This window comes from Mediterraneibacter sp. ICN-202921 (assembly GCF_037890075.1).
Classification (GTDB): Bacteria; Bacillota; Clostridia; order Lachnospirales; family Lachnospiraceae; genus Mediterraneibacter; species Mediterraneibacter massiliensis.
The window spans coordinates 1-57,671 of sequence record NZ_JBBKBE010000006.1 but is presented as its reverse complement, the minus strand read 5'-3'; the positions used below and the strand labels follow the sequence as shown (position 1 = coordinate 57,671).

General features: G+C 43.1%; 51 protein-coding genes, 1 tRNA gene and 1 pseudogene (1 of these 53 running past the window's edge). 44 read left to right on the top strand and 9 right to left on the bottom strand.

All coding sequences use genetic code 11. From position 1 onward, the window contains the following. The 10 genes and pseudogenes from WKT01_RS07015 to WKT01_RS06970 all read left to right on the top strand — a co-directional run. On the top strand, positions 1 to 463 hold the final stretch of the coding sequence (locus tag WKT01_RS07015; protein WP_117975703.1) for a DUF6020 family protein. 1,295 nt of this gene lie to the left of the window's left edge; only the last 463 of its 1,758 coding nucleotides appear in the window; its start codon lies beyond the left edge, outside the window; its stop codon occupies positions 461 to 463. Next, positions 429 to 1,392 (top strand): annotated as a pseudogene (locus tag WKT01_RS07010) (glycosyltransferase family 2 protein). The gene WKT01_RS07015 and the pseudogene WKT01_RS07010 overlap by 35 nt, the downstream one beginning before the upstream one ends. Next, positions 1,389 to 1,781 carry a GtrA family protein gene (locus WKT01_RS07005; protein ID WP_059069058.1) on the top strand — a complete coding sequence of 131 codons (393 nt, stop codon included), beginning with the start codon at positions 1,389 to 1,391 and terminating at the stop codon, positions 1,779 to 1,781. Before WKT01_RS07010 ends, WKT01_RS07005 begins: the two are co-directional and overlap by 4 nt. Positions 1,782 to 1,928: 147 nt before the next feature. Further along, complete coding sequence (locus WKT01_RS07000; RefSeq protein ID WP_082667530.1) at positions 1,929 to 3,281, top strand: LCP family protein; 1,353 nt, start codon at positions 1,929 to 1,931, stop codon at positions 3,279 to 3,281. A gap of 213 nt (positions 3,282 to 3,494) precedes the next feature. Further along, entirely contained in the window at positions 3,495 to 5,531 is a 2,037-nt protein-coding gene (locus tag WKT01_RS06995) for a hypothetical protein (RefSeq protein ID WP_117975704.1), read from the top strand. 101 nt (positions 5,532 to 5,632) lie between these two features. Further along, on the top strand, positions 5,633 to 7,066 hold the full coding sequence (locus WKT01_RS06990; protein ID WP_117975705.1) for a cohesin domain-containing protein: 1,434 nt from the start codon (positions 5,633 to 5,635) through the stop codon (positions 7,064 to 7,066). A 146-nt stretch (positions 7,067 to 7,212) separates the two neighbouring features. Next, positions 7,213 to 9,039, top strand: a complete 1,827-nt coding sequence (gene glmS / locus WKT01_RS06985) for a glutamine--fructose-6-phosphate transaminase (isomerizing) (protein ID WP_059069063.1) — start codon at positions 7,213 to 7,215, stop codon at positions 9,037 to 9,039. Positions 9,040 to 9,190: 151 nt separating this feature from the next. After that, positions 9,191 to 10,486 (top strand): S1C family serine protease, encoded by a 1,296-nt coding sequence (locus tag WKT01_RS06980; protein WP_117975717.1) that lies wholly within the window; start codon positions 9,191 to 9,193, stop codon positions 10,484 to 10,486. A gap of 403 nt (positions 10,487 to 10,889) precedes the next feature. Then, on the top strand, positions 10,890 to 11,189 hold the full coding sequence (locus tag WKT01_RS06975; protein ID WP_270395291.1) for a LytTR family transcriptional regulator DNA-binding domain-containing protein: 300 nt from the start codon (positions 10,890 to 10,892) through the stop codon (positions 11,187 to 11,189). Between the two features lie 9 nt (positions 11,190 to 11,198). Then, a complete protein-coding gene (locus WKT01_RS06970; RefSeq protein WP_270395293.1) occupies positions 11,199 to 11,420 on the top strand; it encodes a helix-turn-helix transcriptional regulator in 222 nt (73 codons plus the stop codon). A 61-nt stretch (positions 11,421 to 11,481) separates the two neighbouring features. On the opposite strand, the gene WKT01_RS06965 is transcribed toward WKT01_RS06970, so the two are convergent. From WKT01_RS06965 to WKT01_RS06955, 3 genes are read right to left on the bottom strand one after another with little or no spacing between them, the layout of a single operon-like run. Beyond that, positions 11,482 to 12,099, bottom strand: a complete 618-nt coding sequence (locus WKT01_RS06965; RefSeq protein ID WP_059069067.1) for a manganese catalase family protein — start codon at positions 12,097 to 12,099, stop codon at positions 11,482 to 11,484. A gap of 1 nt (position 12,100) precedes the next feature. After that, positions 12,101 to 12,370, bottom strand: coding sequence for a spore coat protein CotJB (locus WKT01_RS06960; RefSeq protein ID WP_059069070.1), 270 nt, complete (start codon positions 12,368 to 12,370; stop codon positions 12,101 to 12,103). Next, positions 12,367 to 12,675, bottom strand: coding sequence for a spore coat associated protein CotJA (locus WKT01_RS06955; RefSeq protein ID WP_059069072.1), 309 nt, complete (start codon positions 12,673 to 12,675; stop codon positions 12,367 to 12,369). The genes WKT01_RS06960 and WKT01_RS06955 overlap by 4 nt, the downstream gene beginning before the upstream one ends. A gap of 108 nt (positions 12,676 to 12,783) precedes the next feature. Between WKT01_RS06955 and WKT01_RS06950 the strand changes: the two genes are divergently transcribed. The 21 genes from WKT01_RS06950 to WKT01_RS06850 all read left to right on the top strand — a co-directional run bounded on the left by WKT01_RS06950 (position 12,784) and on the right by WKT01_RS06850 (position 34,799). After that, a tRNA-Pro gene (locus WKT01_RS06950) sits at positions 12,784 to 12,858 on the top strand. A gap of 130 nt (positions 12,859 to 12,988) precedes the next feature. Then, positions 12,989 to 14,869 (top strand): asparagine synthase (glutamine-hydrolyzing), encoded by a 1,881-nt coding sequence (gene asnB, locus WKT01_RS06945; protein ID WP_117975707.1) that lies wholly within the window; start codon positions 12,989 to 12,991, stop codon positions 14,867 to 14,869. Positions 14,870 to 14,882: 13 nt separating this feature from the next. Further along, a complete protein-coding gene (locus tag WKT01_RS06940; RefSeq protein ID WP_270395296.1) occupies positions 14,883 to 16,325 on the top strand; it encodes an FtsW/RodA/SpoVE family cell cycle protein in 1,443 nt (480 codons plus the stop codon). A 114-nt stretch (positions 16,326 to 16,439) separates the two neighbouring features. Continuing rightward, entirely contained in the window at positions 16,440 to 17,279 is an 840-nt protein-coding gene (locus WKT01_RS06935) for a DegV family protein (protein WP_059069076.1), read from the top strand. 118 nt (positions 17,280 to 17,397) lie between these two features. Beyond that, a complete protein-coding gene (locus WKT01_RS06930; protein WP_059069078.1) occupies positions 17,398 to 17,652 on the top strand; it encodes a hypothetical protein in 255 nt (84 codons plus the stop codon). 283 nt (positions 17,653 to 17,935) lie between these two features. Beyond that, positions 17,936 to 18,373: a division/cell wall cluster transcriptional repressor MraZ gene (gene mraZ, locus WKT01_RS06925; protein WP_059069080.1), complete on the top strand. Its 438-nt coding sequence runs from the start codon at positions 17,936 to 17,938 to the stop codon at positions 18,371 to 18,373. A gap of 31 nt (positions 18,374 to 18,404) precedes the next feature. Next, entirely contained in the window at positions 18,405 to 19,340 is a 936-nt protein-coding gene (gene rsmH, locus WKT01_RS06920) for a 16S rRNA (cytosine(1402)-N(4))-methyltransferase RsmH (RefSeq protein ID WP_059069081.1), read from the top strand. 78 nt (positions 19,341 to 19,418) lie between these two features. Further along, positions 19,419 to 19,964: a hypothetical protein gene (locus WKT01_RS06915; protein ID WP_270395300.1), complete on the top strand. Its 546-nt coding sequence runs from the start codon at positions 19,419 to 19,421 to the stop codon at positions 19,962 to 19,964. Positions 19,965 to 19,975: 11 nt separating this feature from the next. Next, a complete protein-coding gene (locus WKT01_RS06910) occupies positions 19,976 to 21,994 on the top strand; it encodes a peptidoglycan D,D-transpeptidase FtsI family protein (RefSeq protein WP_059070408.1) in 2,019 nt (672 codons plus the stop codon). A gap of 84 nt (positions 21,995 to 22,078) precedes the next feature. Next, a complete protein-coding gene (locus WKT01_RS06905) occupies positions 22,079 to 23,803 on the top strand; it encodes a peptidoglycan D,D-transpeptidase FtsI family protein (protein ID WP_270395302.1) in 1,725 nt (574 codons plus the stop codon). Positions 23,804 to 23,875: 72 nt separating this feature from the next. Continuing rightward, a complete protein-coding gene (mraY, locus tag WKT01_RS06900; RefSeq protein ID WP_059069088.1) occupies positions 23,876 to 24,832 on the top strand; it encodes a phospho-N-acetylmuramoyl-pentapeptide-transferase in 957 nt (318 codons plus the stop codon). A gap of 2 nt (positions 24,833 to 24,834) precedes the next feature. Continuing rightward, positions 24,835 to 26,193: a UDP-N-acetylmuramoyl-L-alanine--D-glutamate ligase gene (gene murD, locus WKT01_RS06895; RefSeq protein WP_117975712.1), complete on the top strand. Its 1,359-nt coding sequence runs from the start codon at positions 24,835 to 24,837 to the stop codon at positions 26,191 to 26,193. Positions 26,194 to 26,206: 13 nt separating this feature from the next. After that, entirely contained in the window at positions 26,207 to 27,292 is a 1,086-nt protein-coding gene (locus WKT01_RS06890) for an FtsW/RodA/SpoVE family cell cycle protein (RefSeq protein ID WP_059069092.1), read from the top strand. Positions 27,293 to 27,319: 27 nt separating this feature from the next. Continuing rightward, positions 27,320 to 28,072: a cell division protein FtsQ/DivIB gene (locus WKT01_RS06885; RefSeq protein WP_117975713.1), complete on the top strand. Its 753-nt coding sequence runs from the start codon at positions 27,320 to 27,322 to the stop codon at positions 28,070 to 28,072. A gap of 154 nt (positions 28,073 to 28,226) precedes the next feature. Beyond that, positions 28,227 to 29,405, top strand: a complete 1,179-nt coding sequence (gene ftsZ / locus WKT01_RS06880) for a cell division protein FtsZ (RefSeq protein WP_059069096.1) — start codon at positions 28,227 to 28,229, stop codon at positions 29,403 to 29,405. A 171-nt stretch (positions 29,406 to 29,576) separates the two neighbouring features. After that, entirely contained in the window at positions 29,577 to 30,362 is a 786-nt protein-coding gene (locus tag WKT01_RS06875; protein ID WP_117975714.1) for a sigma-E processing peptidase SpoIIGA, read from the top strand. 1 nt (position 30,363) lies between these two features. After that, entirely contained in the window at positions 30,364 to 31,104 is a 741-nt protein-coding gene (sigE, locus tag WKT01_RS06870; protein ID WP_059069099.1) for an RNA polymerase sporulation sigma factor SigE, read from the top strand. Between the two features lie 57 nt (positions 31,105 to 31,161). Further along, positions 31,162 to 32,772 (top strand): MBL fold metallo-hydrolase RNA specificity domain-containing protein, encoded by a 1,611-nt coding sequence (locus WKT01_RS06865; RefSeq protein ID WP_270395305.1) that lies wholly within the window; start codon positions 31,162 to 31,164, stop codon positions 32,770 to 32,772. A 190-nt stretch (positions 32,773 to 32,962) separates the two neighbouring features. Further along, entirely contained in the window at positions 32,963 to 33,745 is a 783-nt protein-coding gene (sigG, locus tag WKT01_RS06860; RefSeq protein WP_059069103.1) for an RNA polymerase sporulation sigma factor SigG, read from the top strand. A gap of 120 nt (positions 33,746 to 33,865) precedes the next feature. Then, positions 33,866 to 34,543: an HAD family hydrolase gene (locus WKT01_RS06855; RefSeq protein ID WP_270395307.1), complete on the top strand. Its 678-nt coding sequence runs from the start codon at positions 33,866 to 33,868 to the stop codon at positions 34,541 to 34,543. Beyond that, a complete protein-coding gene (locus tag WKT01_RS06850) occupies positions 34,536 to 34,799 on the top strand; it encodes a hypothetical protein (protein ID WP_059069106.1) in 264 nt (87 codons plus the stop codon). The genes WKT01_RS06855 and WKT01_RS06850 overlap by 8 nt, the downstream gene beginning before the upstream one ends. Before the next feature lie 16 nt (positions 34,800 to 34,815). Here WKT01_RS06850 and WKT01_RS06845 read toward each other — a convergent pair whose 3' ends face one another. Continuing rightward, positions 34,816 to 35,247, bottom strand: coding sequence for an FMN-binding protein (locus tag WKT01_RS06845; protein ID WP_270395308.1), 432 nt, complete (start codon positions 35,245 to 35,247; stop codon positions 34,816 to 34,818). 253 nt (positions 35,248 to 35,500) lie between these two features. On the opposite strand from WKT01_RS06845, the gene pth reads away from it, so the two are divergent. The 3 genes from pth (at position 35,501) to WKT01_RS06830 (ending at position 40,633) form a co-directional block, all read left to right on the top strand. Further along, positions 35,501 to 36,079: an aminoacyl-tRNA hydrolase gene (pth, locus tag WKT01_RS06840; protein WP_270395310.1), complete on the top strand. Its 579-nt coding sequence runs from the start codon at positions 35,501 to 35,503 to the stop codon at positions 36,077 to 36,079. 5 nt (positions 36,080 to 36,084) lie between these two features. Continuing rightward, positions 36,085 to 39,441 (top strand): transcription-repair coupling factor, encoded by a 3,357-nt coding sequence (gene mfd / locus WKT01_RS06835; protein WP_270395313.1) that lies wholly within the window; start codon positions 36,085 to 36,087, stop codon positions 39,439 to 39,441. Between the two features lie 130 nt (positions 39,442 to 39,571). Further along, the gene (locus WKT01_RS06830) at positions 39,572 to 40,633 is read left to right on the top strand and encodes a SurA N-terminal domain-containing protein (protein WP_270395315.1); all 1,062 of its coding nucleotides are present in this window, start codon (positions 39,572 to 39,574) and stop codon (positions 40,631 to 40,633) included. Between the two features lie 114 nt (positions 40,634 to 40,747). On the opposite strand, the gene WKT01_RS06825 is transcribed toward WKT01_RS06830, so the two are convergent. After that, entirely contained in the window at positions 40,748 to 41,233 is a 486-nt protein-coding gene (locus WKT01_RS06825) for a cytidylate kinase-like family protein (RefSeq protein ID WP_270395316.1), read from the bottom strand. A gap of 87 nt (positions 41,234 to 41,320) precedes the next feature. After that, a complete protein-coding gene (locus WKT01_RS06820) occupies positions 41,321 to 42,523 on the bottom strand; it encodes an FprA family A-type flavoprotein (RefSeq protein ID WP_270395317.1) in 1,203 nt (400 codons plus the stop codon). Positions 42,524 to 42,857: 334 nt separating this feature from the next. Between WKT01_RS06820 and WKT01_RS06815 the strand changes: the two genes are divergently transcribed. Beyond that, complete coding sequence (locus WKT01_RS06815; protein WP_270395318.1) at positions 42,858 to 43,205, top strand: arsenate reductase family protein; 348 nt, start codon at positions 42,858 to 42,860, stop codon at positions 43,203 to 43,205. Positions 43,206 to 43,669: 464 nt separating this feature from the next. Here WKT01_RS06815 and WKT01_RS06810 read toward each other — a convergent pair whose 3' ends face one another. The 3 genes from WKT01_RS06810 to WKT01_RS06800 are packed head-to-tail and all read right to left on the bottom strand — an operon-like array spanning position 43,670 to position 45,514. Then, complete coding sequence (locus WKT01_RS06810; protein ID WP_117975882.1) at positions 43,670 to 44,620, bottom strand: DUF4097 family beta strand repeat-containing protein; 951 nt, start codon at positions 44,618 to 44,620, stop codon at positions 43,670 to 43,672. Then, entirely contained in the window at positions 44,617 to 45,201 is a 585-nt protein-coding gene (locus WKT01_RS06805; RefSeq protein WP_059069125.1) for a DUF1700 domain-containing protein, read from the bottom strand. Before WKT01_RS06805 ends, WKT01_RS06810 begins: the two co-directional genes overlap by 4 nt. Next, positions 45,194 to 45,514: a PadR family transcriptional regulator gene (locus WKT01_RS06800; protein WP_059069127.1), complete on the bottom strand. Its 321-nt coding sequence runs from the start codon at positions 45,512 to 45,514 to the stop codon at positions 45,194 to 45,196. Before WKT01_RS06800 ends, WKT01_RS06805 begins: the two co-directional genes overlap by 8 nt. A 214-nt stretch (positions 45,515 to 45,728) precedes the next feature. On the opposite strand from WKT01_RS06800, the gene WKT01_RS06795 reads away from it, so the two are divergent. The 9 genes from WKT01_RS06795 to WKT01_RS06755 all read left to right on the top strand — a co-directional run. After that, positions 45,729 to 46,400, top strand: a complete 672-nt coding sequence (locus WKT01_RS06795) for a response regulator transcription factor (protein WP_117975029.1) — start codon at positions 45,729 to 45,731, stop codon at positions 46,398 to 46,400. Continuing rightward, the gene (locus WKT01_RS06790) at positions 46,397 to 47,488 is read left to right on the top strand and encodes a sensor histidine kinase (RefSeq protein WP_340311755.1); all 1,092 of its coding nucleotides are present in this window, start codon (positions 46,397 to 46,399) and stop codon (positions 47,486 to 47,488) included. The genes WKT01_RS06795 and WKT01_RS06790 overlap by 4 nt, the downstream gene beginning before the upstream one ends. Positions 47,489 to 47,654: 166 nt before the next feature. Then, positions 47,655 to 48,419, top strand: a complete 765-nt coding sequence (locus tag WKT01_RS06785) for an ABC transporter ATP-binding protein (protein WP_059069133.1) — start codon at positions 47,655 to 47,657, stop codon at positions 48,417 to 48,419. Next, complete coding sequence (locus WKT01_RS06780) at positions 48,416 to 50,410, top strand: ABC transporter permease (RefSeq protein WP_340311752.1); 1,995 nt, start codon at positions 48,416 to 48,418, stop codon at positions 50,408 to 50,410. Before WKT01_RS06785 ends, WKT01_RS06780 begins: the two co-directional genes overlap by 4 nt. A gap of 77 nt (positions 50,411 to 50,487) precedes the next feature. Then, positions 50,488 to 51,741 carry a cytochrome c biogenesis protein/redoxin gene (locus WKT01_RS06775; RefSeq protein WP_340311750.1) on the top strand — a complete coding sequence of 418 codons (1,254 nt, stop codon included), beginning with the start codon at positions 50,488 to 50,490 and terminating at the stop codon, positions 51,739 to 51,741. A gap of 110 nt (positions 51,742 to 51,851) precedes the next feature. Continuing rightward, positions 51,852 to 52,196 carry a cupin domain-containing protein gene (locus tag WKT01_RS06770; protein ID WP_059069138.1) on the top strand — a complete coding sequence of 115 codons (345 nt, stop codon included), beginning with the start codon at positions 51,852 to 51,854 and terminating at the stop codon, positions 52,194 to 52,196. Positions 52,197 to 52,341: 145 nt separating this feature from the next. Further along, positions 52,342 to 55,635, top strand: a complete 3,294-nt coding sequence (locus WKT01_RS06765; RefSeq protein WP_117975025.1) for a DUF5717 family protein — start codon at positions 52,342 to 52,344, stop codon at positions 55,633 to 55,635. Positions 55,636 to 55,650: 15 nt separating this feature from the next. Continuing rightward, entirely contained in the window at positions 55,651 to 56,934 is a 1,284-nt protein-coding gene (locus WKT01_RS06760) for a DUF5716 family protein (RefSeq protein WP_340311745.1), read from the top strand. Continuing rightward, positions 56,909 to 57,671: hypothetical protein (locus WKT01_RS06755; RefSeq protein ID WP_340311743.1), on the top strand; the 763-nt coding region annotated here is incomplete at its 3' end. The genes WKT01_RS06760 and WKT01_RS06755, both read left to right, overlap by 26 nt.

Genomic DNA, 57,671 nt, shown 5'->3' with positions numbered 1-57,671 from the left:
GGGGTTCTCCCATCCCTCTACCTATCTTAAAGCACAGATTGACCAGACAAAAGGATACTGGTATCCGGATGTACAGTACTGGGTCACGACAACGATGATGAAAGAAAATGATTGGGGGATGTATCGGGATCCGAAACTTCCTGAGCCTGTCGTAAAAATACTGGGAGTATGGGAATATATATATAGGGGCATACCGGTTCTGGGGCTCCTGTGGAGTATCGGCTTTTATACATGGCTGTTGTTTGTGTTGATCGGCGCTGCGGTCAGGAAGGGAAAGTCGATCCTGCCGTTTCTGCCTATGGTTGCGATTCTTATATCTTTGTTTATCGCTACGCCGGTACAGGCGGAATTTAGATATAGCTATGCAATGGTCACAGCGATGCCGTTATTTATCGCGATCGTCTGTGAAAAGAAAATGAGGAGGGAATATGCAGAAGATAGCAGTATTGATACCATGTTATAATGAAAGTGTGACGATCCGGAAAGTGGTAGAAGATTTTAAAGCAGTCCTGCCGGAAGCGGTCGTCTATGTGTATGATAATAATTCTTCCGATCACACGGATGAAATCGCCAGACAAGCGGGCGCTGTTGTAAGATACGAATACCGCCAGGGAAAAGGAAATGTGATCCGCAGTATGTTCCGGGATATTGACGCGGACTGCTATATCATGGCAGACGGAGATGATACATATCCGGCAGAACATGCAAAAGATATGGTGAAGCTTGTATTGGGGGGTAGATATGGTGATCGGAGACAGGCTGTCGTCTACCTATTTTACAGAGAACAAAAGACCTTTTCATAATTTGGGCAATAAAATGGTACGTTTCTTTATCAATAAACTGTTTGGCAATGAAGTGCATGATATTATGACAGGATACAGGGCGTTTAGCAGACGTTTTGTAAAATCTTTTCCTGTTTTGTCAAAAGGGTTTGAGATAGAGACGGAAATGACGATCCATGCGGTGGATAAAAATTTCCTGTTGGAAGAGATCCCGATTATGTACAGAGACAGGCCGGATGGCAGTGAGTCGAAGTTAAATACGTTTGCGGATGGGATAAAAGTGTTGTCTACGATAGCGACTCTATTTCGGGAGTACAGGCCGTTTGCGTTTTTTTCCTGCATTGCGGCAGTGTTATGGCTGCTGGCGGCAGGTCTGTTTATTCCGGTATTGATAGAGTTTTTGCATACAGGACTGGTACAACGGTTCCCTACGTTGATCGTATCTGGGATCATTGCGGTGATGGGAATGCTTTTGTGGGTGTGCGGGATCATTTTGACAGTGATCGTAAAAAAGCATCGGCAATTATATGAGATACTTTTGAACCAGATAGAGATCGAGCAGAGGATACGGGAAAGAGTGGAAACGGGGAAGGTCGGAGAGGAAGAATGAAAAAACTGGCGGCACAGATCGTAAAATTTGGAATCGTAGGCGGAAGCGCTTTTTTGATCGATTATGGAATTTTGCTTATATTGACAGAATTCTGCGGCATCCATTATCTTCTGTCAGGGGGAATCTCTTTTACTGTGTCAGTGATATATAATTATATCCTAAGTGTAAAATGGGTGTTTGATGCTGGCAGGCAGGAAGATAAGAAAAAGGAATTTTTGTGGTTTGTGACTCTTAGTGTGATCGGACTGGGGCTCAATCAGCTTTTCCTCTGGATCTTTGCAGAAGTCCTGCATGTATTTTATATGTTTGCTAAAATCATCGTAACGGCGATCGTTATGGTGTATAATTTTGTGACAAGAAAAATTTTTCTGGAAAAACGCCCGGCATGAAAGTGGGATGTTATATGACAGACCGTATAGGAATTCTATGAAAATAGTTGAATCTTTTTTTTCTTTGTTGTACTATGATAAACAGATGAAAAATAGAGTGTATACAGTAAGAAAATATAAATCAAAATTTACAAAGAGAGGAATTGTATGTCCAAAAATGTAAGAAGGCGCGGCAGAAAACTTGCCCGCAGAAAAAGAGGAAATTGGTTTACGAGAATGCGTACCTGGCAGAAGGTTTTGCTATGCTTTGCCGGGGTTTTTGTCTGTCTGTTGGCAACAGCAGTGACCTATGTGGCGGCAAAATGGAATAAAGTCGATACACAGAAGATCAAAGCGGAAGATTTGATCATCAACAAAGAGGTACAGGAAAATATCGATCTGGGAGAAGGGTATACAAATGTAGCCTTGTTCGGTGTGGATTCCCGTGACGGAAACTTAGGGGAAGGAAATCGTACCGATTGCATCATCGTAGCAAGCTTAAATAATGAGACAAAAGAGATCAAGATGGCTTCAATCTATCGGGATACGCTTTTGGATCTGTCAGAAGGGACTTATCAAAAGTGCAATGCGGCATATAGTTTCGGTGGTCCTACTATGGCGGTAAATATGCTGAATATGAATTTGGATCTGGACATCCAGGATTATGTGACTGTGGATTTCGGAGCTATAGCAGACGCGATAGATCTCCTGGGCGGTCTTGAAATGGATATTACAGATGAAGAAGCGTACTATATCAGTGAATATCTGCAGGAGACTGCTGACTCAGCCGGGAAAGAAGCACATTTTCTGGATTATGGCGGACATATGGTCCTGGATGGAGCGCAGGCGACGACGTATGCGCGGATCCGTTCTACGGAAGGCGGAGATTTTACTCGGACAGAGCGTCAGAGACTTGTGATCGAGAAAATTGTAGAAAAGGCGACAAAAACAGATCTTGGAACTTTAAATAAAATTATTGATGAAGTATTTCCACAGATTTCTACCAGCTTTACTCTGCCTGAGATCTTAAATTATGCAAAAGCATATAAAGACTATAAATTGGCGGGAAATACAGGCTTCCCGATCGATCTGACAACGGACACGCTTTCGGAATTGGGAAGTGTCGTGATTCCGCAGGATCTAGCGAGCAATGTATCCAAACTTCATGAGTTCTTGTTTGGCACGACCGGGTATACACCGTCGTCTACGGTCAATACACTGAGCGCGAATATTGCTTATAAAGTAAGTTCTGCGGGCAGTGCGTCGAATACCGGCGATACAGGAACAGATTCTGTAGAAAGTCAATATGTGCAGGATGACAGTAGTTCTGATATTTCAGAGGATTATGTGGATCCAAATACGTCGGGGACAACAGAGCCGATAGAGCCGGCGCCGCCGGAAGCGCCGCCTACAGAGGACGGTTCACAAGATACAGGCGGCACAGGAAATACAGACGGCGGCACATCAGGAGACGGCAATACGGGAGACGGAACCAATACAGGAGACGGCACAACAGGATGACGAAAGTGCAAATATAGGATAAAAAGAAAAGTCAGAAGACCGCAAACGTGGTCGTCTGGCTTTTTATATTTAGGAGTAATAATAAAAATGGGATCACAATAAAAACGTTGTCTTTTTCTGTAAAATGGGTTATAATTTGCGTACAAATATCGTGGGGAGATTTGTAGAAACAAGCAGGGAAGTGTAAATAAAAGAATAAACAGGGGTGATGAAATGAAAAGAAGAATGTCTATTGCATTGTTGTGCTGCTCAATGGCGCTTGGCAATGCTCTTGTAAGTATGCCTGTCAAAGCAGCGGATCCTATAGAAGGAACGGATCCGTACACGGCAGTGGATTTTGAGTCTTATCTGACAGAGCAGGGTTTTCCGGAAAGTTATAAAATTGAATTGAGAAGATTACATGAAGTATATCCAAACTGGATCTTTGAGGCGCAGCATACAGGGCTTGAATGGGCAGAAGCGCTGCAGGCGGAGAGTATAATCGGAAAGAATCTGGTGCCGGCTTCCAGTATTAGTTCATGGAAATCTACAGATGACCAGGCGTATGACTGGGATACCGGTGAGTGGGCAGAATTTGACAGCGGCGGATGGGTGGCAGCCTCTCCGGAGATTATAGGGTATTATATGGATCCTCGGAATTTTTTGGGTGAAGATTCTGTGTTCCAGTTTTTAAAGCAGAGTTATGATCCGCAGACGGAGACAAAAGAAGGCATCGAAAATATGACCGCAGATTCGTTCCTGGCAGGGACATATGAGGAGAATGGGACACAGTCGTATTCTGCTGCTTTGATTCAGGCCGCGGAAGTCTCTAATGTGAATCCTTATGTCCTGGCTTCTATGATCATTATGGAGCAAGGCAGAGCCGGTACCGGTGATTCGATTTCCGGGACGGTAGCAGGGTATGAAGGATATTATAATTATTTTAATATCGGAGCGTATAAGACAGCTTCTATGTCCGCGGTAGAAAGAGGCTTGTGGTTTGCAAAAGGATCCGGCGCAGGCGCGGTTAGTTATGATCGGCCATGGGACGCAAGAATAAAGTCTATCCTGGGCGGCGCCCTGCATTATGGAGAAAATTATGTAAACAAGGGACAGGATACATTATATTTGAAGAAATTTAATGTGCAGGGTGATAATCTTTACAATCATCAATACATGGCTAATGTAGCAGGGAGCGCTTCAGAAGGCAGTATTATGTCAGAGGCCTATACGGCGGCTTTTCGGACAGGAAATCTTACATTTAAGATCCCGGTATATGAAAACATGCCGGAGACAGCCTGCGTACAGCCTACGGGAAATGAGCCTCCTGTCCGGGAAGACCAGACAAAGCCGGAGGGAGAAAAGAATCCGGATGGTGAGACAAGCGGAAATGGCAGTGCAGAAGAAAATAATCCGAATACAGGAAATGACGGAAAGGAAAATATCAGCGGAAATATAGCGCTGACCGACGGCGAGGCGAAAGTGGGAGATACGGTTTCTGTAAAGGCCGTAGTCAGCAGTGAAGAGGCCTTGATCAGCAAATATTCTGTCAGCTTCATATATGATCCGGAATGTCTGGAATTTGTATCGGAGGATCTGGCAGCTGGAAAGGCAGGAATTGTAAATCTGGAAGGCGTATTGGATACAGAAGCAAAAGAGGTACAGGCAGATCTTACGTTCAAAGTATTAAAAGCAGGAGAACATTCTATCGGTGTATCGGAAGCAAAAGTAGTGACAGTAGATGAAGTACTGCTGACAATGAGCAGTCAGGAAGCAGTCATAAAGGGAGTGCAAAATATAGATCAACCGCAGGATGAGACGGTGGGAGAAGCGGGCTCATCCACTGACGGAACAGGAGCCCCCGAAAATATACCATCCACTGACGGAACAGGAACACCTGAAAATATACCATCCACGCCATCGACTGACGGAACGGGTGGGAACACGCAGCCCCCGGTATTTCAGAAAGGGGAAGAACAAGGCGTGAGCGGCAGTTCATCTCAGACAAAGCCGAGCAGTGAGCAGAAAGCTTCTGCCACAGGAGAGGCAAAGACAAAATCAAGACAAGATGGGCAGAGTAAAACGAAACAAAGGGTGGATAAAAATGCGGAAGTGCCAGTTACAAAAGATTCCAATATCAGTGGGATCCTTGGCATAATAGGAGTGGCAGGGATCGCAAGCGCAGTATTGATCGTTATGACCGTACTTGTGATCGGCGTGGTGTCGGCAAGGCGGAAAGAAGAGGAAGATTCTGCATACAAAGATGAATAAACATAGACATTTTCTTATAAAAAGTGTATGATAGTAAAAGAGTCGGTACATACCGTATAGGGTGATGAAACGAGATTAAACACAAAAGAGAGGAATTCTACATGAAAGTATTGAAGAAAGCAGTCGCTGTTTTATTATCTGTATGTCTTGCACTGCCATTTGCATATATACACGTAGACGCGGCAGAAGGTTCTCTTACATTTTCTGATCCAACGACTAAGGTGGGGGAGAATGTAAGTATAGATATGGCAATAGAAGCGGGCGGCGCGGCACTGGGTGACGCGGATGTGACGATTAGCTATGATACTGCTGCGCTGGAGTTTGTCAGCGGAGCGGGAGTACAGACAGACGGTTCTGGGAAATTGCGGTATACGGGAAGCGGTACAGGCAGCGAGACAGAACTTAGGACGACATTGGAGTTCAAAGCGCTCAAGGCCGGAGATACGTCTGTCACGATAGACAGTTATACGGCCTATTTATATTCAGACGAGACTTTGAATCTGGCGGAAGGATCTTCGGCAGTGAAAGTCGATGCGGCAGATGATGGAAGTACCTCTATAGAAGGTTCGGCTTCAGCCCAAACGGCAGCAGCGACAGATATAAAAGTAACAGTGGACGGGACAGAATATAGCTTTTCAGAAGCATTTACTTCATCTGATATTCCGGAAGGATATACAGAAACAAAGCTGACCTTTAATGGGGCAGATAGGAAATTTGTCTGCAGTGAAGGCGGCGTTTATCTTGGATATTTGGTCGATGCGTCAGGCGTGGGGAGTTTTTTCCTTTATAATGAGGAAGACGCGACCTTCTCTCCCTATGTGGAGATCGCGATTTCCGATACGACATCGATCATCCTGCTCAATGATCCCAAGGCAGTCTCTTTGCCAAAAGCATATCAGGAGACAGAATTGATGGTGTTGGATCAGACTTTTCCTACTTGGAACGATGCGGCGAGCAGCAGCCGATATTATATTATTTATGCGCTGAATACGCGGACTGGGGAAAAGGGCTTGTATCAATATGATATAGAGGATGAGACGTATCAGAATTTTGAGGCGCCGGAAGTGACAGAAGAAAAAGTGGATAACTCTTTCCTGGGTAAAGTAAAAGATTTTGTTGCCAAACATCTGCTGCTTGCAATGGCTGCAGGAACTGTGTTAGTATTGCTGCTTCTGATCTTGGTTATTGTTCTGGCAATCAAAGTTTTCCATCGCAATCAGGAACTGGACGACTTGTATGAAGAATATGATATTCCACTAGAGGATGAAAGGCAGGAGAAAGCGCAGACAACGGACAGATCCAGAAAGCAATTTGTCGGTTATGAAGACGAAGATGAGTACGAAGACGAATATGATGACGAGTACTATGATGACGAGTACGAAGACGATGCATATGAGGATGAGTACTATGACGAGGAAGACGAATTTGACGATGAATATGAAGAAGAAGTAAGCAGAACAAGCAGAAAAGGACAGGGGAGAAAAAACCGTTCTGATAAGGAAGATGACTATGATATAGATTTCATAGATTTGTAATTAATATTTAACAATTAAGAAAAGACAAAGCGGCTGGATATGAGAATATCCTGAGTTGCTTTGTTTTTTTGATTTACAATTGTTACAAAATTTGTTACAATATGTCCCATAATGAAATTATGAATATGCGAAGGGAGCAAGGACTTATGTGTGGTATCGTTGGATACATTGGAGACAGACAGGCGGCGCCTATACTGCTGGATGGATTGTCAAAACTGGAATATAGAGGGTATGATTCGGCAGGAATCGCAGTGTTTGACGGAAACAATATTAATATGACAAAGGCGAAAGGCAGGCTGAAGGTGCTGGAAGAATTGACCCATGATGGAGAGACGCTTCCGGGAGTGATGGGGATCGGCCATACGAGATGGGCGACACATGGAGAGCCTTCTGACTTAAATGCGCATCCTCATTTGAATAAGAGCGGGAGTATTGCGGTAGTACATAATGGGATCATTGAGAACTATTTGAAATTGAAGAAAAAACTGACTAGCAAGGGTTATGAATTTATATCAGATACAGATACAGAAGTGATCGCGCATTTATTGGATTATTATTATGACGGGAACCCTTTGCGTGCCATCACCAAAGTTATGCATCGTATGGAAGGGTCTTATGCACTGGGGATTATTTTTAAAGATTTTCCCGGCGAGTTATATTCTGTGCGAAAAGACAGTCCATTGATCGTTGGCCATACGAAGGATGGATGCATTATAGCATCTGATGTGCCGGCGGTACTGAAATATACGAGAGATGTATATTTTATCGAAAATGAAGAGATCGTGCGCATGGAAAAAGATACGATGGAGTTTTTCAATGTGGATGAAGAGCAGATCGAGAAAGTGCCTACCCATATCGAATGGGATGTGGATGCCGCCGAGAAGGGCGGATATGAGCATTTTATGCTGAAGGAAATGTATGAACAGCCAAAAGCGATCACGGATACTTTCTCGCCAAGAGTGAAGAACAATGAAATCGTGATCGATGAATTAAATATGTCAGATGAGGAAATACGGGCAATCAGAAAAATCATGATTGTTGCCTGTGGTTCAGCTTATCATGCAGGCGTAACAGGCAAATATGTGTTTGAAGGTATGGCGAGAATACCAGTGGAGGTAGATCTGGCGTCAGAATTTAGATATCGTGACCCGATTCTGGAAGAAGGAACGCTTGTTATTGTCATCAGCCAGTCAGGAGAGACGGCAGATTCCCTTGCAGCGCTCCGAGAATCAAAAGAAAGAGGGGCAAAAGTGCTTGGTATCGTAAATGTCGTAGGCAGTTCGATCGCCAGGGAGGCTGACAATGTTATGTACACTTGGGCAGGACCGGAAATTGCTGTTGCTACTACGAAAGCATATTCCAGTCAGTTGATCGCACTGTATCTTCTGGCAATCAAGTTTGCGAAGGCAAAGGGGAATGTGACAGAAGAGCAGGTGAAGATGTATATAGAAGATTTAAAACGGCTTCCTGAGCAGGTGGAGATGCTATTAAATAATAAGATGAAAATACAAAAATTTGCAAACCGATATTTGGCAGCTCATGAAGTATTTTTCATTGGAAGAGGGATCGACTATGCGATTTCTATGGAAGGATCTTTGAAATTGAAGGAAATATCCTATATCCATTCGGAAGCATATGCTGCAGGCGAATTAAAGCATGGGACAATATCACTGATAGAAGAGGGAACATTAGTAGCAGCAGTACTGACACAGAAAGATCTGTATAAAAAAATGATCAGCAATATGGTTGAGGTAAGTACGCGGGGCGCATTCGTGCTGGCAGTGACGAATGAAGGAAATGACGAGGTGGAGCGTGCGGCAGATTATGTGATCTATATTCCGGAAACGAATAAGTTTTTCGCGAATTCTCTTGCCATCATACCGCTTCAGTTGTTCGCTTATTATATTTCCGTAGGAAGAGGATGCGATGTCGATAAACCAAGAAATTTAGCTAAATCAGTGACAGTAGAATAAAAAAGTATGTGTATCATATAAAATGGGGATATCGAAGAGAGGGTATTCCCATTTTGTGGGCTTTTCAGAGTTTGTTAAATAATTAAACACAGATTTGACACAAAAGGCGGTTATGATAGGGGTATAGATGAAAGAAAGGAAGGAAATTCTTATGGAAAATCAATATAATTATTATAATCCGCAAGGACAGCCGGGAAACCAGCAGCCAGGTGAAAATAAAAAGAAAAAAAAGAAAATGCCGAAAGCGATAGCAGTAACGGGACTTGCGCTTTTGTTTGGATTAGTGTCAAGCGCCACGTTCATATCGGCAAATATCGTGGGAAATAAGATATTTAGATGGAACCAGGCTTCCGAAAAGAGTGTGCGCACTTCGTCTGGACAGATCAAAAATAATGCGTCTCTGACGCAGACTTCCAGTGTTGTGACGTCAGACGTTTCAGCGATTGTAGATGAAGTTATGCCGTCTGTTGTGTCAATTACTAATATGAGCGTACAGCAAGTGCAGGATTTTTTTGGCGGTGTTTATGAGCAGAACAGTGAGAGCGCAGGGACCGGAATCATCATTGCGCAGAATGATGAGGAACTTTTGATCGTTACGAATAATCATGTGATAGAAGGCAGCGATACGCTGACGGTTACATTTCATGACAATACCAGTGTGGAGGCGGCTCTGAAAGGGACAGATGCGGCGCATGATCTGGCGGTGATCGCAGTTCCTTTGTCTTCTATATCAGATGAGACAAAAGAGGAGATAGCCGTCGCAAAACTGGGAGATTCTACTAAGTTGAAGGCAGGAGAACCTGCGATCGCGATTGGAAATGCATTAGGATACGGACAGTCTGTCACGACTGGGGTGATCAGTGCGACAGATCGATCCAGTTCCCAAGCAGACGCAGAGAACGGAGAAATTACAGAAGCAGAGCAGGACAGTGATGTGAAATTAATCCAGACAGACGCGGCTATCAATCCGGGAAACAGCGGCGGAGCCCTCGTTAATGCAAGTGGAGAAGTGATCGGAATCAATTCTTCCAAACTGGTAGGAGAGACAGTAGAGGGCGTAGGGTATGCGATTCCGATCAGTGATGTTTCAGATATCATTACAGACCTTATGAATCAGGAAACAAAGACAAAAGTAGATGAGGATGATCAGGGCGTGATCGGCATTACCGGCTTTGATGTGACGCAGGAGTATGCACAGCAGTTTAATATGCCTGTCGGCGTCTATATATCAGAAGTGGCAAAAGGTGGCGGCGCTGCCCAGGCAGGTCTGACAAAAGGCAGTATTATTACAGGGCTCAATGGTTCAGCGATTACCAATATGGAGACGCTAAAGAATGAACTGCAGTATTATGAGAAAGGTGACAAGGTCACTTTGACTGTGCAGATACCGGAAAGCAATGGAGAATACACGGAAGAAGAAATGGATGTTGTATTAGGAAGAAAATAAAACGAAATAAACATAGGGGGATGTGCTGCGGAAACATGGTGTGTGCCCCGTCAAGTAGACAAATAAAAAATATAAAGTTTTTGTGTTGCCCGGTATATACCGGGCAATATTTTTATGCTGCTAATACTTGTTTTTCGTAAAATTCCATCGGTACTAGGATTCTGAGTACATGCCGCGGCGGACAGAACCTTTACTATAGGACAGACGGAAGAAATGTAAAGAAAATAAATGTGGTAAATTATGACAAATTTCGACAAAGGATGAAAAAGGCTTTCTTGCAGCAAGAAAATGTAGTATCGTATATTAAGTTTATGTGGTGTTTTTCATAAAAAGATGATCGAGGGAGGAAAGAGCTACGGAAAAGAAAACACATATCTATATTTTGGATAAAGACAAAGTGTGGATGAAAGTGTGGACGGAAGATATTTATTACATTCAAACGCTTAAGTCCACACATTATTGTGAAGTTATCACCAAAACTGGGAAAGGAAAGCTCAGAGCCGACATCACACCGCTGCAGAAAGAATTGTCAGATGAATTTTTTAAGATAAGAGCCTCTACATTGGCAAATCTAGACCTGATCTGCAAGATTGATACGAAGAAACGTCTCTTATATTTTGAGGAAGAGATCTGCTGCACTTATACAGAACGAGTAGCGAAAGAACTTAAACAGAGACTAAAGCTTCGCAGCTATAGAAAATAAGGTGCGGCCGTGCAGAATATATTTGCGGAAAGGCTGAAAATGCTGAGGCTTGAATATGGGCTTTCCCAGAGTATGTTGGCAGATTGTATTGGCGTAACCAGACAGGCTATCGGTAATTATGAGAATGGAAAGAGAGAATGTGGGTTTGACGTACTTATGATGCTGGCAGAAATGTTTGGTGTGACAACAGATTTTCTGATTGGTTATTCAGATAAGAGAAAGGATGAGTGAAATATTTGATCATTGCCGCCTCCTTGATCTGGGGGCGGCAATTGTTAATTGTAGGATTGCCTTATCTGCATCCGCAGTTCTGCCGTGTATCGAATTCGGGGTTAATAGCATAGAAATTTTTACTGTCTAGATTTTCCTGTACAATCCGCAGGCTTTCCCCAAAACGTTGATAATGCACGATCTCGCGTTCACGTAGAAAACGGATAGGATCACATATTTCCGGATCTTTTACGAGCCTTAGTATATTGTCATATGTTGTACGGGCTTTTTGCTCTGCTGCCATATCCTCATGCAGATCTGTGATGGGATCCCCTTTGGACTGAAAATACGTGGCAGTCCATGGAGCACCGCTTGCGGCCTGCGGCCAGAGAGCAAGTGTGTGATCGACATAATAGGCACTAAAACCGGATTTTTCGATTTCTTCAGGTGTCAGATCTTTTGTAAGTTGATAGACGATCGCACAGATCATTTCCATGTGGGCCAGTTCTTCTGTACCGATATCCGTCAGTACTCCGGTCACTTCCTTATATGGCATGGTATAACGTTGTGATAGATAGCGCATAGATGCGGCCAACTCACCGTCTGGTCCGCCGAACTGGGAGATGATGATCTGGGCGATTTTGGGATTGGTCTGGGTGATTTTTACAGGATATTGCAATCTTTTTTCATAATTCCACATATTAGCATCCTCCTTCCTGCCATGGCCAAGGTTCATTTGTCCAGTTCCATCTGTCTGTACAGGAAACACCGGCTGTATCGACAGTCAATGGTCCATAGTGTGAAGCATATTCCTTTAGTGCCTGGCTGCGCTGACGACTGTATTCCTGAAAATAGGAAAGCGCCTCCTCGTCACATGGATGGGTATCCAGGTAGAGCTTTACATCATCTACCGCAAAACTGACCTGATTGATATGGTTAAGAAGTTCATTTCTTCCAGGTTGACTGCTCATCGGCTGCATCCTCCTTTTCCATGGAATGGTTTATCAAGCTCCTGAAAAATAGTTCCCTGCTCAAAGGCTTTGCAGGTATCATAGATATTCTGCCATTTTTGCCAGGGGACATATGCCATAGCAAGAGGCATTGTATCTGCGTGACCGACAGAATGGCCGGGGCAATGTGAAGAAAAACGACTGTTCTGCGCAGTGTGATTTACGGGTTCGGGGACGGGGCGGAAACCGTTATTTTGATTCTGCATATACGGGCTGCGCATGGAAGGCTGCCGTCCATAACGCATATTGTTTTGACAATTCGCCATTTGCGTGTGCTCCTTTTCTAAAAATTTTACAGTACTATAGTATGGCGGCAAAGAAAAAAAGGTTCCGCTTTACTTTTTGGAAAAAGTCGTATATAATAAATAAGTCGCCGGGGTGTGGCTCAGTTTGGTTAGAGCGCACGGCTGGGGGCCGTGAGGTCGCAGGTTCGAATCCTGTCACCCCGATAAAGAGAGCTGCGCATCTGTCGGATGAGCGGCTTTTTTATATTCTTTGTTGTCTTTGCGTATAAAAGAGGCTATAATAATTAAGATTATAAGGAAAACATGTTGGCGAGATTATAAGGAGGCAGAGCAGATGTGTGGTTTTGTGGGCTTTGTTGGCGAAGCGGAAAATAGAGAACAAATATTGACAGATATGATGAATACGATTATACACAGAGGCCCGGATAGTGAGGGGAAATATGTGGACGCGGATGCGGCGCTTGGGTTTCGCAGACTGAGTATCATCGATCTGTCCGCTGTGGGAGATCAGCCGCTGTACAATGAAGATAAAAGTATGGTCTTGGTATTTAACGGAGAGATATACAATTATCAGGAATTAAGAAAAGAGTTGGAAGAAACAGGACATGTGTTTGCGTCAAATACAGATTCAGAGACATTGATCCACGGATATGAAGAATGGGGCGAACGTCTCGTGGATAGGCTAAGAGGCATGTATGCGTTCGCGGTGTGGGATACAAAGGCAAAAAGATTATTTGTGGCGAGAGATATTTTTGGGATCAAGCCTCTGTACTATGCGCAGATGAATGGGACGCTTTTGTTTGGTTCAGAGATCAAGTCTTTTATGGAGCATCCTAAGTTTGACAAGGTGTTTAATGAAGAGGCACTTGGCAACTATTTATCTTTTCAGTTCGTTCCTACGAATGAAACCTTTTTTAAAGGAGTGTTCTGTCTGCAGCCGGGGCATTATTTGACTTATGAAAATGGAGAGATGCGTATTGTGAGGTATTTTGAACCGCATTTTACAGGAGACTGCAAAAAATCCTTTGAAGAAGTCGTGGATGAAGTAGAAAAAGTGATGAAGGAATCAGTAGAAAAGCATAAGATCAGTGATGTGGAAGTCGCCTCTTATCTTTCCAGCGGTGTGGATTCCAGCTATCTGACTTATCTAGGACAGGTGGATCATACATTTACTGTGGGATTCGATGAGGGAAAATACAGTGAGATACAAGATGCAAAGGAGTTTGCGGAGAGTATCCATATGAAAAATGACGCAAAGGTCATAAGTCCGGAGGAATACTGGGATAGGCTCTCAGATATTCAGTATTATATGGATGAACCTGTGGCAGATCCGGCGGCAATTGCCTTGTATTTCTTGAGTGAAGAGGCGGCAAAGAAAGTAAAAGTTGTTCTTTCTGGAGAAGGGTCGGACGAGTTGTTTGGCGGCTACAATATTTACTGTGAACCTTTGGAACATACCGGATTTAATAAAATTCCATTTGCGCTGCGCCGTCTGCTTGGAAAATTTGCGGAGTACTGCCTGCCAAGAGGCATGAAAGGGAGAGGGTTCTTGATCAGACATGGCAAAACGTTGGAGGAGCGGTATTTTGCCAATGCGACCAATATTTTTACGGAGAGAGAAGCCAATAAGATCTTGAAAAAGGGTTGTGAACCCGGAATCATGAAGGTGACTCGCCCCCTCTATGAACGGGTAAAGGATAAGGATGCTGTCACAAAGATGCAGTATGTAGATATGCATCTTTGGCTGGTACATGATATTCTTATGAAAGGAGATAAGATGGGGATGGCGAATTCCCTAGAAGTAAGAGTGCCGTTTCTGGACAAAAAGGTCCTGGAATTGGCAGAGACACTTCCTTTGGAATATAAAGTGAGGGCGCCTAAGACAAAAGTAGCCTTAAGAGGCGCGGCAGAGAAAGTGATCAGAAGTAAAACGGCAGAGAAGAAAAAGCTTGGTTTTCCGATCCCGATCCGTGTCTGGTTGAAAGAAGATACTTATTATGAGCGGGTAAAAGATATGTTTACGTCAGAGGCGGCAAAAAAGTTTTTCCATACAGAGCTGCTTGTAAAAATGCTGGATGATCATAAAAATGGAAAACATGTAAATGAGAAAACAGACAACAGCAGAAAAATCTGGACGGTATATATTTTCCTTGTATGGTACGACAGATTTTTCGGGCATGGAAAGCCGGTACATCCGGAAATGAATGTTAGATAATTGGGGAGATTCTATGAGAAGCAGAACTGTACAGCCAGTAAAACGGCGGGGACAGAGTAAAGATAAGCGGGGGAAGAAGACACTGGGGGATACACAGCCTTTGCGCGCTGTTTCCTATACACAGCCGGTGCGCCGCGTATCCACAGATACACAGCCGATGCGCCATGTATCTTCATATAAACAGCCTTTGGGAAGTGTCGGCAGACAGACGGTATCCAGACGTATGCGGGAAGTTTCAGTCCCAAAGCCGGAGGTACATCGAGAAAAAAGAGTCAAAAAGAAACAGAGTAGTCTGGTGGGAACCGTATTTAGGAGAAAAATTAAAGATACCAATGCGGTGCAGTATTTTGATTATGATCTCCTTTTGGCAATCGTATTTCTTATGTGTTTTGGCCTGGTGATGCTTTACAGCACCAGTGCATACAGTGCACAGGCTGATTTTGGAAATGATATGTATTATTTTTCCAAACAGGCATTTATCGGTGTAGTCAGTTTTGTGTGGATGTTGTTTGTGTCCAGGATCGACTATCATTTTTATGGAGCTTTTTCTTTTGAAATCTATATATTTGCCATGGTGTTGATGGCGTTGGTGCAGACGCCGCTTGGCGTGACGATTTATGGTGCGAGACGTTGGATACAGCTTCCGGGGAATATGACGCTGCAGCCTTCGGAGATCACAAAAATAGCAGTGATCTTGTTTATCTCATATGAACTGTGCAGGCTTGGAAAGAGGATCCGTACCGGCGCGGGAATGCTGCGTGTCTTTGCTTTTGGAGCGGTGGCTGCAGGTGGGGTCATGTTTTTGACGGATAATCTAAGTACGGCGATCATTGTAATGGCGATTTCCTGTATTTTGATTTTTATCGCACATCCCAGGACAAAGCCATTTATAGCATTTGCAGCGGTTTTTGCGGCGATCGTTTCTGTTGCGGTCATGGTGATGTCTGTGACGTTGGTGAACAGTGAGAATTTCCGTCTGCGCCGTGTCCTGACTTGGCTGGATCCGGAGAATCATACAGATACAGGCGGTTTTCAGGTTATGCAGGGATTATATGCGATCGGTTCGGGCGGCTTCTTCGGCAAAGGGCTGGGTAACAGTACGCAGAAGCTCGGTGTCATTCCGGAGGCACAGAATGATATGATACTGACAGTGATCTGTGAGGAACTGGGGGTATTAGGCGCAATCGTCATTCTTCTTTTATTTGCGTTTCTGCTGTATCGTCTGATGTTTATTGCACGAAATGCTCCAGATTTATATGGCGCTCTGATCGCCAGCGGGATATTTGTACATATTGCGCTTCAGGTGATCTTAAATATCGCGGTCGTCACGAATCTGATTCCTACAACAGGCATCACGCTGCCGTTTATAAGTTATGGGGGAACATCTATATTGTTCTTGATGTCAGAGATGGGGATTGCTCTTGGAATATCCAGGAGAATTAAACTAGAAGATTAAAAAAGCTCTTTTCATTGTATAAAAAGTGTGTTATATTGATATGGAATTATGTAGTAATCGAAACTACATATAATAGAAATATACTACGCGCAACACGGTGCGGGAGGGTTAAAGATGGAATATAAAATTATAGTAGACAGCTGCGGTGAACTTACAGATGAGATGAAAATGAGCGGGATTTATGAAACAGCCTCGTTGAGTATGCAGGTGGGGGATGCACATATTATAGATGACGAGACGTTTGATCAGGCCGATTTTTTGAGAAAAGTGGCGCAAAGTCCGGAATGTCCTAAGTCATCCTGCCCTTCTCCTGAGAGATATATGGCAGGGTATGAAGGAGAAACGAAGAGAGTGTATGTGGTGACTCTCTCGTCTGAATTAAGCGGTTCTTATAATAGTGCAGAATTAGGAAAAAGACTTTATATGGAAGGAAATGAGGAGAAACAGATCCATGTGTTTAATTCTAGGTCGGCTTCCGTTGGAGAGACGTTGATCGCTATGAAGATCCGAGAATGTGAAGAACAGGGCATGGAGTTTGAAGAAGTCGTCAGAACAGTGGAGAACTACATTGCAGGTCAGCATACGTATTTTGTTTTGGAAAATTTAGAAACACTGCGCAAAAATGGACGGCTGACAGGGATCAAGGCGATCGTGGCAAGCGCCTTAAATATCAAACCAGTCATGGGCGCTACACCAGAGGGGACGATCTGCCAATTAGGACAGGCGAGAGGGATAAAGCGCGCCTTGGCAAAAATGGCAGAACAGATTGCAAAAGAATGTGCAGACTCGAAAAATAAGATATTGGGGATCGCCCACTGCAATTGTCCAAGCAGAGCGGAAGAAGTAAAAAATATGCTTTTGGAAAAGATAGAAGTAAGATCCAGTTTTATTGTGGATACAGCGGGGATCAGTACGATGTACGCCAATGACGGAGGTGTGATCGTTGTCCTGTGATCAGAAGTGGAGTCTGGCTGCAATATAATAGAACTGCAGAATGCCCTCTTACTTGTCAAACAGTGGGGAAGTGTGGTAAACTAACTAAAGAATCTAGCGACGGAGGAGTAAACAAGAAATGAGCCAGGAGAAAGTAGAGCGTTATAAGCAGGAGAAGGCAAACAGAAAAAAGATCATGAAGAAGCAGAGAATGATGAGGGTCGTGCGCAAGACAGTTCTTTCTTTGGCGGCGCTTGCTCTGGTAGCATGGATAGGTTATTCTGCTTATGACATATATGATTCTAATAAAGAGAGAACAGTGGCACAGATCAATTACGATGCGCTCAATACATATTTGAGCGGGCTTGCAGAGACAGAAAGTACAGCTGAATAGAAAATGAGAAAAATATTCTAAGAATCAAATGTGATTAAGGAATATACAAGATATGGGATGCATGAAATTTCATGCATCCCATATCTTGTATAAAGAGAAAATAAAAAGATTTTTAGGATATTTTTTTATTGCTTTTTTTCGAGGAAAGAAACAAAAAAATCACAAAAAGGGGTTGAAAAAGGGAGGAGCGTGGTTTACAATGGAGTCAAGTGGTGAGAAGTGGTAGACAGTGGTACAAAGTGGGGAGCAATGTGGAGGCTCACTTTAAGAGAAAGGGTTCCAGATGTTATTAGGGGAGTTTAATCATAGCATTGATGAAAAAGGCCGATTGATCATCCCAGCCAAATTGCGGGACGATCTGGGGGAGAGTTTCGTGATATGTAATGGCTTGGAAGGCTGTCTCTTTGTCTACTCACAGGAAGAATGGAACAAATTTGTTGCTGAATTGGAAACCTTGCCACGTATGAATAAAGATGCCAGAATCTTTAAGCGCTACTTTTTCGGAAGTGCCTCAGAGGGCAGTTTTGATAAGCAGGGGAGAGTGCTGGTACCACCATCTTTAAGAAAAGCTGCACACCTGGAAAAAGACGTAGTCTTAGTGGGAGTTCAGGACCGCGTGGAGATCTGGGACAGAGCACTTTGGGAAGAAAGAAGCCAAGTCAGTGAAGAAGATTTGGACGCGATCGCAGAACGTATGGAAGCGATTGGAATCCGCATTTGATCGGAAGCAGTAAACAAGGTGGGAGAAAAATATGGCATTCAAGCACACATCAGTATTACTTGAAGAAACAGTAGAAGGGCTGGCGGTAAAGCCAGACGGAACGTATGTAGACGCGACACTGGGCGGAGGCGGACATGCCTTTGAAGTGTGCAGGCGTTTGAGCAGCAAGGGGAGTTTTATAGGTATAGACCAGGATGCCGCAGCAATCGAGGCGGCAAAAGCCCGGCTGTCTGACTTTGGGGAGAAAGTCACGATCGTAAGAAGTAATTATTGTGATTTGAAGTCAAGGCTTAGGGAACTGGGAGTTGACAGGGTAGACGGAATTGTATTGGATCTGGGAGTCTCATCTTATCAGCTGGACACGGCTGACAGGGGGTTTTCTTATCGTGTGGACGCACCGCTTGATATGCGGATGGACCAGAGGCAGGCAAGGACGGCGAGAGACATTGTCAACAACTACAGTGAGATGGAGTTGTATCGGGTGATACGTGACTATGGGGAGGACAAGTTTGCAAAAAACATTGCGAAACATATTGTTCAGGAGCGTAAAAAACATCCGATCGAAACGACGGGGCAGCTGAATGAAGTGATCAGAAGGGCAATCCCGATGAAGATCCAAAAGACAGGAGGCCATCCGTCAAAGCGGACATTCCAGGCAATCCGGATCGAACTGAACCGGGAACTGGATGTTTTAAAAGATTCATTGGACGAAATGATCGATATGCTAAATCCAAGGGGAAGGATATGTATCATCACATTTCATTCATTGGAGGACAGGATCGTAAAGAGTGCATTTAGAAAAAATGAAAATCCATGTACCTGTCCGAGCCATTTTCCGGTTTGTGTCTGTGGGAAAGTATCAAAGGGAAAAGTGGTGACCAGAAAACCTATCCTTCCGACTGTGGAAGAGATGGAGAGCAATAGCCGTTCTAAAAGCGCAAAGCTTCGTATTTTTGAGCGGTCGTAAGTATTGGGAGTATCTAAGATATAATCTGTCGGGAAGGGGAGAGCCCGGCAGAAAAGAGTAAGAAAGGGGCAGACGCGTATGGCGGCAGTAAGAAGAAGACCAAATAGTTATAGACATCATGGATATGCCGGCGGAAATCAGGGGGCATTCTATGTCTATGGAAATACCGTGCGCCAGGCGGAAGTTCTGCCAAAGAAAGAAACAAGAGAGCACAGTGGAAGCACAAGAAAGACGAGCCGGCAGGTAAAAAGAAACAGAAACAGAGCGTTAAATATGAGCCCTGCGTATGTGGGATTTCTTGTGGCAGCGGCATTTTGCGCAGTCTTTGTATGTATGCTGTATTTGCAGCTGCAGTCAGACATAGTGAGCCGTTCAGAGAATATCACGGCATTGCAGCAGGAACTTGCAGACTTGACAGAGGCGAACGATACAGCTTATAATGCAGCTACAGATTCTGTTAATTTAGAAGAAGTGCGCAGTAAAGCAATGAATGAACTTGGGATGGTTTATGCGGCACAGGGAACGGTGATCGAATATGACAGCCCGACAAGTGATTACGTGAAGCAGTACAGTGACATTCCCAAAGATGGAGTGCTTGCACAGTCTAAGAACGTAAAAGAATAAGGATTTTGCAGATGGCTAGAAAAACGAAACGTAAAAACAGATTTGAATTTCTGACAAAAAAATTTCCTACAAGAATGCAAAAAAAGCTGGTACTGTTGTTTATGGCAATCATACTGGCTTTTGTTGTTCTTATAGGAAGAATTACATACATCAATGCATCTAAGGGGAGCGGATACACGAAGATCGTTCTCGACCAGCAGGGGTATGACAGCCGGGTGATCCCATATAAGAGAGGGGATATCGTCGACAGGAACGGTACGAAGATGGCTACCAGCGAGCGTGTGTATAATGTGATTTTGGACGTGGCGGTACTTACTTCAAAAAAAGAATATCTGGAACCGACGAAAACCGTGTTAAAAGACTGCTTTGGAATCGAAGGGGATACAGTTGATGAAGTGATCAAGGAAAGTCCGGACAGCCGATATGAGATACTGGCAAAAGGTATAGAATATGAGACGGCAAAAAAGTTTCAGGATATTGAGAAAGATACAGAAAAGTATCCGAATGTAGAAGGAGTATGGCTGGAGGATGATTATGAACGCATGTATCCATATAATACATTGGCAAGTGATGTGATTGGCTTTACCGTGGCGGGAAATGAAGGGGCGATCGGTATCGAGAGCGCCTATAATGAAGTGCTCAAGGGTACTGACGGCAGAGAATATGGATATTTTGCGGGCAAGTCCTCTGTAGAGGGAACCGTAAAGGCGCCGCAGAATGGAAATACAGTTGTATCCACCATTGATGTTGCTCTGCAAAGTATCGTAGAGCAGTGCATACAGGAATTTAATGAGCAATATGCGGGAGACGGGGAGACGGGCAGTAAAAATACGGCGGTCATCATCATGAATCCAAATACAGGAGAAATCCTGGCAGAAGCCTCTTATCCGAATTTTGATCTCAATAAACCAAGAGATCTTTCTTCTTTATATTCTGCAGAAGCATGGGAGCAGATGACGGAAGAAGAACAGACCGAGGCGATGAATATATTGTGGAGAAATTTCTGCGTCAGTGATACATTTGAACCCGGCTCCACTATAAAACCGTTTACGGTGGCTACAGGTCTGGAAACAGGGGCGATCACCGGTGATGAGAGCTATGTATGCGGGGGATATCTTCATGTCGGAGATTATGATATCAGCTGCCACTTAAAGACGGGACATGGAACTGTGTCTGTGCAGGATGCGATCGCATATTCCTGTAATGTGGCTCTGATGCACATAGCAGATTCTATCGGAATAGAAAATTTTACAAAATATCAGAGAGTATTTGGCTTTGGTGAGTACACGGGAATCGATCTTCCAGGAGAAGCGTCTACGGCGCCTCTTTTATATACAGCGGATACGATGCAGATCACGGATCTGGCGACGAATTCTTTCGGACAGACATTTAATGTAACGATGACACAGCTTGCGGCAGGATTTTCTTCTCTGGTCAATGGGGGCTATTATTATGAACCGCATGTAGTGAAACAGATACAGGATGAAAATGGCAAAGTAATAGAGACAAAAGATCCGGTCTTGCTGCGCAAAACGATTTCTGCGGATACATCGGCACAGTTAAAGCAATATATGAAGGCGACGATGGAATATGGTACGGGAAAACCGGCAAATGTGGAAGGATATGATATCGGCGCAAAAACGGGAACTGCGGAAAAATTGCCGAGAGATACGGGGAAATATCTGCTTTCCTATGTCGGCTTTGCGCCGGCGCAGAATCCAGAAGTGCTTGTATATGTTGTGATTGATGAACCGAATGTAGATAATCAGGACAACAGTGCACTTGTATTGGAACTGGCACAAAATATCATGTCCCAGGCATTTCCCTATCTGAATATTACAACGATCGAGGGAGAGTCAGCGGAAACGAGTACTGCGGATACATCCGGAGAAAGTGAAGAAGCTGCCTCCGAATATACAGATTATGATGCAAATTATGAAGAGACATACGACAATGAAGACGGGGCTTATGTAGATGAAAACTACACGCCGGATCTAGATGACTGGGCAGCGGCAGATCCACCGGAATAATTTGTCTGCCGCATAAGAAAATGAATAACCTTGCAGAAGAATTAATATGTTTTAGAAAGATTCTTTTGTAAGGTTATTTATTTTATGAAGAACAAAACATATAATAAAAAGAAAATCCTGATTGTTTTTCTCTGTGCATGCAGTATTTTATTTGGATTGATCGCAAGATTGGTATATCTGATGATATTTGACGCAGAATATTATCAGGAAATGGCCAAAGCGCTGCACGAAAGAGAGCGGGAGATCAAGGCGGCAAGAGGAGAGATACTGGACAGAAACGGGATCGTCTTAGCGACAAATAAGACAGTCTGTACGATCTCTGTGATACACAATCAGATAGAGGATGAAGATCTAGTGACGCAGACGCTGGCACAGGAACTCAACCTAGATGAAGAGACGGTGCGCGAAAAAGTGAAAAAAGTATCTTCCATGGAAAAAATTAAGACAAACGTGGAAAAAGAGATTGGGGATAGGATACGAAATTATAATCTGGCAGGCGTAAAAGTGGATGAGGATTATAAACGATATTATCCGTATAATGAATTGGGGTCTACAGTGCTTGGATTTACCGGAGGCGACAATCAGGGAATCATTGGACTGGAAGTAAAATATGAGGAATATTTAAAGGGGACAAATGGGACGATCCTGACCATGACGGATGCAAGAGGAATCGAACTGGAAGGAGTTGCCGAGGATAGGATCGAACCAGTGCAGGGGGATACACTTCAGATCAGCCTGGACTATAATATACAGTCATACTGCGAACAGGCGGCTCTTAAGGTGATGGAAGAAAAGCAGGCGGACCGCGTATCAATTTTGTTGATGAATCCGCAGAATGGAGAGATTCTCTCAATGGTAAATGTACCGGAATTTAATTTGAATGATCCGTATACATTGAATACAGGTGTGGATGAAAAGACATTGTCGGATGAAGAATTGCAGGATGCGCTGAATCAGATGTGGAGAAATGGATGTATCAATGACACATATGAGCCTGGTTCGACATTTAAGATCATCACTGCGTCGGCGTGTTTGGAGGAAGGGGTTGTGTCTTTGGAGGATTCTTTTTCCTGTCCGGGATATCGAATCGTAGAAGACAGAAAGATCCGCTGCCATAAGGTGGGAGGACATGGGAGTGAAACGTTTGTAGAAGGTATACAGAACTCTTGTAATCCGGTATTTATAGATATAGGACTTAGACTTGGTGCAGAAAAATTTTATGACTATTTTGAGCAATTTGGACTTCTGGATCTGACCAATGTAGATCTCCCGGGAGAGGCGGGAACCATTATGCATAAAAAAGAGGATATCGGTACTGTGGAACTTGCCACAATGTCTTTTGGGCAGTCTTTCCAGATCACCCCGATCCAGATGGCTGCAACGGTCAGTTCTCTGATAAATGGCGGTACGCGGGTGACGCCGCATCTGGGAATGGCAGTGCTGGACCGGGACGGAAATGAAAAGGAACGTTTTTCTTATGAGACAGAACAGGGGATCGTATCAAAGAAAACTTCTGAAACAATGCAGATGCTTTTGCAGTCCGTAGTGGCGGAAGGCTCAGGAAAGAACGCATATATCGAGGGATATTCTATCGGGGGGAAAACGGCGACTTCCCAGACTCTGCCGAGAAGTGCGAATAAATATATATCTTCTTTTATAGGTTTCGCGCCCGCGGAAGATCCACAAGTGCTGGGGATGGTCGTGATACACGATCCCCAGGGGATTTATTATGGAGGAACGATCGCGGCGCCGGTTCTTCGAGATATTTTTGATAATGTACTGCCGTATATGGGGATTGAAAAAGAATAGGTTATGCTGTATACTGTATGAGGTATTTTGAGCGTAAACCTGTAAAGACAAAAGAGATAAAGAGGTGTATTTATGAGTCATGATGTAATCATTCCAGTACTGATCTCCTTTACGGTCAGTCTGTTATTGGGACCTGTAGTAATTCCTTTCCTTAGAAAGTTAAAAATGGGACAGACAGAGCGAGAGGAAGGTGTGCAGTCCCATCTGAAAAAAGCAGGAACGCCCACGATGGGAGGGATCATCATCCTTGCGGGCGTCGTTATCACTTCACTGTTTTATGTGAAAGAGTACCGTGAGATTATTCCGATTTTATTTCTGACAGTAGGATTTGGGATCATCGGTTTTCTGGATGATTACTTAAAAGTCGTGATGAAACGGTCAGACGGACTTTATCCCAAACAAAAGATGGCGCTGCAGATCGTGGTGACGGCGATCTTTGCTTATTATATCGTAAAGATTGCCCATATACCGCTGACACTTCTGCTCCCTTTTTCAGATGGAAAATATCTGGATATTGGCTGGGCGGCGATCCCGCTTTTGTTTGTGGCGGTGATAGGCACTGTCAACGGAACAAATTTTACAGACGGATTAGATGGTCTTGCATCCAGTGTGACTGTCTTGGTAGCAACTTTTTTTACTGTGGTTGCCATAGGGACAAAGAGCGGAGTGGAGCCGATCACCTGCGCAGTCGTGGGCGCGCTGCTTGGTTTTCTTCTCTTTAATGTATATCCGGCACGGGTATTCATGGGAGATACGGGTTCGCTGGCACTGGGAGGATTTGTGGCAGGAACCGCGTACATGATGCAGATGCCGCTGTACATTATGATTGTAGGACTGATTTATCTGGTGGAAGTGGCTTCTGTTATGATACAAGTAACATATTTTAAGAAAACAGGCGGAAAGCGTTTCTTTAAAATGGCGCCGATTCATCATCATTTTGAACTGTGCGGATGGTCAGAGACAAGAGTTGTGGCAGTATTTTCTATTGTCACGGCGATTCTCTGCCTGATCGCGCTGATGGGGGTATAGAGATGGATATAAAAGGGAAAAAAGTACTTGTGTTTGGTTCCGGTATCAGCGGAATAGCTGCAGGCAGACTTCTCTTGCAGTTGGGAGCGGAAGTGATCCTGTATGACGGCAATACAAAGCTTGAAAAAGAGAAGATCTTAAGAAAACTTTCAGAAGGATGTATGGCAAAGGCAGAAGTCTTGTTAGGAGAGCTGATGCCAGAGGTGTTGGAGCAGCTGGATCTTATGGTGATCAGTCCCGGTGTACCGACTGATCTGCCGGTCATAGATCGGATAAGAGACAGAAAAATTCCTATATGGGGTGAGATAGAACTTGCGTATGTCTTTGGAAGAGGAGATGTGCTTGCGATCACAGGAACAAATGGAAAGACAACGACAACAGCGCTGCTTGGCGAGATCATGCGAAATGCCGGCAGAAATACGTTTGTTGTAGGAAATATTGGGAATCCGTATACGGATATCGTATTTAAGACGAAAAAAGATTCTGTGATCGTAGCGGAGATGAGCAGTTTTCAGCTGGAGACGATACATACATTTCGGCCAAAGGTGAGCGCTGTTTTAAATATCACTCCGGATCATTTGAATCGCCATCACACGATGGAGGCTTACATCGCGGCAAAGAAAAATATCGCGAAGAACCAGACGGAAGAAGATGTATGTGTACTCAATTTTGAGGATGAGACAACGAGAAAATTCGGAGAAAGTATAAAGGCTGAGGTTCTATATTTCAGCAGCCAGCGTAAACTGAAAAGAGGCATATATTTAGACGAGGGGCAGATCATTGTAAATCTGGGAGAGAAAAAGAGGCTTTGCCATGTGGATGAACTGCAGCTTCTGGGAGTCCACAATTATGAAAATGTAATGGCGGCGGCAGCTATGGCTCTTTCTTATGGGATCCCATTGGAAAGTGTACAAAAGTCAGTAAAGAAATTCAAAGGAGTAGAGCACAGGATCGAGTTTGTTGCGGAAAAAGGGGGCGTAGCCTACTATAATGACTCCAAGGGAACGAATCCTGATGCGGCTATCAAAGGAATCCGGGCGATGAAAAGACCAACGTTGCTTATCGGCGGCGGTTATGATAAGGAGTCTTCCTATGAAGAATGGATCCAGGCGTTTGACGGGAAGGTGAAAAAATTAGTCCTGATTGGCGCAACTAAGGAAAAGATCGCAAAAACAGCCGGAGAACTTGGGTTTACAGATGTTATACTGGCAGATACATTTGAGGAAGCTTTTTGTCTGTGCAGGGATCTGGCTGTTCCCGGCGATGCAGTACTGCTGTCCCCTGCCTGTGCCAGCTGGGGAATGTTTAAGAATTATGAGGAACGCGGAGATAAATTCAAAGAACTTGTAAATCAGTTATAAGGAGTGAATTTTATTGGAGCGTCCGGCAAAAAAGAGGCGGTATGATGACACACTGCTGGTTGTAGTGCTCTTGCTGGCGGGCATTGGTTTGATCTTGCTTTACAGTACCAGTGCATACAACGGCGAGACAAAGTTTCAAGATTCTTTTTATTATTTGAAAAAGCAGGGGTTTGCTACATTACTTGGAATTGCAGGTATGTTTAGTATTGCCAGGATTGATTATCATAAGTGGATTCCCCTGGCTGGTCTGGGATATTTGTCGGCGATCGCTCTTTCCGTTGCTGTTATATTGGTAGGAGATGAGTACAACGGGTCCAAAAGATGGCTGTCTTTGGGCCCGCTTTCTTTTCAGCCTTCTGAATTTGCAAAAGTGGCAGTGATCTTATTTTTATCATGTCTGATAACAAAGAATATAAAAAAGATGGACACATTTGGGACATTAGTAAAAGTCATGCTTCCGGTACTTCCGATCGTGGGACTGGTAGGAGCCAGTAATTTAAGCACGGCGATCATCATTCTGGGGATCGCGGTTGTTTTAGTTTTTGTGGCGAGTCCGAAATATGCACAGTTTATCTGGATGGGAGTGGCAGCTGTTGTATTTCTGGCAGTATTTTTGGCATTGGAAAGTTACCGGTTGGAGCGTCTTGCGATCTGGCGCAATCCTGAACAATATGAGAAAGGATACCAGACACTTCAGGGGCTTTATGCGATTGGAAGCGGAGGCTTGTTCGGAAGAGGGCTTGGGCAGAGTGTGCAGAAATTAGGTTTTCTCCCGGAAGCACAGAATGATATGATCTTTTCGATCATCTGTGAGGAATTGGGGATGGTGGGAGCGAGCATTATTATTTTGCTGTTCCTGCTTCTGATCTGGCGTTTTTTTGTCATAGCAACTAGAGCGAAAGATTTGTTGGGGGCGATGATCGCGTCAGGGGCGATGGCACATATGATGATCCAAGTAATCTTAAATATTGCAGTCGTGACAAACAGCATTCCTAATACAGGAATCACACTGCCGTTTATCAGTTATGGAGGAACTTCAGTCGTGTTTCTTCTTCTAGAAATGGGGCTTGTCTTAAGTGTATCTAATCTGGTAGAATAACCGCATATACATAAAGGAGGAATTTGGATGAAAAGAAAACGACGCAAAAGAAAAACAAGCCGGCTGATTTTAAGTATTTTTCTGGTTGTATTCCTGCTTAGTGTGATTGCGGTGGTTGGTTTCAGGACAAAGAAGATCCAGGTGACAGGGAATTCTTATTATGGAGAAAATTCCGTCATCACATGGATCTCACAAGATAAACTGTCTGTAAATTCTTTGTATCTTTTTTTGAAATATAATTTTACCGATGCCTCTCTGCCGTCAGGTATAGAGGAATTGAAAATTTCTTTTCGTTCTCCCTGGTCTATACAGGTGCGGGTGAAGGAAAAGGCGATGATCGGATATATCGATTACGATCAGGCGTATCTGTATTTTGATAAAGAAGGAATCGCCTGTCTGCGCACAAAAAGGGTGATAGAAGGAGTTCCGCATATACAGGGTATGGAAGTGGACGTATCGAAAGTAAAAATAGGGAAGTCGCTTCCTGCAGCGGATAAAAAGATTTTTCAGAAAATTGTAGAAGTTTCTAAATATTTAGAAAAATACAAACTTGATCCGGACAGTATCTCTTGCCCTGACGGGGAGATACAGCTTACATTTGGGATCGTGATTGTCCAGCTGGGCGAAAAAGAGTATGAAGACAAGATTGCCCAGATTTCCCCTATTCTTGCAAAACTGGCGGAGCAATATCCAGAGCAGGCGGGGACACTCCACCTGGAAAATTATGATACGTCCAATACAGCGGTCCGTTTTGTGCCGGAGGCAGCAGATGGAGAATAGGCAAAAGAGAATAAAAAGTGTGTGAAAATGCAAGAAAATACAAAAAAATCTATTGATTATTTGCTGAAAAAACTATATTATATACTTATTGGATTATATCGTTCAATATAGGGATGTATAAAAAATTAGTAGGACGACAAAGGAGGAAATACTCTTGTTAGAAATTAAAACGAATGAATCAGAAGCAGCTGCAAGAATTATCGTTGTCGGTGTCGGCGGCGGCGGAAATAACGCGGTAAACCGTATGATCGACGAGCAGATTGCAGGTGTGGAATTTATAGCGGTGAATACAGATAAACAGGCACTGCAGTTATGCAAGGCACCTACGCTAATGCAGATTGGTGAGAAGCTTACGAAAGGGCTTGGAGCAGGCGCACAGCCGGAGGTAGGCGAAAAAGCTGCAGAGGAAAGCGCAGAGGAGATATCTGCTGCATTAAAAGGTGCGGATATGGTCTTTGTAACCTGCGGCATGGGCGGCGGAACAGGTACAGGTGCGGCGCCTGTCGTAGCACGGATCGCAAAAGAGCAGGGGGCACTGACGGTCGGAGTTGTGACAAAGCCTTTCCGCTTTGAATCCAAGACGAGAATGTCTAATGCGCTTTCAGGGATTGACAGATTAAAAGAAAATGTAGATACGATCATCGTTATCCCGAATGATAAGTTATTGGAAGTGGTAGACAGAAGGACGACCATGCCGGAAGCCCTAAAGAAAGCAGATGAGGTACTGCAGCAAGGTATCCAGGGGATTACAGATCTGATCAATGTTCCTTCTCTTATCAATCTGGATTTTGCAGATATCCAGACGGTTATGAAGGACAAGGGGATCGCACATATCGGTATCGGAGAAGGACGTGGAGATGACAAAGCACTGGAAGCGGTAAAGCAGGCGGTTGCAAGTCCGCTGCTTGAGACAACGATCCAGGGCGCCTCCCATGTGATCATCAATATTTCCGGTGATATAACTTTGATGGATGCTTCTGACGCGGCAGATTATGTACAGGAGCTTGCCGGCGAGAGCGCAAATATCATTTTTGGTGCTATGTATGATGATACAAAATCTGATGAAGCAAGGATTACAGTTATTGCTACTGGATTACATAATGTGGGCGGGAGCGCTTCCAAGCTGAAGGCAAGATTGGAAGGACAGCAGAAAGTAGGCTCTATCCTGCCGTCAGGCGATATGCTTGGAAGAACTTCTGACGGAGAAAGGACTGCCGGAGGCTTTGCGAAAAGGACAACAGGCGGTACAATGCCGACTTTGCAGCAGCCAAGGACACCGTCTAGTAATGTAAAAGAGCAGTCTATTAAAATACCGGATTTCTTTAAGAAATAAACAGTAGTCTATAAAGCAGACAGCCTGTCCAGAAAGTGGACAGGCTGTTTTTTGTCGAAATATATTCCATATCTTATGTCAGTATCTGACAAATTTTCAAAAAGAACAAGATTATAATAGGCAGTGCTTGAGTGCTAAATCGATTTGTACCAAGGAGAAAGAAGGTGGAACATGTACTATGAGGTATACATAGACGTGTTATTTTTAGAAAACTTTATGATGGACTCCCTGCTTCTTCTTGCGATTCATACAATACGTAAAAGTGGAACGACACATAGACGTATTTTTGGGGGAAGCGCGGTGGGAAGCGTTCTTACCTGCATAGTGATTTCCCTGCCGCTTCCAGGAACTATTAAATTTTTACTTTATCATATGCTGGTGAATACCGTTATGCTGAAAACGGGTATCAAGATGAAAGGAATAAAGGCACTGTTTAAAAATATATGTCTTTTATATCTTTTTTCTTTCTTGTTCGGCGGAGTCCTCCATTTTTTCCGTCCTTATATGAGAACGGCAAGCCTGTTTTTCTTTGTTGCTGCTGGCAGTTATTGTCTGTTGGTAAAGGGGTGGGAAATGTTGAGAAAGATGGAAAGAAAACAAAAAAATATATGCAAGGTGATCGTACAGACGGATACGGGAGAACATGAATTTAAAGCTCTGCTAGATACAGGGAATACATTGGAAGATCCGGTGACTGGAAAATCCGTAAGCATTATAGATAAAGAAGCCGCGAGAAAGCTGTGCGGAGAAGAACCGTTGAAAGGGTTTCACTATATACCATACCGATGTGTAGGCAAAGAAAGTGTAATGCCTGCTTTTCAGATAGACAAAATGTGTATTTGCGCAGAGGAAGAAAAGTGGGTGTCAAACCCAGTACTTGGGATTGGAGAAGAAAGAATAGATAAGCAGGATGAATATCAGATGTTGTTAAATCCTGACATATTAGGAGGAATATAAGATGATTATAAAAGTCGCTGTACCACAGCAATTTAAATTAAAGGTAATACCGGATTTCCGAAGTCTTTTATTTACAAACCGCAAAGAAATACACTATATCGGTGGATCGGAAGTGCTTCCTGCTCCGTTGGATATAGAAAAGGAAAATGAGGTTATACAAAGATTAGGTTCTGAATATGATCAAGAGGCGAAGAAGCTTCTGATCGAACATAATCTGCGTCTTGTCGTATACATAGCAAAGAAATTTGATAATACAGGTGTTGGCGTGGAAGATTTGATCTCCATCGGGACGATTGGCCTGATCAAAGCTATCAACACTTTTGACCCGATGAAAAAAATCAAACTGGCAACGTATGCCTCCCGGTGTATTGAAAATGAAATCCTGATGTATCTGCGCAGGAACAATAAAACAAAACTGGAAGTTTCAATCGACGAGCCTCTAAATGTAGATTGGGATGGAAATGAACTGCTGCTTTCAGATATATTAGGAACAGAAGAAGATACGATCTATAAAGACCTGGAAAATGAAGCAGAGAGAAAGTTATTGGTCCGCGCGATCAACAAGTTGTCCAGCCGGGAGAAAATGATCATTAAAATGCGGTTTGGGCTGGATAATCCAGAAGGAAAAGAAAAGACACAAAAAGAAGTGGCTGATCTGCTTGGAATTTCGCAGTCCTATATTTCCCGTTTGGAAAAGAAGATCATGCAGAGGCTCAAAAGAGAGTTGGTGAAGTTTGAATAAAAGGGTGTATATCCCGTAAAAAGGTGATACAATAAGAAAAAAGGGTTGGTGAAGCTTATGAAATTGCACTTTATAGGAGCAGCCCATGAAGTGACGGGCAGCTGTCATTTTCTTGAAGCGGCGGGACAAAACATCCTGATAGATTATGGGATGGAGCAGGGACCGGATCTATATGAGAATCCGGGCCTTCCCCTGAAAGCGTCGGATATCGATTATGTCTTTTTGACACATGCACATATCGATCACTCCGGCATGCTGCCTAAACTGGTAAAAGATGGTTTTAAAGGGCAGATCATCACAACGTTTGCTACAGCAGACTTATGCAACATCATGCTTCGTGACAGCGCGCATATCCAAGAATTTGAGGCAGAGTGGCGGAACAGAAAAGGGAAACGTTCAGGTGCGCCTGTCTACGAACCGATCTATTGTATGCAGGATGCCTTGGATGCAATAGAATTGCTTGTTCCCTGCCAATATGGACAGCGGATCACCGTATGTGATGGGATTCAGGTGCGTTTTACGGATGTGGGACATCTGCTTGGTTCTGCCAGTATAGAAGTGTGGGCGACAGAAGGGGATATAACAAAGAAGATTGTATTTTCAGGCGATGTGGGCAATATCGACCAGCCCATCATCAAAGATCCTGCGTATACAGAGAGCGCGGATTATGTCGTGGTAGAATCTACTTATGGGAACAGGCTGCATACAACCGAAAAGATTGATTATGTGGGAGAGTTTACTCGAATATTAAAAGAGACATTCGAAAAGGGCGGCAATGTGGTGATTCCCTCTTTTGCTGTAGGCAGGACGCAGGAGATGCTGTATTTTATCCGGGAGATCAAAGAAAATAATTTGTTGAGTGAATTTCCGGATTTTGAAGTATATCTAGACAGTCCTCTTGCGATCGAGGCGACAAAGGTATTTACAAGAAATATGCGGGAGTGCTTTGATACGGAGGCTATGGAATTGGTCAATGCGGGAGTGAATCCGCTCGTTTTTCCGGGGCTTAAAGTTTCTACAACGAGTGAAGATTCTAAAATGATCAATTTTATAGAGAAGCCGAAAGTGATTATTTCTGCGTCCGGAATGTGCGATGCAGGAAGGATCCGTCATCACCTGAAACATAATCTGTGGAGACCGGAGTGTACGGTGCTGTTTGTGGGATATCAGGCAAATGGAACATTAGGACGCCGCCTGTTGGAAGGAGAAAAAAATGTGAAGCTCTTCGGAGAGGAAATAGAGGTGCGGTGCCGGATTGAAAGTCTGCACGGGGTCAGCGGTCACGCGGACAAAAACGGACTCCTTGCCTGGCTTAAAGGCTTTCGAAGTCCGATCGAGCGCGTGTTTGTTGTCCACGGAGAAGATACAGTGACGGAAGAGTTTGCCGGTACGATAGAAGAAGAACTTGGAATAAAAGCATGGGCTCCTTATCCGTGCGGGCAGGCAGATTTACTTACGAACGAGATCTTAAACGAAGGAGTACGGATCCCAGTCAAGGAAAAGAAGGCAGAGCAGAGAAAGTCAGATTCTGCTTATGAGCGTCTGCTGAGAGCCGGAAGGCATTTGCTGGATGTGATCGCAGGAAATAGAGGATTATCCAACAAAGACGCAGCAAGGTTTGAAAGTCAGATACAGAATCTTGCAGAAAAATGGGATAGAAAAAAATAAGTGTCTGAAAAATAAAAAAAGATAGATGGTCTGTATTTCTGCCGAAAAAAGGATATTTTATTCGGAAGAAATACAGACCATTCTTTTTTGTCAAGGACTAAAAGTTTATAAAATTTTCTTTCTTTCCGCATATCTTGCGTCCGCAGTGAGAATCATTTTACTAGAAAATGTTTCTAGGAGGATTCTTAAAATGGCGTTAAATAAAGTGGAATTATGCGGAGTAAATACATCCAGACTGCCTCTTTTGAAGGAAGAAGAGAAAGAAGCTCTGTTCGTGCGCATCAAAGAGGGTGACGAACAGGCGAGAGAAGAATATATCAAAGGGAATCTGAGGTTGGTCTTGAGCGTGATCAAAAGATTTGCAGCCAGCAATGAAAATGCGGACGATTTATTTCAGATCGGCTGTGTGGGACTTATGAAAGCGGTTGATCATTTTGACCCAGACAGGATGGTAAAGTTTTCTACTTATGCGGTGCCAATGATCATAGGGGAAATCCGGCGTTATCTGCGGGATAATAATTCTATCCGGGTAAGCCGTTCCTTGCGGGATACGGCCTATAAAGCGATTTATGCAAAGGAAGGATATATCAAGAAGTATTTAAAAGAGCCTACTGTACAGGAGATAGCAGATGAAATAGGAATATCTAAGGAGGACATTGTCTTTGCCCTGGATGCGATCCAGATGCCTATGAGTCTGCAGGAACCGGTATACAGCGACGGTGGGGATACACTGTATGTGATGGATCAGGTAAGTGATAAGAAGAATAAGGAAGAAAACTGGATCGAAGAACTGTCGTTAGAGGCGGCGATGGAGCGTCTGAATGAGCGAGAAAGGTATATCATCACCTTGCGGTTTTTTGAAGGAAAAACACAGATGGAGGTGGCGGAAGAAATCAAAATTTCACAGGCGCAGGTAAGCCGTCTGGAAAAAAATGCACTGAAGATAATGCGGCAATATCTTTTAGGAAAGTAGCAAGAGTAGTACGAAAGAAAAAAGAAGAAAAAATGTCTCTTTCTTAGTTGAAATTTCCTAAACTTCATACTATGATATTCATAGATTGTCAGTAAGATAAAGAAGGGATGAACGAAAAAGATGTACAAAGCTTGTATTTTCGATTTAGACGGGACACTGGCGGATACTTTGGAGTCACTGCTTTTTTCGGTGAATGAAACGTTAAAGGAGATGGGGCTGCCTTATATTACAAAGGATCAGTGCAGGAGATTTGTCGGCAATGGAGCAAAAGTACTGATGGAAAAAGCCATCGAGTCAGGCGGCGGGAGCGCAAAGGGGCGCATTGAGGAAGGTATGGAACGCTACAGACGTATATTTGACGCAAACTGCACATATCATGTAATACCTTATGAAGGAATAAAGACACTTCTTAATACACTTAAAAGCCGGAATATAAAACTGGCCGTACTGTCAAACAAGCCGGATGTCCAGACTGGAAAAGTTGTCGAAGAGCTGTTTGGAAAAGGAATGTTTGACTGGATTCAGGGGCAGAAGGAAGGGGTTCCCAGAAAACCGGATCCTTCTGCAGCGCTTGCGATAGCAGAAAGTTTGGGAGCTGCGGCTGAGGAGACGGTCTATATCGGGGATTCGGAAGTGGATATTGCCACAGGCAGGGCGGCCCATATGCTGACAGTTGGAGTGGCATGGGGCTTTCGAGGAGCAGCTGAATTAGAGAAAATCGGAGCCGGCTGCATTGTCAGTTCACCGGATGAGATCGTACAGCTGATAGAGAAGAAGGAGGAAAAAGGGTATGAATGAGTATGATGAAGAATGTTTGCTTACTTTTTTGAAGAAGCAGTCTCAGCTATTTGACGAACCTGTTGCGGAGACACTAGAGGAGGCAGAGGCATTTCTGGAGGACTGCATGGCAGTGGTTGTAGACTCTCTGGATGAAGTAAAAGAATACTTTGAAGAGAGTGGAGTTGATGTGGAAGAAATGTCCAAGGAAGAATTAGAGGAAGCATCTGAAGTTTTTGCTCTTCCGGATGGAAAATATCTGATCGTAGAAGGTTAAAAAAGAAAGGCCGCAGTTATCTGACTGCGGCTTTTTCAAGGGCTTCACTGATTGCATCCAGTATGATCTGCGAGGTATACGGTGTATCTTTAGAAAGTGTGATGTCTTCTAAAGATTGAGTATCATAGATTTGTTCTGCGATATCTTCTATGGCAGGCTGGATGAGAGGGAACATCGTCGCTACTGCTTCATCCAGATTGGAGAACCGAATGGAATTGATTCGAGATTCGTCTACGGATACTTCTACCTCCAGGTTTGTATTGTTTAGAGTGAGGGAAGAAGTATAGATACCCGGAGTATATTTTTTCGCGTCTGCATGTTTTTCATTTCCATCCGGTCTGAACATGACCACAAGCAGGATGATCAAGAGAATGGCAAGTGCCGCAAAGACAACGGTATAGATGATTTCTTTCATATGCAGGACGATGATTTTTGTTTTGGAACCCATAGAGTAACCTCCCAATGTATTTTTTTATGACAGTGAAAACGGTATTTTCTGCCATAACAATGCTCTTTAAAGATCGTACTGCAGCGGAGGAATTCGTACTGCGGCTGTCATCCGTTGCAGGAGAAGAACGTCAAAGAGCAGGATCCTTTTTTTATAAGTGTATGACGGAGAAAAGAAAAATATTCGTATCTTTACGTGACAAACAAGAGGCTATCCTGTAAAATGGTATCCGTAAAGTGAGAGGTGATAGAAAATGTTTATTATAGCAGGATTGGGAAATCCAACAAGAGAATATGAAGGAACTAGGCATAATGCCGGTTTTGAAGTAATAGATGCGCTAGCAGAAAAATATAATATAGCGGTAGACATAAAAAAACACAGAGCCTATATAGGAAAAGGAATCATAGCGGGACAGAAAGTACTTCTGGTTAAGCCGCAGACATATATGAATCTAAGTGGGGAGAGCATTCGAAGTCTGGTAGATTATTATAAGATAGATGAAACGGAAGAACTCCTTATTATTTATGACGATATCAGTTTAGATCCGGGACAGATACGGATTCGGGCAAAAGGAAGTGCGGGGGGACACAATGGGATCAAGAATATCATTGCCCATTTAGGAGATCAGGTTTTTCCAAGGATCAAGGTAGGCGTTGGGCAGAAGCCTCCGAGGCAGGATCTGTCAGAGTATGTGCTGGGACATTTTTCCGGAGAAGATAGGGAGAAAATGAAGGAAGGCTATGCACATGCGGTTTCGGCAGCAGAATTGATCCTCTCCGGTGAAATGGCGGCGGCAATGAACGAATATAATAGGAAAAAGAAGGATGAGTAGAGGACATGCAGGCTTTTTTAGCGCCGCTTAACGAACTTGCGGATTATCAAAAAATAAAAAAAGAGCGAAGAAAAGAAGAAGGATTGATACAGATTTCTGGATGTGTAAATTCACAGAAGACACATCTGATGTATGCGCTTGGCGATGGTTTTGGATACAAGATCATCGCTTTTTCCAGTGAGGAGAAAGCAAAAAAGGCATATGAGGAATATCGGTTTCTGGAGGAAAATGTCTTCTTATATCCGGCAAAAGATCTTTTATTTTACCAGGCAGATATCAAAGGCAGCCTTCTGGTGAGCAGACGGATGGAAGTGCTGCGTGCATTGATAGAAAAGAAAACGGCAGATCCTGTTACGGTGATCACTACAATGGATGCTTTCTTGGATGGCTTGCCGTCTCCGGATGAAATTTTAAAGAGAAGAGTGCATATTACCAATACAGATACGGTGGATTTTTCAGAATTGCAAACAAAGCTTTCTGTCTTGGGATATGAAAGAGAAGAACAGATAGAAGGACCGGGGCAGTTTGCGGTACGCGGCGGTATCTTGGATGTTTATCCTCTGACGGAAGAACTGCCTGTACGGATTGAATTGTGGGGAGATGAGATTGATTCTATACGGACATTTGATGTGGAAAGCCAGCGTTCTGTAGAGAACTTGGATGAAGTAGTGATTTATCCGGCAAAGGAGAGACTGGAAGAGGAGGAGAAAAGTGTTTCTTTTCTTGCGTATTTTCCCAGAGAGGATAGTCTGCTGTTTTTAGATGAACCGCTCCGCCTTATGGAGCATGCCAATGAGACGGAGGAAGAATATATTCACAGTCAGGAGAAAAGAGCGGATACGTATGCAGGTGAGACAGAAGAGAAACTTACGGTCTTTCCGGTGAAAAAAATTGCAGAAAAAATGAACCGGTATTTTGGCATTGCGTTTACGATGCTGGAATCGAAATGTGGTCCGTTTAAAGTGCGTGCGTCCTTTAGTTTCCAAGCAAAAGGAGTGAATCCGTATAACAATAGTTTTGAATTGCTGACGCGGGATTTAAAAAGATTGAAAAGAGCAGGATACCGTGTGGTACTTCTGTCTGGTTCACGGACGAGGGCAAAGAGGCTGGCAGAGGATTTGCGGGATTATGATCTGAGCAGTTTTTACAGTGAAGATATGGACAGAGAAGTAGAGCCCGGTGAGATCATGGCAGCATACGGTCACGTGGCGGAAGGATACGAATATCCGCTGTTGAAATTCATGGTGATCTCCGAAACAGATATTTTCGGAAAAAAGAAGAAAAAGAAAAAACGCCGTGCTTATGAAGGGCAAAAAATACAGGCTTTTACTGACTTGAAAGTGGGAGATTATGTTGTCCATGAAAATCACGGACTGGGGATCTATCAGGGAATTGAAAAAATAGAGATTGATAAAGTAACAAAGGATTATATGAAAATTTCCTATGCAGATGGGGGAAGTTTGTATATTCTTGCAACACAGCTGGATTTGATCCAGAAATATGCAGGGGCAGACGCGAAAAAGCCGAAGCTGAATAAGCTGGGAACAAGCCAGTGGGCTAGAACGAAAAAGCAGGTCAGGGGAGCTGTACAGGAGGTGGCGAAAGATCTGGTGGAATTGTATGCGAAGCGGCAGCAGTCCGAAGGATATGCCTATGAACCAGATACAGTGTGGCAAAAAGAATTTGAAGAGATGTTTCCCTTTGAGGAAACAGAAGACCAGCTCCATGCCATTGAAGATACAAAGCGGGATATGGAAAGTACCAAGATCATGGATCGCCTGATCTGCGGAGATGTAGGGTATGGGAAGACGGAGATCGCTATACGGGCGGCATTCAAGGCGGTGCAGGAGGGTCGGCAGGTTGTCTATCTGGTGCCGACGACCATTTTGGCACAGCAGCATTATAATACCTTTAGCCAGCGGATGAAAGATTTTCCTGTGCGTATCGACTTATTGTGCAGGTTCAAGACAACACAGCAGCAGAAAAAAACAGTGGAGGATTTAAAAAAGGGGCTGGTGGATATCGTGATCGGTACACACCGCGTATTGTCGAAGGATGTGCAGTATAAAAATCTGGGCTTGCTGGTCATAGATGAAGAACAGCGTTTCGGGGTCACGCACAAGGAAAAGATCAAAAAGTTAAAGGAAAATATAGATGTCTTAACTCTGACTGCCACACCGATCCCCCGCACACTTCATATGAGCCTGATCGGCATACGGGATATGAGTGTGCTTGAAGAAGCGCCTATGGATCGGATGCCGATCCAGACCTATGTGATGGAATATAATGATGAGATGGTGCGGGAGGCGATCGTGAGGGAACTTTCCCGTAATGGACAGGTGTACTATGTATATAACCGGGTGACAGATATTGCGGATATTGCAGGCCGGATACAGAAACTGGTGCCGGAAGCGACCGTGTCTTTCGCTCATGGGCAGATGAATGAACGTCAGTTGGAAAATATCATGTATGATTTTATCAATGGAGAGATCGATGTGTTAGTATGTACGACGATCATTGAGACAGGTCTGGACATATCCAATGCGAATACGATGATCATTCATGACGCAGACCGTTTGGGACTTTCACAGCTATACCAGCTTCGCGGAAGAGTAGGCAGGTCAAATCGTATGGCATATGCCTTTCTTTTGTATCGCAGAGATAAGCTATTAAAAGAGGTGGCGGAGAAGCGTTTGGCGGCGATACGGGAATTTACTGATCTGGGTTCTGGTTTTAAGATCGCCATGCGGGATCTGGAAATTCGCGGAGCCGGCAATCTGCTTGGCGAGGCACAGCATGGACATATGGCGGCGGTAGGGTATGATCTATACTGCAAAATGCTCGGTGAGGCAGTACGGCAGCTGAAGGGAGAAGCAAAAGAAGAAGTGTTCACCACAACAATGGATTTAAATGTAGATGCTTATATACCAGAATCGTATATTCCAAATGAATATCAGAAGCTGGATATATATAAACGAATTGCGGGGATTGAAAATGAAGAAGAGCTGGAAGACATGACAGAGGAACTTTTGGATCGCTTTGGGGATATTCCCAAACGTGTGCAGCAGCTTTTAACGATCGCGGGGCTGAAGGCCCTGGCACATTCGTGTTATATCACCTCTGTAGAACAAAAAGGAGATGAGCTAAAGCTTACGATGTATGAAAAAGCAAGATTGGATCCACGAAAGATACCAGAGCTTTTGAAAAGATATGCAGGCAGTCTGGCATTTAAAAATGAGGAACCTCCCTATTTTCTGTATGTGAAGAAAGGAAGAAATGGGCAAAAGAAAACAGACTCTATACTGGATGTGGTGAAAAAGCTGTTGACAGATATGGAAATGCTGAAAACAGAGGAAAAATAAAGCAAAACTTCAAAAGGGAAGTAAAAATTTTGCAAAGGGTTGTCTGTCTGTAAAAAACAAGGTATAATATATAAGTTATCCGGGATGTCAGGGGATATTCTGACCGGAGAAATCTACTTAGGAGGATGTTATGAAAACGTGCAGGAAGAAAATAGTTATCGCAGCGGCAGCGGCCGCTTTGCTAGTAATCGGACTTGCAGGATGCAGCGGCCCCGGAGATGACGCAGTTGTTGCGGAAGTGGGAAAGGAAAAGATTACCTTTGGCGTAGCAAATTTTTATGCAAGAATGCAGCAGGCCCAGTATGAGACATATTATGCAGGGATGATGGGAACTACACCGGAAGAGATGTGGATGCAGGCATCCGGAGAAGATAAGACATATGAGGAGACAACGAAGGAGACGATCCTTGAAAATCTGGAGAATATGTATATCCTCTCCCAGCATGCGGAGGAATACGAGATAAGTATCACGGAAGAAGATAAAAAGGCGATGGAAAAGGCCGTGGGTATATTTGACGAGGATAATACCTTGGAAGATAAGGATATGGTATCCGGGTATAAGAAAAATATAGAAGAAGTATTGAAGCTGGCGACGATACAGGCTCGGATGCGGACTGCGATGACAGCCGACGTGGATACGGAGGTTTCAGATGAGGAAGCTGCGCAGAAAAGCATGCAGTATGTATTCTTTTCCTATACATCTGCCGATGAAAGCGGGAACACGGTTGCGCTGACAGAGGAGGAAAAGAAAGCATTGCAGATAACAGCGCAGGAATTTGCAGATGCTTTGGGAGCGGACGAGGCAAAAAATATAGAGGCAGCAGCAGCTAATGCAGGAATAGAGGTGCAGACGGCTACCTTTGACGCGGAATCGACCAGTCCTCATGCAGATCTGGTGGCAGCGGCAGATGCTTTGGAAAATGCAGGAGACATTACAGGACCGATCGTGACAGACGGCGGTATTTATGTGGCGAAATTGACCAGCCTTTTGGACAGAGAGGCAACCGACGCGAAAAAGACAAGTATCGTGGAGGAACGTAAGCAGGAACAGTATAATTCCCTTATGGAACAATGGCGGAAAGATACTAAGATTAAAGTGCATAAGAATGTCTGGAAGAAAATAGATTTTGAAGATCAGGGTGTGACGATCGTCGAAAGTCAGGAAGAATATACAGACGAGGCAATGGAATAGCAGAAAGTTCCGTTGTGAGAAGAAAAGACACTGCTTTTCTAAAAAGAGAAGCGGTGTCTTTTCTTACATAAAACCTGAAATATCTCTACTTCATACGTATAGAATAGATAGATATCAGATATATTCCATTTTTTCAAAATAATGCATTAGGATATCAGGACAGTTATCCACCCCGAACTGGGATGTATCCAGAATCATGTGATAATCATTTACATCTCCCCAGGTTTTTCCTGTATGTTCGTAGTAGTAAGCGGCACGTTGTGCATCTGTCGTTTCTACTAATTCTTTTGCTTGTTCGTAAGAAAGAGAATATAGAGCCATAATCCGTTGGATACGGTCTTCCTTATCTGCACATACAAAAATATTCAGTACATTCAATTTGTCTTTGAGGATATCGGAAGCGCAGCGTCCCAGTATGATACAGGGGTGTTCGGCAAGTTTACGTATTGCCTGCGCTTCGCTTTCGTACAGATGGTCATTTAGCTGCTGCTCAATGGCAGCTTTATCATAGACAGGAATATGAAGCCGTTTGGAAAGCTCAGCGGCAATAACACTTGCGCCGGTTCCAAAACGGCGGCTCATTGTAATGACTAACTTCATAATAACTCCTCCTTTGTATATGCTGTACATTATACCATTAAATTCTAAAAAAATGAAGAAATATCTATTGGAGTTTTTAAGCTATAGTTATTTAAGTTCTTCAGCTATTTTTTTAGCCAGTTCTTTTAAAGCTTCCATATGATCTTCTTTTAAAGATGATTTTATTGTAAAGTTATCTGTGATCAGACGAGTATTTTTCATTTCTTTCAATTTTGCCTCCATCAGTTTGGTAGACTGGGGCGCCCAGCTTCCGTTTCCCAGTACGGCAAAGGTCCTGTTCTGGACAGACAGCGCCTGCATGTCTTCCAGATACGTGTTCATCAGAGGATAGATGCCGTTATTGTAAGTAGGAGCGGCCAGGATGATGTGGCTGTATTTGAAGGTGTCGGAAATTAACTCAGAAACATGGGTCTTGGAAATATTATGGAAACAAATATTTTTTACGCCTGCTTCTGCAAGAAAGGAAGCAAATACTTCCGCCATGTTTTCCGTATTGCCGTACATAGAAGCTGCGGCGATCATGACTCCTTTTTCTTCCGGTTCATATTTACTCCACAGATCGTATTTTTCCAGAATATAGGAGAGATTATTTCTCCAGATAGGTCCATGGAGAGGGCAGAGCATCCTGATATCCAGTCCGGCCGCTTTTTTCAGGACATTTTGTACTTGCATACCGTATTTGCCGACGATATTTGTATAATATCGTCTTGTCTCGTCAAGCCAGCCATGGTTAAAGTCGATCTCGTCAGTAAACAGATTTCCGTTTAAGGCTCCAAAAGTTCCGAATGCGTCGGCAGAAAAGAGAATCTTATCTGTTTCATCATAGGTCATCATGGCCTCCGGCCAGTGTACCATAGGAGCCATGACAAAGCGCAGAGTATGTCTGCCGAAATTTAAAGAATCTCCTTCTTTGACTGTGATTGTTTTACCTTCTGTTTCCAGATCATAAAACTGATGGATAAAAGGGAAGGTTTTTATGTTTCCGATGATCTTCAAATCAGGGTAGCGCCAAAGAAGATCTTCGATCAAGGCACAGTGGTCCGGTTCCATATGGTTTATGATGAGATAGTCTAAAGGGCGGCCATTCAAAGCCGCTGTGACATTTTCCAAAAACTGCCGGCTGATCGCGGCGTCTGCAGTGTCTAAAAGAACGGTTTTCTCATCTAACAATAGATAAGAATTGTAAGATACGCCTTTAGAGAGTGGAAAAATATTTTCAAACAACTCTAGACGTCTGTCGTTTCCACCTACCCAGTATAAATCTTCAGTGATTTTTCTGCAATTGTGCATATATAGGATCCTCCTTTTATTCTCCTAGACAATAAGCCTGGCAGACATGTAGATATTACTCATTAGCAGACTGTCGTGGGAGATTTAATATTTAAAATAGTACTGATAAGCTTTACTGCCGTTTCTATTTTAACATAAAAGTTGAAATTAGCAAGATAGTTACCTGTTTTCGTACAAAAACTATTTTACCAATTATTCTTAGCTATATTTGCGCGAGAATAGAAAGAGAAGAATTGTAATTAGAGGAAAAATGAATTATAGTAGAGAATAGTACTGGAACAGTGGAAAACTTTATTCCTGTATACCGGCACAAAACATGAAAGAGGAGAGAACGATGCTATTTGTATATTATCCAAAATGCAGTACATGTCAGAAAGCAAAAAAATGGCTGGAGGCAAAGAATATTTCATTTCAAGAAAGAGATATTAAAACAGAGAATCCTTCAGCGGCGGAAATTGAAGAATGGTATAAAAAAAGTGGCCTTCCGTTGAAAAGGTTTTTTAATACAAGCGGAAAACTCTACAAAGAAATGCAGTTAAAAGAAAAGCTGGCTGCCATGAGTGAGAGAGAGCAGCTGGAGTTACTGGGACAAGACGGGATGCTTGTAAAACGTCCCATAGTTGTGACAGAAAAAGAAGTCTTGGTAGGATTTAAAGAAAAAGAGTGGGAAGGAAAACTATAAATTTAACTGACAAAAGAAATAGGAAGTCAAACGGCAAAAGGGCGCATGAAATGTGTATTTTGCATCGCTCGTCAGGGCTTTGCCGAAATTCCTCGCTCACGCAAAACATACATTTCATGCATACACTTTCGCCGCTTAAGTTCATGTTTCTGTTTAAAAAAATTGACTTTACGCTGCTGCGGACTTTCAAACAGGAGTATTTATTTCCTTCTGATAGTGGAATGAAACTTCTAATTGAAAAAGACAGCAAAGAAACACTGTGTCAGATAAGTGGGCTCCGCCCTATGTTCTGACACAGTGTTTCTTTGTGTATCTTCTATAGTTTTTCCGTTTTGAATATAAACTTAAGTGCGGAAGAACGTAAGCGCGATAACTGTATGTTGCAAAAGCGAGGAATTTCGGCAAAGCCCTGACGAGCGTTGTAATATGCAGTTATCGCGCGACCATTCTTTTGTCAGTTAAATCTATAAAGTCTTGATTTCTATATCTCCGGAGTCTACTGTGATATGGATTGTTTTATCTGCTTTTCCTTCAGTCTTATAGTAGTCTTCTCCATCTTCCTCTTTAGAGTAATATCCTTTTGCGGCATTTTCTGGAAGCAGGATATTTCCAAAGTCGGCGGCCAGGTCAAAGGAGTAGCTGTCAAGTGGTTCGGCGAGCAGAAGCTCGATGTCTCCGAAATCATTTTCTCCGGTGAAGGAATCTAATGCGGCCGCTTCCATTAGGAAATCTCCGGAGTCTATGTATACAGAGGCTTCCTTACCTGAGAAATCTTTCAGTGTAGAATCTCCGAAGTTATTTGTCAGAGAAAGAACCTCCGCATGGACAGATTTTGCGGAAATATCTCCGCTATCCATTTCCAGAGTCAGATCTTTAAAGGAGGAATCTTTCATTGTTAAGTCTCCAAAGTCAAGAGACATAGACGCTGTATCAGCGAAGACAGAGGAAATGGTAAGATTGCCCGCATCATTGTAAATATCTAGAGTTCCAAGTGGGACATCTTTGGGAATATATACATTGCAGTAAGCGTCTGTCTGTGTTGCCTGCCAATTAAAATCAAAGCTAAAAGAAAGAGAAGTACCGTCCTGGCCCAGATATAGCGTATTATTTTTTACTTCACAGGAAGGTGTATTGTAGTCTCCGTCTAATACATATTCCACATAAAAATTTTGATCATCTGAAGGAAGAAGGCAGACATCCGCCATAGAATGTATGTCGATCTTTATATTTTTAAAAGGCTGTGTTTTTTCTTTTTCCTGTCTGTATTCCGTTTGAGATGACGCGGAAGCGATTCCTTTTTTAGACCAGGAAATACCGGGGAGCCCTCCGATTGCAAAACCGATACCTGTGAAAAGAAGTCCGGCAGCCATTAAGGAACAGGAGAGAAGCAGCATGCGTTTGGTTGTTTTTTTCATTTTTTACGTCCTCCTTTTGTGATTTTTCCGAGTGAACAAGTCATCTTTCTCAGAAACCATGTAGTCAGGAAAATAGTGCCATATATGCAGAGGATTCCTGCGCCAAGAGCAAAGATTCCTATCCCTAAATTGCACAGTCCGTCAGGAAATGTGCGGAACAAGAGGATCACTCCGCCTAATATGCTCAGTATTCCGCCTGCCGCAACAGCCACTGCAGAAAAAATGAGAGAAAGCAGAACAGCAAATACAGTGATGAGCAAAGCCACTGCCACAATGATAATGGCAAGTGCGAGCGGCAGCGCGATAGGTGCGGCGCATACGCCCAGGATACCTACCCAGACAGCAGAAATCCCCTTTTTCATTGTCTTCGGCGGTTCTTTACTATTTTGTCCAGCAAGCTGCATGATAAGCTCTTTGGCAGCTTCTTCAGGAGAACCTAGATCTGTGATCGCCTGCTGTTCATTTTCAGGACCGGCTTCTTCAAAATATTCATCAAAATATGCAAGCGCCTTGTCATAATCCTCTTTTGGAAGACGGCGTAGTTTTCCTGCCAGTTGTCTCATATACTCTTTTTTAGTCATTTGTAATCCCTCCCTTTATGATGTCGTCTATGATCGCTTTGTATGTTTCCCATTCTTTTATAAGAGCTTGCTGCTGTCTGCGGCCATTGTCTGTAATAGAATAATACTTACGGTTTCGTCCCTGATACTGCATGTCATAAGCTTCTACCAATTGATTTTCCTGAAGCCTTTTTAAAATCGGGTAGAGCGTAGAATCCTTCGTATTGGAAACCCGTTTGATGATCTGGCTTATCTGATACCCATACGTGTCTCCTTCGGCAATGACAGATAAGACGAGAAAATCCAGCATAGGTGCGTTTGGAGTAAATGTCATAGTACACCGGTCCTTTCTATATGATTTTTAATATATATAAAGAAAAAATATATATTAAATTTAAATATATTATATAAAGTATAATATATAAAGTCAAGAGGTATGTGGAAAATAAATTAAAAAAAGTACATCTTGTTGAATACTCATGAGATAGAGTATAATGAAAAACAGATTTCACACGGTTGCTCATAGAGCGAAAAAACAGGAGGCGCATATGTATAAGATCTTAATAGTAGAAGACGACAGGACAATTGCACAGAGTTTGAAAAGGCACTTGGAAAAGTGGGATTATACCGTATGTACTGTACAGGATTTTCATAATGTGATGGAAGAATTTGTCTCTTTCGGACCAGAGTTGGTTTTGATGGATATTTTGCTCCCTTTTTATAACGGATACCATTGGTGTACAGAAATAAGAAAAAATTCTAGTGTCCCGATTCTTTTTCTTTCTTCTGCCAGTGATAATATGAATATTGTCATGGCAATGAATATGGGGGGCGATGATTTTATCGAAAAGCCTTTTGATCTAAATGTATTGACAGCGAAGATCCAGGCAATACTCCGCAGAGCGTACTCCTTCCAAGGGCAGGCGAATCTTCTGGAGAGGGGAGGCGCTTTTTTAAATCTAAGTGACGCTACACTGACGTATCAAGAAGAAAAGATAGAGTTGACAAAAAATGATTTTAAAATTTTGAAGGTGCTTATGGAAAACGCCGGGAAGATCGTAGAAAGGGAAGAGTTGATGCAGCGGCTGTGGGAAAGCGACACCTTTATCGATGACAACACGCTGACTGTCAATGTGACAAGGATACGTCGAAAATTAGAAGAAATCGGTTTATATGAATTTATTAAGACAAAGAAAGGAATCGGGTATCTGATAGAATGAAAAAGACAAGTATAGCGTATGTAAAAAAATGCTGGAAAAGGCTCTTGTTTTATTTTGGTTTTTTGGGGCTGATTTATCTGGTCCTGTATTTATATAATATCAGGCAGGACGCGTTAGGCTATATGGTCTTGTTGGGAAGCTTTTTTTGTGTCTCCGCAGAGACAGCGGGGTTTATCCGTTACAGGAGGCATTATGGAAAATTGTTTCAAGCGGTAAAAGGAATGCCGGACGAAATGGGAGATTTTCCCAAGGCTGATGATACGATAGAAGAGACGTACCAGGAAAGAATGATGGAACTATATGAAGAAAAGAACAGGCTGGAATCTGAAATGCGCATCGGGCGTCAGGAGATGCAGGAGTATTATGGACTGTGGGTACATCAGATCAAAACACCCATTTCTGCAATGAATCTGTTACTCCAAACCATGGAAGAAAACGATAGAGCACAAAGGAAAGAGGCAGTAAAAGAATTAAAAGTAGAATTGTTTAAGACAGAACAATATGTGGAAATGGTCCTTACCTATTTGCGAATGGAAGATATTTCTTCTGATATGCTGCTCTATTGGTATAGAACAGATACACTGGTAAAGCAGGCGGTGCGTAAATATTCACAAATGTTTATCTTAAAAAAGATAAAATTAAATTATACAGAGTGCAGCCGGGTGGTGCTTACTGATGAAAAGTGGATGGTATTTGTGCTGGAACAGATTTTATCCAATGCTCTAAAATACACAAAAAAGGGTTCTATCTCCATCTATACAGAACCAGAGGAAGGTTTGGAATCTGAAGATCGCTGTGTACAGAAAAGTACGCAGGAGACAGAAGTACAGAATATAAAAGAAGGCGGTGTGCTTGTAATAGAAGATACAGGGATCGGGATCAGCGCTGAGGACCTTCCACGTGTATTCGAAAAAGGTTTTACCGGATATAATGGAAGGCAGGATAAGAAATCTACAGGAATTGGATTGTATTTATGTAAATCGGTCTGTGAAAAATTAAATCATACAATCCGCATCTATTCTGTCCAGGGAAAAGGAACCAAAGTGAAAATAGGTCTGTCGCGCAGGGAACTACACTGTGAAGAATAAAAAATTTTGTCCAATATGACAAAAATGTAAGGATCGGTATTGGGATTGTAAGGGAAGGCTATGGCAGGACAAAAGCGTATTTCTTTATAATATAAGAAGATCCGGCAGTATGCAGCGTGTCTTACATCCGGATCTTTGAGAAGAAAATGAAGAAAGGCGGTATACCATGGCACTATTAGAGGTAAAAAATGTAAAGAAGATCTATACAACAAGATTTGGAGGAAATAAAGTCCAGGCTTTAAAAGATGTCAGCTTTTCTGTGGAACCACAGGAGTATGTGGCGATCATGGGGGAAAGCGGTTCGGGAAAAACGACATTGCTTAATATTCTGGCAGCATTAGATAAACCGACCAGTGGGAGAGTTTATTTAAAGGAAAGGGACCTAAGTCAGGTAAAAGATCGGGAGATGGCGGCGTTTCGCAGACAGAATCTGGGGTTTGTATTTCAGGAATTTAACCTGCTGGATACATTTTCGCTGGAAGACAATATTTATCTTCCGTTAGTCCTGGCCGGTAAGAAATATGAAGAAATGCATAAACGTCTTCTGCCGATCGCAAAACAGCTGGGGATCATGGACATTCTAAAGAAATATCCCTATGAGGTATCAGGAGGACAAAAGCAGAGAGCGGCAGTTGCAAGAGCACTTATCATAAAACCGCAGCTGATTTTGGCAGACGAGCCGACAGGAGCTTTGGATTCACGATCCTCAGATGAACTTTTGCAGTTATTTACCCAGATCAATCAGAATGGACAGACGATCTTGATGGTTACACATAGTGTAAAAGCGGCAAGCAATGCAAAAAGAGTGTTGTTTATCAAAGACGGGCAGGTTTTCCATCAAATCTACAGAGGATGCCAGACGAATGAAGAAATGTATCAGAAGATCACGGCTGCGCTTACCGTCCTGTCAACAGGGGGTGAGTTAAAGTGAGTATAGCATTTTATTTTAAGCTTGCATTTACAAATTTAAAGAAAAATCATAAGACCTATATTCCATATCTTTTGACATGCATCATCACGATCATGATGTTTTATTGTCTGAGTGCTGTGGCCAGAAACTCCGGGCTGGATCAGATGAATGGAAGTGAAAGCCTCAAGTTGATCTTAAAATACGCGGTTTGGGTAACCGGGATTTTTGCCGCTGTTTTTCTGTTTTATACGAATAGTTTCCTCATTAAACAAAGGAAAAAGGAATTTGGCGTATATCAGGTACTGGGGATGGACAAACGAAATCTGATAAAGATGGAGGTCTGCGAGACGCTGATCACGATAGTTGTGAGTTTGACAGCGGGTCTTTCGATGGGGATGCTGTTTGGCAGACTGATGTTTTTGCTTCTTTTAAAGATGGTACAATTTCCGGTACCGCTGCGCTATTCAGTTGAACCGGCAGCGCTTTTGCAGGGAGCGCTTCTGTTCTTAGGGATTTTCGCGGCAACGCTTCTTACGAATCTATTTCAGGTAGGCCGCGTAAAGCCGGTCGATTTACTCAAAGGAGAAAATACAGGAGAGAAGGAACCAAAAACAAAGTGGTTGTTCGTGCTCATTGGAATTATGGCTCTGGCGGGAGGATACTATATCGCTCTTGCGACAGAAGATCCACTGGTGGCTATTTTCCAGTTTTTTATAGCGGTCATATTAGTCATCATAGGGACATACTGTTTGTTTATGACAGGGAGTATCGCTCTTTTAAAAATATTAAAAAAGAAGAAAAAATATTATTATAAGACACGGCATTTTATCTCTGTTTCCGGCATGATCTACCGTATGAAGCAAAATGCCGTGGGACTTGCAAATATCTGTATCATGAGTACGATCGTACTGGTTCTGATCTCTATGACAGTATCGCTGTATGTAGGAATAGACGATATTGTCTCTACAAGGTATCCGACCGATTTTAAAACAGAGCTCTATATGCCGGAAGAAGGGATGAAGGAGAAGGCGGATCAGATTGTAAAAGAAGAAGCAGAGTCGGAAAATGTTAAGATAAAAAATCTGGCAGAATATACGTCGGGGAGTCTTGCATGCATGTTTGACGGCAAGGATACGATAGAAGTAGATATGACAAAAGTGGAAGGGGAGATTTCGAATGTGGCGGAAAACTACTATCGCTTGCTGATGCTTACAGTCGCCGATTATAACGCCCTGCAAGGCAAAAACGAAAAACTTTCAAAGGAGCAGGCGCTTGTTTTCGTATCGGGTCCTAAGGCATATACGGCAGATACGCTTAAACTGGACGGCAAAACATATGAAGTCAAAGCAAAAAACACAAAAACCGCAGTGAAAAACAGCACATTGTCTTCGGTGATCAAGACCATTTATGTGGTCATGTCGGATGAAGCACAAATAGAAAATCTGGTGCGAACCTATGGATTGGAAGGAGCAAATGGTTTAAGCTATACGATTGAATTTGATCTGATCGGGGAAAAAGAGGCGATGCGCAATGCAATGAAAAATATGGAAGATAGGCTTTCAGAAGAAATCGGGGAAAGTGCAGCTACGGAGATACGGCAGGAGCATAAAGAAGATTTTCTTCAGATCGACGGAGGCTTTTTGTTCTTGGGCATCTTTGTAGGAGCGCTGTTTTTGATGGCAACGGTACTGATCATCTATTATAAACAAATATCAGAGGGGTACAGTGACCGGGAACGATATCAGATCATGCAGAAAGTCGGCATGGATAAGCGGGAAGTCGTGCGCTCTATAAAAAGCCAGGTCATGACCGTATTCTTTCTGCCTTTAGCAGGCGCAGTACTGCATCTGGCCGTTGCGTTTAAACTTATGGCTAAACTTCTGGAAATCATGTATCTTACCAACGTGCCGCTGTTTGCCGCGTGTACAGGTGTGACAATATTGGTGTTTGTCGTGTTCTACGCAATCGTATTTGCAGTGACATCCAGAGAGTATTATAAAATTGTAAGATAGGAAAAAGCATGGTATAATAGGGACACTCTAAGCCGGTAAAGTAAAAGGCATGAAAATAGAAGATGAGGAGGTAAAAAATGGGATTTGAATTAGAGGCAAGTGTTCCTGCAATTACCGTGTTTTTACAGGGACTTTTGAGTTTTTTCTCTCCCTGCGTGCTTCCGCTGGTCCCTTTATATCTGGGGTATCTTTCCGGAGGAATCCAGGGAGAAAGTGATTTTTCGAAACACAGAGGAAAATTATTGCTCAACACGGTCTGCTTTGTCCTGGGGATCAGCGCGGCATTCTTTCTGATGGGAGCCGGCGTTTCGGCGGCGGGCAGCTTTCTTCATAAATACCAGATGATGTTTGCAAAAGCGGGAGGAATCTTGATCGTCTTGTTTGGTTTCTATCAGCTCGGTGTTTTCGGAAAATCGAAAGTATTGGGAAATGAACATCGTCTTCCGATCCATCTAGAAAAGTTGACCATGTCTCCGTTTACGGCGCTTTTATTTGGCTTCACTTTCAGTTTTGCGTGGACCCCCTGCGTAGGCCCGGCTCTGGCAAGTGTTCTTGTGATGGCGGGAAGCGCGCAGACACAGGCGGCAGGCTTTCTTTTGATCGGTGTATATACGGCTGGTTTTGTACTGCCGTTTCTTGCTGTTGGATTGTTTACGGCAAAAGTGCTGGCCTTTTTCAAAAAACATGGAAATGTGGTGCGCTATACGGTGAAGGCCGGAGGTGTCTTGATGATCTTGATGGGACTGATGATGTTCACCGGGAAAATGAACGCGGTGACGGGATATCTTTCCGGGGCAAAAACACCGCAGGCGGTCTCTGAAAAGAAGGAAGAAACTGCAGAGAAAGAAGACAGACAGGCGGAACAGAAAGCAGATGGGCAGGAGAAAAAAGCGGAGCATGATTTTACATTGAAAGATCAGTATGGGGAAGAACATACGCTTTCAGACTATAAAGGAAAAGTTGTATTTTTGAATTTCTGGGCGACCTGGTGTCCGCCCTGCAGAGCAGAAATGCCGGATATTCAAAAACTGTACGAGGAATATACAGGGGAAGATACGGAAGTAGTAATCCTTGGAATCGCGGCACCGGAATATGGAAATGAGACGGATGAAGCGGGGATCATACAGTTTATGAAAGAGAATGGATATACGTATCCGGTAGTGATGGATGTAGATGGAGGAGTCTTTTCACGTTATGGCATTACGGCGTATCCGACGACCTTTATGATAGATAAAAAAGGAGAAATTTTCGGCTATGCGCAGGGGCAACTTTCAGAAGATGTGATGAGGAGCATCATACAGCAGACGCTGGAAGGGAAAAAAGACGAGTAGAAAGAAAAAAAGACGAGTAGAAAGAAAAAGGGCAGTTTCTTTCTATAAGCGCTGTATGTATGAGGTATTGCCCTATGTACAGAAGATCAAGGATAGTGTAAGGAGGAGAGATGACGAAGGCAGGAGAGAGAAAAATCGAGACAGTGGAACGGGTAAATGGAGGAGCTGGTTTTATCATGAAAGAAGCCCTGCTGGATATGGGACAGCTGGGAAAACATTGTAAAATGTTTTCCCGGATAACCGTAAAACCTGGGTGTGAGCTAGGACATCATGAACACTATGAGGAGACGGAAACTTACTATATCCTTTCAGGTACAGGAATGTACGAGGATGACGGAAAAGCATATAAAGCAGAACCGGGGGACGTCTTTTTCTGTGAGAGTGGACATGGGCACGGAATAAAAAATGATGGGAGAGAAGATCTTAACTTTATTGCAATGATATTGAGGGCGTAATACATGTATACAATCCGAAAAGAAAATCTTCTATTCTAGCATTGCAAGATATACTATAATAATGCTATAATTTACTGTAGTATGTCAGCGTCAGTGTTCTGACGCTGCGCCATGTCAATAGAAGAAATATGAGTAGGTGACTGACTTGAAGAATAAAATCAAACGATTTGCAAAGGGAGATTTTCATATTCCACAGCCGGAGATCATATTTCCGGAGACACGTATTATCATGCGCGTCGGGGAAGGGGAAGAATATAGAGGAAGCTTTTCCTTGCAAAATGAAGGAGAAGGAACGATCAGAGGGCTTGTATATCCCTCTTCTTTTCGTATACACTGTGACGAGCAGGGTTTTGACGGGAATCCAGTAAATATCTATTATACATATGACGGGACAGGTCTGGTACCAGGACATGTTGAGCACGGGAAATTTACGATCGTCTGCAATGGTGGGGAATTTGATATTGCGTTTACTGCGATCATTGAAAAACCTTTTGTTATGACGCGTTACGGTAAAGTACAGAGTCTGGAAGACTTTAAAAAGTTAGCTTTTAGAGATCCGGCAGAGGCAGAAAAATTGTTCCGCTCCAGAGATTTTTATGAGATATTGAAGTATGAGGACAAACGGATACAGGCATTGTATGACAATATGCGCAAATGGGAATTGAATCAGCATGCGCTGGAGGAATTTCTCGTCGGGTGTAAACAAAAAGAGAAAATCTTCTTGACTTTAGAGGAAGAAAGCCGTGCGTTTATTTCCCTGGAGGAAGCAAGAAAAGAGACCTTTACGATCAAGAAGAATACGTGGGGGTACCAGGAAATCGATGTCAAGACAGAAGGGGACTTTCTTTCTGTAGAACATACACGCATTACGACAGAAGAATTTATTGGAAATTCTTATCGTTTGGAGTATTTTATCACACTGGAAAATCTGCATGACGGAAGTAATTTTGGACAGATCGTGCTGGAAACTGCGTACGAGACGCTCTGTTATGAGATCGTGGTAGAAAAAAATGTTAAGCGGGATGAAGAACACAGAGCAGCAGACCAGGAATTTGCCGGGATCGTGAAAAGTTATCTAAGTTATGAAGCTGGGAAAATGGATATAAATACCTGGACAAAAGAAGCGCTGAAGCGGATCGAACATCTGCGTGATGTAGACAGTAAAAAAGAGGTATATCTGCTGGTACATGCACATATCTGTCTTCTTGGCGGGATGCCGGAGGAAGCAAAGTGGCTCTTGGAGTCTTATAATTATAATCGTTTTGCCATTGGCAAAGATGCGGAGATGAGCTCCTATTATCTGTATCTGACAACTCTTTTGAGTAATGACAGCATCGGGCAGAGAAGGGTAGCGGAAGAATTATCTAAATCATTTATGAAGCATCCAGAGAGTTGGAAGATTTTATGTATGCTTGTAAATGTAGATTCGGAGTACAAGATCTACAGTGAGAGACTGCGGGCGTTGGAAAAGCAGTTCTACGAAGAAAAGTCACACAGTATCTGGTTTTATATGGAAGCGTTTAAATGCTTTAGGGATAAGAGCACCTCTCTGAAAAAGCTGGGGATGTTTGAAGTGCGGGTAGTGCTCTTTGCGGCTAAGCATAAGCTGATGACAAAAGAGTTGGCGCTTTATACCGCAAACCTTGCTAGTCAGCTGAAAACTTTTGACAGACATCTGTATGACACGTTGGTCTTGTCTTATGAAATGTATGAAGAATCTATGATATTGACTGCGATCTGTACACTGCTGATCAAAGGGAGCCGCATGGAGAGCATGTATTTTAAATGGTATGAAAAGGCAGTAGAGGCGGAATTAAAGATCGCGCAGCTTTATGAATATTATATGGCGGCAGTTGATCCGCAATATTTCAATAAACCCCTTCCAAGGTCTGTGTATCTATATTTTATGCATGGGAATAACTTGGATTATCATAAATGTTCCTTTTTGTACGCGAATCTGATCACGTATGAAGATGAAGGAAGTGAGATTTATGCGCATTACAGGGATGAAATGGAAGCTTTTGCATGGAATCAGTTAGACCGTCGGCACGTTGATGAACTGCTCAGAGTTATTTATAAACGTTTTATCGTGGAACGTTCTATGAATCCGGAACGTGTAAAAGCGTTGTATGATATTTGCCATGCGTATGAGATCACGACAAAAGTACCGAATATGAAATTTATCCATGTGATAGCGGAGGATGGGACGGTTACGCAGAAAGTTCCATATACAGATCATGGCACGCAAGTATTCTTGTATGCCAAGACAGATAGGCTTGTCTGGGAAGGCAAGGATGGAAGACATTATACAGACTCTATACCTTACGAAAGCAAACGTATGTTCTACGAACTTAGATATATGGACATGTGCAGGAAATTCATCAATGGCTTGAGAAGAAGCAAGGAGGAGGAAGAAGAGGAGGAACTGACTCTTGAAGCAGTGCGAATACATGGCATGGAAAGTTATACAGAGGAAGAAGTTTTCAGCCTGTGCAGCAAGACGATCCGGGAGAGCAATTATGAATCGGATGATTTCCTGACGTATATTTGTTTTGAATTATTTAAAAAAGGGCAGTATGACAAAGTGATACTGACCTATCTTGCCAATTATTACTGCGGGGCTACTCCAGATATGAAGTGGCTTTGGAGAGAGGCTAGAGAATATGAGGTACATACGCATAAGCTGGCTGAACGGATCTTAACGCAGATGTTATTTTCCGAGGAAGTATTCCAAGAAGTAGCTGTTTTTGAGGAGTACTATGCGGAAGGGGCATATTTCAGGCTGCAGCAGGCATATCTTGCCTATGTATCCAGAGAATATGTTGTGGAAGAACGTAAGATAGGGAAAAGTGTCATTGACATTATATGCCGGGAATATGAAAAAGGCGAAGATACCATTGACATATGTAAGATTGCAGTGCTGAAGTATTATGCCCAGAAGGAATATAGTTCGCAGACACGTAAAACATTGAAAAAATTTTTACAGGAGCTGTGCGGAAAACAAATATATTTTCCATTTTTCCTTACATATGAGAAGGACTGGCTCATCGAGCTGCAGTTATGGGATAAGACATTGATAGAATACAAGGGGCAGAAAGGAAGCAGGGTCATGCTGTATTATCAGCTTCAAAAAGGAGGAAGTGAACCTGCCGATTACTCTACAGAGGTGCTTACGCCTATGTATGAAAATCTGTATGTCAAAAAGTTTGTACTGTTCGCTCATGAAAAATTAAAATATTATTTTAAAGAAACTATAGATGGGAATTCTTACCGCAGCAATAAAGCAAGCTGTGGACGAAGGATAGAAAAGGGCGAGAGCGGGCGATATGGAAAGCTCAATGATATCTTGCTGGAGGAAGACAAAGAAAAAAAACAAAAGATGATGCGTGCATATGCGGTGGAAAGCGCGATCGCGGCGCACATGTTTGTACAGTATTAAGGAGGCAGTTTGCCTATGGGACAGGGCAGTATTATCGGGTATGAGATTAACGAAAAGACATGCCAGATCAGTTTCTATAATGAAGAAGAATTAGAACCGGATACATTGGAAGTAGACACGGACAACTATCAGATCCCCTTGATCATTGGAAAATTGAGAGATACGTGGGCATATGGAAAAGAAGCTAAAAGGCTGGTTACTATTAAGGAAGGATTTACAGTGACCCGCTTGTTGGATAAAAGTCTTGCTGGAGACAAGATTGAATTTGGTGAAGAGTCCTATGATGCCGTGTGGCTATTATCTCAATTTATCCAGATGTCTTTAAAAGAGTTTCCACAGATCGACGGGATCGTATTCAGTGTTCCGGTGCTGACAGAAGAACTGGCACAGATGCTCCGGGGCATTGCGGTGCGTATGAATATAGACAAACGGCATATTTTTATCCAGGATTACAAAGAAAGTTTTTGCAATTATCTGTTCTACCAGCCTAAAGAGTTGTGGCAGTATGATGCCGCGCTGTTTTGCTGCGACCGGAATGAGATCAAGGCATATATGCTCAGGCGTCTGAAACCGGGATTAGGCGGCGGAAAGACGACTTTTGTGACAGTAGACGAGGTGGCAAGTGCGCATATGAAAGAGCTGGCGGCTGTATATCCGGTGCTCAATGAAGACAGGGCAAAGGAAGCAGATCTGATGTTCTGTCGTTTTATAGAAAGCGTATTTGACAAGCGCATCGTATCTTCTGTCTTTTTGACCGGTGAAGGTTTTGAAAACAACTGGTATCCAAAGGCTCTGCGGGTCTTGTGCAATGGCAGGCGCGCGTTTATAGGAAATAATCTTTACAGCAAAGGGGCGTGCTATACTGCCTATAGAAAATTATTTATGCATATAGAGAATCCCGTTTATTTGTCAGAGGACAAACTGACAGATCAGATAACGGTAAATATGAGAGTAGACGGCCAGGAAATGTGGTATCCGATCGTTTCCTGGGGGGCGCATTGGTACGAGTCTAATAATCAATGGGAAGTGCTTTTGGAAGATGTGGAAGATATTGAGTTTCATATAGATTCTCTGATCCAAGGAAGTTTAAAGACAGAGAAGATTTCATTGAAAAGCTTCCCAAAACGAGCGGAATATTCTATGCGTCTGCAGATCGAGACATTGTTTCTGGACGAGAAAACCTGCAAGATCACGGTGCGGGATGCCGGTTTTGGAGAATTTTTCCCGCCGACAGATTTCCAGGAAGAAAAAATCATACATTTAGGAGGAAATGATGGGAAGTTTAATTCTTTGTCATGATAAACATGCGACTCACCCATATGAAATCACGCGGATCCACTGTAAGATTTTTACACTGGAAGAATTGTGCTATTATCTGTGCAATAATCTATACTTGATCGATTATACGATCATGAACGTGCAGCTCTTGAGGTGGCTGGAAGAAGAACTGGAAATGCAGGAGCTGGCTGAACAGCTTAAAGATGTGATCCGTCTGAAAGGCTCGGTGGAAAAGTTTGTCCTTACTATCCTGAAAGCTTCAAAGATTTACCGTGAACCGGAGATGATCCGGATTCAGAATGTTTTGGAACATTTGAAAAATCAAAAGGATATTGAGCGGCAGAAATATAAAGGGGACAACCTGTTAGAAAGTGGAGAGATAGAGGAGGCCATCCTTGTTTATCAGGCTATTTTAAATGCCGAGAAAGACGAGACGGTAGATACAAAATTTTATGGAAAGATTTATGCGTGTCTGGGCGCGGCTTACGGGCGCCTGTTTTTATATCAGGAGTCTGCGAAGATGTATGACAGAGCCTATCAGATATGCGCAGATCAGGCGCTGTTAAAGCCGTATCTCTATGCTTCTTATAAATATATGTCTTTGGAGGAGTATCACATTTTGTTGACGAAACAAGAAGAATATGTAGAAGTCAATGCGCAGATGCGCAGAGAAATGGAAGAGATCATGCAGAAAGTGCCAAAGGAGCCGGGGAGTGAATGGATCGAGAAATGGAAGCGTCGGCATAGAAGAAGTCATG

Excerpts from the sequence above, each read along its gene's own strand:
- WKT01_RS07000 (WP_082667530.1), top strand. The coding sequence starts at position 1,929 with ATGTCCAAAAATGTAAGAAGGCGCGGCAGAAAACTTGCCCGCAGAAAA.
- WKT01_RS06875 (WP_117975714.1), top strand. The coding sequence starts at position 29,577 with ATGTACTATGAGGTATACATAGACGTGTTATTTTTAGAAAACTTTATG.
- WKT01_RS06855 (WP_270395307.1), top strand. The coding sequence starts at position 33,866 with ATGTACAAAGCTTGTATTTTCGATTTAGACGGGACACTGGCGGATACT.
- asnB (WP_117975707.1), top strand. The coding sequence starts at position 12,989 with ATGTGTGGTTTTGTGGGCTTTGTTGGCGAAGCGGAAAATAGAGAACAA.
- WKT01_RS06965 (WP_059069067.1), bottom strand. The coding sequence starts at position 12,099 with ATGTGGAATTATGAAAAAAGATTGCAATATCCTGTAAAAATCACCCAG.
- WKT01_RS06975 (WP_270395291.1), top strand. The coding sequence starts at position 10,890 with ATGAAAGTGTGGACGGAAGATATTTATTACATTCAAACGCTTAAGTCC.
- sigG (WP_059069103.1), top strand. The coding sequence starts at position 32,963 with ATGGCGTTAAATAAAGTGGAATTATGCGGAGTAAATACATCCAGACTG.
- WKT01_RS06990 (WP_117975705.1), top strand. The coding sequence starts at position 5,633 with ATGAAAGTATTGAAGAAAGCAGTCGCTGTTTTATTATCTGTATGTCTT.
- WKT01_RS06805 (WP_059069125.1), bottom strand. The coding sequence starts at position 45,201 with ATGACTAAAAAAGAGTATATGAGACAACTGGCAGGAAAACTACGCCGT.
- WKT01_RS06790 (WP_340311755.1), top strand. The coding sequence starts at position 46,397 with ATGAAAAAGACAAGTATAGCGTATGTAAAAAAATGCTGGAAAAGGCTC.
- WKT01_RS06825 (WP_270395316.1), bottom strand. The coding sequence starts at position 41,233 with ATGAAGTTAGTCATTACAATGAGCCGCCGTTTTGGAACCGGCGCAAGT.
- WKT01_RS06795 (WP_117975029.1), top strand. The coding sequence starts at position 45,729 with ATGTATAAGATCTTAATAGTAGAAGACGACAGGACAATTGCACAGAGT.
- rsmH (WP_059069081.1), top strand. The coding sequence starts at position 18,405 with ATGGCATTCAAGCACACATCAGTATTACTTGAAGAAACAGTAGAAGGG.
- WKT01_RS07005 (WP_059069058.1), top strand. The coding sequence starts at position 1,389 with ATGAAAAAACTGGCGGCACAGATCGTAAAATTTGGAATCGTAGGCGGA.
- WKT01_RS06760 (WP_340311745.1), top strand. The coding sequence starts at position 55,651 with ATGGGACAGGGCAGTATTATCGGGTATGAGATTAACGAAAAGACATGC.
- WKT01_RS06930 (WP_059069078.1), top strand. The coding sequence starts at position 17,398 with ATGAGCCAGGAGAAAGTAGAGCGTTATAAGCAGGAGAAGGCAAACAGA.
- WKT01_RS06820 (WP_270395317.1), bottom strand. The coding sequence starts at position 42,523 with ATGCACAATTGCAGAAAAATCACTGAAGATTTATACTGGGTAGGTGGA.
- WKT01_RS06800 (WP_059069127.1), bottom strand. The coding sequence starts at position 45,514 with ATGACATTTACTCCAAACGCACCTATGCTGGATTTTCTCGTCTTATCT.
- murD (WP_117975712.1), top strand. The coding sequence starts at position 24,835 with ATGGATATAAAAGGGAAAAAAGTACTTGTGTTTGGTTCCGGTATCAGC.
- WKT01_RS06810 (WP_117975882.1), bottom strand. The coding sequence starts at position 44,620 with ATGAAAAAAACAACCAAACGCATGCTGCTTCTCTCCTGTTCCTTAATG.
- WKT01_RS06785 (WP_059069133.1), top strand. The coding sequence starts at position 47,655 with ATGGCACTATTAGAGGTAAAAAATGTAAAGAAGATCTATACAACAAGA.
- WKT01_RS06770 (WP_059069138.1), top strand. The coding sequence starts at position 51,852 with ATGACGAAGGCAGGAGAGAGAAAAATCGAGACAGTGGAACGGGTAAAT.
- sigE (WP_059069099.1), top strand. The coding sequence starts at position 30,364 with ATGATTATAAAAGTCGCTGTACCACAGCAATTTAAATTAAAGGTAATA.
- WKT01_RS06980 (WP_117975717.1), top strand. The coding sequence starts at position 9,191 with ATGGAAAATCAATATAATTATTATAATCCGCAAGGACAGCCGGGAAAC.
- mfd (WP_270395313.1), top strand. The coding sequence starts at position 36,085 with ATGCAGGCTTTTTTAGCGCCGCTTAACGAACTTGCGGATTATCAAAAA.
- WKT01_RS06995 (WP_117975704.1), top strand. The coding sequence starts at position 3,495 with ATGAAAAGAAGAATGTCTATTGCATTGTTGTGCTGCTCAATGGCGCTT.
- WKT01_RS06940 (WP_270395296.1), top strand. The coding sequence starts at position 14,883 with ATGAGAAGCAGAACTGTACAGCCAGTAAAACGGCGGGGACAGAGTAAA.
- WKT01_RS06815 (WP_270395318.1), top strand. The coding sequence starts at position 42,858 with ATGCTATTTGTATATTATCCAAAATGCAGTACATGTCAGAAAGCAAAA.
- WKT01_RS06850 (WP_059069106.1), top strand. The coding sequence starts at position 34,536 with ATGAATGAGTATGATGAAGAATGTTTGCTTACTTTTTTGAAGAAGCAG.
- WKT01_RS06910 (WP_059070408.1), top strand. The coding sequence starts at position 19,976 with ATGGCTAGAAAAACGAAACGTAAAAACAGATTTGAATTTCTGACAAAA.
- mraZ (WP_059069080.1), top strand. The coding sequence starts at position 17,936 with ATGTTATTAGGGGAGTTTAATCATAGCATTGATGAAAAAGGCCGATTG.
- WKT01_RS06865 (WP_270395305.1), top strand. The coding sequence starts at position 31,162 with ATGAAATTGCACTTTATAGGAGCAGCCCATGAAGTGACGGGCAGCTGT.
- WKT01_RS06845 (WP_270395308.1), bottom strand. The coding sequence starts at position 35,247 with ATGGGTTCCAAAACAAAAATCATCGTCCTGCATATGAAAGAAATCATC.
- WKT01_RS06935 (WP_059069076.1), top strand. The coding sequence starts at position 16,440 with ATGGAATATAAAATTATAGTAGACAGCTGCGGTGAACTTACAGATGAG.
- mraY (WP_059069088.1), top strand. The coding sequence starts at position 23,876 with ATGAGTCATGATGTAATCATTCCAGTACTGATCTCCTTTACGGTCAGT.
- WKT01_RS06775 (WP_340311750.1), top strand. The coding sequence starts at position 50,488 with ATGGGATTTGAATTAGAGGCAAGTGTTCCTGCAATTACCGTGTTTTTA.
- WKT01_RS06955 (WP_059069072.1), bottom strand. The coding sequence starts at position 12,675 with ATGGCGAATTGTCAAAACAATATGCGTTATGGACGGCAGCCTTCCATG.
- pth (WP_270395310.1), top strand. The coding sequence starts at position 35,501 with ATGTTTATTATAGCAGGATTGGGAAATCCAACAAGAGAATATGAAGGA.
- WKT01_RS06960 (WP_059069070.1), bottom strand. The coding sequence starts at position 12,370 with ATGAGCAGTCAACCTGGAAGAAATGAACTTCTTAACCATATCAATCAG.
- WKT01_RS06830 (WP_270395315.1), top strand. The coding sequence starts at position 39,572 with ATGAAAACGTGCAGGAAGAAAATAGTTATCGCAGCGGCAGCGGCCGCT.
- WKT01_RS06915 (WP_270395300.1), top strand. The coding sequence starts at position 19,419 with ATGGCGGCAGTAAGAAGAAGACCAAATAGTTATAGACATCATGGATAT.
- glmS (WP_059069063.1), top strand. The coding sequence starts at position 7,213 with ATGTGTGGTATCGTTGGATACATTGGAGACAGACAGGCGGCGCCTATA.
- WKT01_RS06905 (WP_270395302.1), top strand. The coding sequence starts at position 22,079 with ATGAAGAACAAAACATATAATAAAAAGAAAATCCTGATTGTTTTTCTC.
- WKT01_RS06885 (WP_117975713.1), top strand. The coding sequence starts at position 27,320 with ATGAAAAGAAAACGACGCAAAAGAAAAACAAGCCGGCTGATTTTAAGT.